This window comes from Candidatus Methylobacter oryzae (assembly GCF_003994235.2).
In the GTDB taxonomy this organism is placed as follows: domain Bacteria; phylum Pseudomonadota; class Gammaproteobacteria; order Methylococcales; family Methylomonadaceae; genus Methylobacter_A; species Methylobacter_A oryzae.
On record NZ_RYFG02000111.1, the window covers coordinates 1 to 57,671 of the forward strand.

Here is a 57,671-nt window from a genome sequence, read left to right on the forward strand (position 1 = left end):
AAAAGAAAGTAACCAAAGACCAATCCGCCGGGAGCGGATTGGGACGCCAACGGCGCACGAAGTGCGAGCGCCGGGAGGGCGCGAGTCAGCAACCGGGAAAAGTACATCCGAAAAGACGCATGCAAACAGGACCACAAACACCTATCCGGCATTGCCCCATCATCAATAGAGACTGACATGTTGCTAATAACGATAACTTACACGATAGACCAAATAACCGGGGCGTTCAGTTGGAACTGTTCACGGCTAAGCAGGACAGATATTAAATCTAATAGCTCGCGTCAGTAATCATCTTAATCTTTAGTATGAAAGCTGTTCCTGCCGATATTAATAAACAAAGCGTAAGCGCCGTGAAGTGGAGCGCGCTCGGAAGCATCGCCCAGTACGGTTTGTCTTTGGGAGCGCAAATCGTGTTGGCCCGGATTTTGGGGCCGGAGAATTACGGTTTGTTCGCTATGGGCACTATCGTGCTGACATTCAGCAATTTTTTTTCCAATTTCGGCTTTGCTTGGGGATTAATCCAGATTCAGGACTTGATCGAAGAGGATGTCCGCTTTGTGTTTACATGGCAGCTGATTACCGGAGCGCTCATAGCGGCCGGTCTTTATTATCTCTCTCCCGTTGTCGCCGGTTATTTTAACGAACCTCGCGTTGAACCTATCGTCCGCTGGTTAAGTTTGGCCTGCGTGCTGACTGCGATTACCGCGCCTGCCGGCAATTTACTCCGGCGCGATCTCGATTTTCGCTGGCTCAATATCATTCAAATTATCAGCTACAGCATTGGCTATCTTGGCGTAGGCATACCGCTCGCCTATCACGGTGCCGGCGTTTGGGCTCTGGTCGCAGCCTGGCTTACGCAGTCTTTTGTGATGCTGGTCATGACCTTCGTCCGCCACCCGCACAGTTTAAAGCCCTTGTTTTGGTACAACCGGGCCAAAGTGATGTCGGGAGTTGGCATAACGGTGTTTATAACCAATATCTGTAATTGGGCCCTGAATAATATAGACCGTATTTTCCTGGGCCGTTTTCTCGATTCCCATGCGGTAGGGCTTTACACGGTAGGCTATAACCTTGCGACCACGCCGAACAACTTGCTTATCGGCGCGTTCCAGCCGGCGTTCCTGACCGCCGGCGCCCGTCTGCAATCCGAGCCGGAGCGCCTGCGCCGCGCTTATCTTCCGGTTATTGCGACGGTATGGATATTGATTGCGCCGCTGTTTATCCTGTTCGCGATCATTGCCCCGGATTTGATCGGCTTTTTATACGGTTCGGCGTGGCAGCCTACGGCGCTGGTGTTGTCTATTCTGGCGCTATCGATGCCGGCTTATATTACCTGGGCCATGTCCACCCCTATCTTGTGGAATACCGGACGTAAACATTTCGAGAGTTTATTGCAATTGCCGGTCCTGGCCATGACCGGCTACGCGCTCTATCGCTTCGCCGACAGAGGCATTGTGGCCGTTGCATTGATAGCCGGCGCTTGCCTTTTTGTTCGCGCGCTCGTGATTACAACCGCCGCCTGCCGCCGCTTGAATATTTCCGCGTTCGCTTTACTGCCGCTTTTTATCCGCGGCGTTGCCGTGACGGGCCTCGTCGCGGCCGGCACGCTGGGCGGCATTAAGCTAGGCGTTGCGGCGAGTGTTTATGCGGAAACTCATTTTGACCGGCTTGCGCCTCTTGTTTCCGGCATTAACCTGGACATTAACATCGCGGAGGCGACCGCTTATTTGTTGCCGTTGCTCGGAGGCGTTTTTATAGGGGGCATTAGTTTATTGGCAATCATGTTCATTTTGCCGCGCTTGCTGGGTAATGAGGTGTTGGGAATGTTGAACCGCTTTAGCCCGAGGCTGTTCCACGCATTGGCCGATAATGCCGGGCCCGGCTCCGGTTCAGGCAAACTGCAAGGCTTGGTCGAAAATGATTGAGTTCCTGCTATTGCCGGTAGCGTTGCTGGTATGCTTTGCGGCAGCCGTTGCCCTGATATTTTATGGGCTTAAACTGGTTTACGTCATTCGCGGCAAGCATGGACTCTTGCCGTACATCTTTTATTTTTTAACTTTCGGCAATATCGTCTTGGGATTGACCTGCGGAAGAAATTTATCCGCCGTTATCGATCCGGGCCAAGTAAACGCCAACCTCAATGTCGAGTTACCGCCTTCACCCTACTATGTGATGTGCGGCCGTGTTGTCACCGTACTGGTTCTATTTGCAGCCTGTCAGCGCATCGTCAGGCAGTTAATGCACTACCGCAATAAACCCGACGCGCCGGTTTTGCTAATTGTTACCCTCTGGTTTTTCTTTTTCACTAATGTCGTTACCACGGCAGCTTTCAGCGCCCACCCGTCGCTTGAACATTACTACGTGTATTTAGTCTTGGTCGGTACCGCTTCGCTATTGCTTAATAGAGGGGAAGAGGAAATTTCTATTTGCACTCTGCGTAATATCTTGTTTGTTTTTCTGTTGATCAGCGTAGCGGTTATTCCCTGGAATCTTGGTCTAGTGATGGACAATAAATATGTTGAAGGAATTGTCCCTGGTTTTACTTACCGTTATTCCGGACTGGCTTCTCATCCGAACTCTATGGGTTTAATTACGACTCTGTTTCTTCTATGTCTGTGGAATCACCCTTTCGGCAACCGGTTTATTAATCGGTCCGCCTGGATAGCCGGGTGTTCGAGCCTGTTGTTAACCCAATCGAAAACCAGCTGGATAGGCTTTTTATTGTGTATGTTTTGCATGGGTTGTTTTAAACACGGCGATTATTTAAAACGGCGGCTTTTCGACTATAAAAACCCCGTTCTATCGATTCTTTTCATTTTTACGGTCATGACAATAACCGGGACGCTGCTGGCTGTGGTTATGTTCGGCAATATAGGCGGCAAAATCGACTCCTTTTTTGCGTCAAGCACCGGTTCGAGCCTTATGACCATGACAGGGCGTACGCAGATATGGGAAATTGCGCTCGATGAATGGCGCCGCAGTCCTGTTTTCGGTTATGGCCTGACTATCTGGGATGAAGCCCACCGGGCCAAAATCGGCATGCCGATGGCTGTTACCGCGCATAGCCAGTTTTACCAAACGCTTGCCAGCTCCGGTGTTGTGGGCATGGCAGGATTGATCGTTTATGTGGCGGCATTGCTCTGGTTCACGTTGAAAACCGCAAAATCGAGCCAGGGATTAACGCTCGCCATCTTTTTCCTGCTTTTTTTACGATCGATCAGTGAAGTTTCGATAGCGATAACAGGGCAGTGGGACTTTGTTGAATTTGCCCATTTATTGTTGCTAACGGTTATAGGCGGCCAGTTCAAACTCGATAGCATCAAAAAAGCTAATAACGCATTAATGACTTATCAAAAATTTAGCTCTTCGAGAGGTTTTAACTAATGCTCTGCTCAATCATTATCCCTTTATATAACAAGGAAAACTTTATTACGACGGCGATTGAATCGGTACTTAGACAAAGTTACCGGAATTTCGAAATCATTGTCGTCGATGACGGCTCAACCGATGATAGCGTTGCACGGGTAAAAACCATTTCCGATCATCGGATTAAAATGATTCAGCAAGCCAACAACGGTGTTTCGTCTGCCAGAAACCGGGGTATCGAACTGGCAAAAGGGGAGCTTATCTGCTTTCTGGACGCCGACGATTGGTACTTGCCGATGTACCTTGAAACGATGGTTTCCATGGCGTCGCGACATCCCGGCATCGTATTTTTCGCGAGCCGCTTTAAAAGCATCAGCAACCCGCAGCCGGCAGACCTGTGCTGGGACCCAGGCGATACCGATAGGGACGAATTAGTTAGTGACTTTTTCTATCGTTGGCGATTGGCAACTTTCTTCTATACCAGTTCTGTTGCTATTAGACGTACAGGCTTATCGCGGCTGGATTCTTATTTCCCGATAGGCGAACAATGGGCGGAAGACCAGGACGTATGGTTTAGGTTGGCCGAGATTTCCGATATTGCCTATTGTCCTGCGCCGCTCGTAGGTTATAGAACCGAAGTGGAGGGTAGTCTTTGCGCGATCTATAGCCTGTTTCCTTTTCCGCCTAGCCATAGACGTCTTGAACAACGCGCACTCGATCAACGCTATCCGGCCCATCATAGAAGTGCCGCGCTTAGGTTGGTTTCAGAGGCCAAAATCAGTTTGGCGCGTTACCGGTTGATGGAGGGGCAACGTTACGCCGCTTTTATTCAACTATTAAGCTCGTGGCGTGGAGTGGTTTCAAGGCGATGGTGGGTCAGTTTAATCATGTGCGTGGCCGTTTCTCCGGCCTTGGTAAGACGTTGGGAAAGCTGGCGTCTTCAGCGAAAACAGACTGTGGTTGGTGAAGTGTTTTAAGCGGCGGAGCATTCGTATTCTTATTGGAATGCCTTGGCCGCTGCATTTTTTAAATTCTAATGACAACGGAGTGATCTACTATGCGTATTACCCTCATATCAATGCACTTTGCCGAGTACGCCTGCCGGCTTGCGGAAGCGCTGGCTCACGACCACGAAGTTCAATTGCTGCTGGGCGAACAAAATGCGGTTTCCGAGCTTGAAGATGAATTAGAACACTACCGTTCGATTCCGCAGCTGACCATTGTCACGTTGCCTCACGGCAAGTCGCCGATACGCTGGTTACAGAATACAGTCCGTTTGATCGGCGAAGTCAAACGTTTCAAGCCCGATGTCGTTCATCAACAAGAAGCCACGCGCGATTATGCCGTTGCCGCGCAAATTTACCTGAGTCGGTTTTTTCCTTTTATTCTGACTGTGCACGACCCGAAACCGCATTCGGGCGAGGATTTACAACGGCATCGATTCAGCCGTCACAGACTCTATCAATGGATTTTGCGTAAACTCTGCGACGATGCGATTACGCACGGCAGCCTGTTGTGCGAACAGCTGGTTGCGGTAGCGCCCTGGCTTTCGGGACGGGTGACGAGCATTCAGCATGGGCCGATAGGGCTAGTGCAAACACCGCAATTGGACGAGCCGGATGACGGAAGCCTGCTGTTCTTCGGCCGCATCAATGCTTACAAAGGTTTACGGTATTTTGTCGATGCGGTCCTGCATTTGCGGGCCAAGGGGATTCGCGTCAAAGGCGTGATTGCAGGGCGGGGGGGCGATTTGGCGCCGAACCGGGCGGCAATCGAAGCGAATGACTGTTTTGAGCTGCATGAAGAATTCGTATCGCGGGCTAAAGTTAAGACTTTATTTACGCAAGCTCAATTGGTCGTCATGCCTTATGTCGACGCCACGCAAAGCGGCGTCGCGGCGATGGCCATCGGCTTTGGCCGGCCGGTCGTGGCGACGCGGGTCGGGTCCATCCCGGAAATGGTGCTGGACGGCTATACCGGTTTGCTGGTGCCGCCTCGCGATACGGTCGCGCTGGCCGATGCAATCGAATCCTTGCTTTCAGACCCTGTGCGCTATGGCATGTTGACCGAGAACGTGCGGACGGCAGGAGGGCATGGCGAGCTCGGTTGGAAGGCAATCGGCCGCGCTACGTCGGTGGTGTATTCCAAAGCCATAGCACGGCGCGGATACCGGCAGTCCGAGGAGCCGTGGCGGTCGCCGACAGCTGAAAAATTCGATTTGTAGGGGTTGGTTTTCGTATGGATCGCTGAAATTTTCCGTTCGATCTAAGCGTAAAGTGTCGCTAACGCGACGTTATTTGAATCGGGGTCTCGCCCCCGAGGGCGAGATACTTTCTTTTGCTCCGCCAAAAGAAAGTATCCAAAGAAAAGGCGGCCCGATTGCCGCTTGCTTCCTGCGCTCCTCGCTTTCGATGGAGGTTGCCAGAAGGGCCATCCCTGGCCCTCTGTCAACGCCCTGCATCCATGCAGGGCCCCTGCGGGCTATTTCCATCGAAAGCTCCGGTGCTCGGCGCGGCAAACGGGAGAAAGTACATTCTATGCATAATGTCAGTTAAGTATGGAGATGGAATAAGTCTGGGCTATGCCACGACGGCCTAATACTATATCTAGGAGAACATATATGAAAATTGTCCCGGTTATTCTCTCCGGAGGTTCCGGCACTCGCCTTTGGCCGCTGTCGCGTGAACAATATCCGAAACAATTGCTGACCTTGGTCGGAGAGCATTCGATGTTGCAAGCCACGGCTTTGCGGCTTAAAGTTGAATTGAGCAGCTTGTCCGCTCAAACGAAACTTATGCCCTCTGGGTATACGGAAATGGCTTTCATCGAAGACAAAACGGTATTGGCGCCTATCCTGGTCGGCAATGAGGAATATCGCTTTCTACTGGCCGAACAAATGCGGCAAATCGGCATCAGCGGTTTCCCGCTGATACTCGAACCCTGCGGGCGCAATACCGCGCCGGCGCTGACGCTGGCCGCTTTAACGGCCGAGTTGGACGATCCCGAGGCTATTATGGTGGTTATGCCTGCCGACCATGTTATTCAAGGCGAGCAGGCTTTTTTAGAGGCCGTGCGCCTCGGCGTTGAATTAGCCGAAACCGGCAAGCTGGTTACGTTCGGTATTCAACCGACGGCCCCGGAAACCGGCTACGGCTACATTCGCGTCGGCCGGAGCTTGACGGATCACGCTTTTCAAGTCGCGCAATTTGTCGAAAAACCGAACCGGAGCACTGCCGAGCACTATCTTGCCAGCGGCGAATTTCTATGGAACAGCGGGATTTTCGCGATCAAAACGTCGGTGTGGCTCAGTAAGATCCGGCAATGCCGGGCGGATATCGCCGACGCTGCGTTGCAAGCCTTTAATTTACGCACGCAGGACAACGACTTTATCCGCCCGGATTCCGGTTATTTTAGGGCGTGTCCATCCGAGTCGATCGATTATGCGGTCATGGAAAAACTGGCGGCCGAGAACGGTGAGGTCGCGGTTGTGCCGCTTGCCGCCGACTGGTCGGACGTAGGCAGTTGGGATGCGCTTTGGGAAATCGGCGAAAAAGACCGGCAGGGCAATGTGTTAATCGGCGACGTGATAACGGTCGATAGCAGCGATACTTTAATGTTAAGCACTAAGCGCCTGGTGACTTGCGTCGGCCTGAACGGCTTGGTTGTCGTGGAAACGCCGGATGCGATTCTGGTTGCCGACAAAACGCATATTCAAAAAATCAAGGACGTTGTCGCGCAAATTAAAGCCGTCGGGCGCACCGAAACGGACGCGCATCGTAAGATCAATCGTCCTTGGGGCTGGTATGACTGCATTGACGACGGCGACCGTTTTCAGGTAAAGCGGATTATGGTCAATCCCGGCGCCTCGCTGTCTTTGCAACTGCATCATCATCGCGCCGAGCATTGGGTTGTCGTGCGCGGTACGGCGCGGGTGACAAGAGGGGATGAGGTTTTTTTGGTCAGCGAAAATCAATCGACATTTATTCCGCTAGGCACTATCCATCGCCTGGAAAATCCGGGCAAGCTGACGTTGGAAATGATTGAAGTCCAGTCCGGCGCTTATTTAAGCGAGGACGACATTGTGCGTTACCAGGATGATTATGGACGTAATTTATGAAGCTCGTTTAGCGCTTCAGCTTAATGAGGCGTAGGAAATTAGCTAGATAAATGGACTGCGAAGTTAAGAGTTGATGTTACGCATACGGATGATCGGATGATAAAAAAGCGTCGTCCACGAAAGACGCGAAAAGTACGAAAATACTAGGTAGACCTTTCGCTGGTTCCCAAGCCGGAGCTCTCGCCGTTATACACAAATATTTCGCGAGATGCTGTTCCTTACCGGCGTTAGGCGGGAAAACATGCGGATAGCAGACCTTCCAGGTAAGACGACTGCCATGGCTGGAGGCAATGCCGAGAACTGCCGGGAGCCGTCTCGGCCGCCCTCCTTGGCAGTCGGTCGCATCGGTTCCCGACCGATTGCGACACTTACGCCCTCCTTGGCAGTCGTCTTACCTGGAAGGTCTAACCGACAATATTCCGAACAGGCGGAATCTTTAATAAAAATTCGATAGACACGGTCGGCGAGAAATCGACGGCTGCTATTTTTTCGTGTCTTTCGTGCCTTTCGTGGACGCTGCTGCGTAAGTCCGTGTTTATTCGTAGGTATTTGACGATATACCAATGACTACCCGTTTAACTTACTCTGTGTACCTTAAAGATGTGCTTTCAAATCAATATTTACCAAACAGAAAAATGAAGCCGCGGCAGTAAAAGTCAGGTTCATGCCGGTCATTATTACCGGTTGAGCCGATTGCCGAATACGGCTTTGGGATGCATTAAGGTCAAAAGCAAATTTTGACGTAAAAAGGAGATAAAGCATGAAAATTCTGGTGACAGGAGGCGCGGGTTTTATCGGCAGTCATACTTGCGTCGAATTGTTGAACTCAGGCTATCAGGTGGTGATCGTCGATAACCTGCTCAATAGCAAGGCCAGCGTCGTCGATAGAATAGCGGCGATTACCGGTAAATCTCCTACGCTGGTGAAGGCGGACGTCCGCGATAAAGAGACGTTGCGCAGTATTTTTTCAGCACACAAGATTGATGCGGTGATTCATTTTGCCGGTCTAAAGTCGGTAGGCGAGTCCGTCCGGCGGCCCCTGGAGTATTACGACAATAATATTGTCAGCACGCTGGCCTTGTGTCAGGTGATGGCTGAATTTAACGTGTTTCAGTTAGTGTTCAGTTCGTCAGCGACGGTTTACGGCGATCCGGTCAGCGTGCCGATCAGCGAAGATTTTCCGCTGAAAGTGACGAATCCTTACGGCAGGTCGAAATTGTTCAACGAAGAAATTCTTCGCGATCTGTTTGCATCGGATGCGCGCTGGCACATCACGCTGCTGCGTTATTTCAACCCGGTCGGCGCGCACGAAAGCGGCATGATCGGCGAAGACCCTAACGGCATCCCGAATAACTTGATGCCTTATCTGTCGCAGGTGGCCGCCGGCAAGTTGAGCGTACTGCCCGTCTATGGCGACGATTGGCCGACGCCGGACGGCACTGGGGTGCGAGACTACATTCATGTTTCCGATTTGGCTAGCGGCCATAAAAAAGCGCTGGAAAGGCTTGATCGGGAGCCGGGGATTTACGTCTTCAATCTCGGTACCGGCCAAGGTTATAGCGTGCTGGAAATGATTGCCGCGTTCGAACGAGTGACGGGACGGCAGGTGCCTTATCGCATTGCGGAAAGACGTTCAGGCGATATTGCAAGCTGTTATGCGGATACGGCGTTGGCTCAGGCGGAACTTGGCTGCGTGGCGACTCGCGGTTTAGACAAAATGTGCGCCGATTTATGGCAATGGCAGCAGTTTAGCGCGGCCGGGGTTGAATAAATTCAAGGTTTTATTCGAATAGATTTATCTCTATCCGTTCGGCGTCGCTAGCGCGACAGTTTATTTGAATCGGGTTCTCGCACCCGAGGGCGAGATACTTTCTTTTGCGTCGCCTCGGCAACTGCTCCTGCGTTGCTCTACCTCCTGCATCCTTGCAGTCGAAAAGAAAGTATCCAAAGAAAAGGCGGCCCGGTTGCCGCTTCTCTCCTGTGCTCGGCGCGGCAAACGGGAGACGTGCAACCAGAGTACATAACATCGGCCAATAAGAGTCCTCCATTCAGTTAATCGATAATTAAGAGATAGCCCAACAATGATTGCAATAGTTAATCCCCAATTCTATGGCGTCCACGGCATTGCCCGATATTTGGACTCTTTTCTTGCTAATTTGCCTACAGACCATCCGCCTGTCTATCTGATCACCAGTGACGAGCATCGCGTTGAGCGGCGGTATCCGGGCGTTGAAATTATTCATTTCCCGTACGATCACAGCCGCTTCAGCCTGTTTTTCTGGAGTTTAAAAGCGCGGGGCAAATTGATAAGCCTTTATAACGACGGCAAGATCCGCTGGGTTAACCTGCATTTTCCGCCGTTGATTCCCGGCCTGTTCCTGCCGTCTCATATTCCTGTCGTGCTAACCGCGCATACCACCTATTTGGGCATGTCGGGGCGGTTTTATAAGCCCCGGCATTTCGTCAGCCAGTGGAGCGGGGTGTCGATTGCTGTCAAATCGTGGATGGAAAACCGGATTTTTAACGCGACCGGCAAAGTCATCACGCTGACGGAACAAGGCCGGCAGGAGGTTGTAGCCTATGGTTTCAAAGGACCGGTGACGGTGATTCCGAACGGCGCCGACGTGAGATTGTTTACACCGGATCAAGCGGTTGAAAAAGACATCGACGTGCTGTTTTGCGGGCGCATCGAGATACGCAAGGGCAGCCGGCCGATGGTAGAGCTATGCCGGCGCTTGATTGCCGCAAAGCCGGATATCCGTATCGCTATCGTCGGTTACGGCGATGACGAGTCATGGGTCGGCAGCGCTTTGGCGCCTTATCGGCATAATGTGCAGATGACCGGTAAGGTGCCGTTTTCGGGAATGCTCGAGTACTACAACCGCAGCCGCGTTTATGTCTCCGCTTCGTACTACGAAGGCTTGCCGGGAACCTGCCTGGAGGCGATGGCGATGCAATTGCCGGCCGTGGTTTGGGATTTACTGTTTTATCGGGGCCTGGTCGTCGACGGCAGGACCGGTTTGCTGGCGGCACCGAACGATTTTCCGGCAATGACCGATAAAGTGCTGGCGCTGTTAGCCGATCCCCGGCTGGCGTCCGAAATGGGCAGAAATGGCCGGGCATTGCTCGAATCGGATTACAACTGGGCGAATCTGGCCAATGAAGTGTTGGCTGTTTTCGCCGAGGCAGGGCAAAGATGAGCCGGCCTATTCGTGTGATGATGTTGGGCTTACGCGGTTTTCCCGGCGTCCAGGGCGGGGTGGAGACTCACGCCGAGTATTTATGCGCGCGGCTGGTCGAGATGGGTTGCGAAGTGACTGTGCTGGTACGGCCCTTTTACCAGCCTGCGGAAGTCGGCCCGGAGTGGAAAGGCGTGAAGTTCGTGCCGCTGTGGGCGCCCAAAACAAAAGGGCTGGAAGCCATTGTGCATAGTTTCCTGGGAACGCTGTACGCCGCGTTTAAACGCCCGGATATTTTGCATATTCAGGCCATCGGTCCCGGCATTATGACCTTGCCGGCCCGGCTGTTCGGCTTGCGGGTCGTGGTCACGCATCATAGCCAGAATTATAACCATCAAAATTGGGGGCGATTCGCCCGTTTTATTTTCCAATTGGGCGAACGCTGGGGAATGCGTTGGTCGAATGGACGCGTTGTAGTTTCAAAAGCTATCGGTGACCTGGTCCGTGAAAAACATCGCGTGGAGCCGATGCTGATTCCGAACGGGGTATCTCTGCCGGAGCTGCCCGATTCGACCGGAGCGCTCGATATGTTTGGACTGACGCCTGGACGCTATGTGTTACTGGTTGGCCGGTTGGTGCCGGAAAAGCGCCATTTGGATCTGATCGCCGGATTTAAACAGGCCAATTTGCCCAATTGGAAGTTGGTGCTTGTCGGCAATGCGGATCACCCTGATGCGTATCAGCGTGAAGTGATCGACAAAGCCGCTGAACAGGGCGTTGTGATGACAGGTTTCCAGAAAGGTTTGGCGTTGCGGGAGCTCTACGCACATGCCGGGCTGTTCGTGCTGCCTTCATCGCACGAGGGCTTGCCTATCGCGTTGCTGGAGGCATTGAGCTACGGATTGCCGGTGCTGGCAAGCGACATTCCGGCGAATCTGGAGGTCGGATTGCCTTCGGAACGTTATTTTCCGTTGGGCAATGTCGACGTTCTGGCGGACCGGATCAAGCTGTTAACGCGAGAAAACCAGAGCGTGGCGGCACGTGAGAATATCCGGGCCTGGGTTAGCCGGAATTATAACTGGCAGGATATAGCCGAAAAAACACTAGCGCTTTATGTCGGTTGTCTTAACGAAAAACGGCGGAATTTTTTCGAATGGCTTGATTATATTGGCGGCTAAAACCGGGTCCGTCCGATTTTAGCCGGGAAGAATTGCAGCCCGCCTTCATGCTGACTAAGACTATAGAGGCGTTATAGTTCCTGTCCAACTCTCAGGACATGATGACTATATGAAGGTTCTGCAATATTTTTATACCAAGGGTATAAGTTTCGTTTGAGCGGAAGAGCCGCTCAACTCAGCTTTAGTTGGCGGTTTTAAAGCTGGCGACCGGGGATGAGGCGGTAGCCGATCCACTTGTGGCAACGATCTTGTAATAATAAGTCGTGTTACGGTTCAGGTACCAAAGAGTCCAATAACGGCTTGTACCGTTGTATTGGTTGCTGCCGGCGCTTAAATTAAGATTGCTGGGGCTGGTTCCGTAATAAATCATCGCGGTAGAGGTCGCATTGGTTGTCCAGTGAACGGTGGCGCTATACGACGTTATATTATCGACGTAGTAAGACGACACGTTCAGTGAGGAAGACGCGGCCGGAGTCGTAACCGTAGCGGTGTTGCTGGCAGCCGAGAGGTTGCCGGCGGCATCGTAAGCTTTGACTGTGTAGCTGTAGGATGTTCCCGCAACCGCAGAAGTATCGCTATAGCCGGTTGCCGCTTTGTTGCCGATTTCCGTGCCGTTTCTATAAATTTTGTAACCGCTAACTCCGACATTATCGGTGGATGCGTTCCAGGTGAGATTGACCTGGGTGGCTGAGCTAGCACTCGCGCCGAGGTTGGCGGGAGCCGAAGGCGCAGTGGTGTCGGAAGTTGGAGTCGGTGTCGGAGCCGGAGTCGGCGTGGAGGAGCTTTGGTACTCATGTCCACCGATATCCGGCGACGATCCCCGGCTAACCTGGAAGAAATCGTTAGATACGTTATTTAACGCCATTGCCGTGTTGATGACCGGCGAGCTGCCGGATATTTTGAAGTAAGCCGGAGTCATCGTACCCGATGTCGTTGTGCCCGATCTGGCTATCTGCGGATCTGCAATAACGTTGCTCGACGATGCTGCTGCCGAAGGCGGAGTTACAGTCCAGTTATTATTGGAAAAACTAATGCCGCTATTGCTGGGTATCGAGCTGTGATTGCCTATAATAATGTTATTCCTGATTTGCGAGCTTGAATTAACTACGTTTCCGCCGGAGCCAGTCAACAAGCCGCCGTCCACGATAGTATTGTTTGCTATCGTTACGTTTTTTAACCCGGAGTTGGCAACAAGCGTCCAAGAAAAGGCTGAAAAATCGGCATTGTAGACAAAGTTGTTGATAATTGTATTGTTGGTGGAACGAGGAATGTTCGATAGCTCGTCCGCCAGCGTAATGCCTGTATGTACGTTATTTCTGGATGGTATCGCAGGGTTTGACGAGATGTAAACCATGTTGCGTTGCACTAAGCTGTTAGTGGTATCGGAAACATACAGGTTGTTTGTCCAGTTGTCGAAAACAACGTTATCTTCCAACGTACAATGATCGGCTTCGTAGCAGGACAAACCTTCGCCCCAGTTGTTATAAACCGTATTGCGGCGTAAAGTGGAGTAAGAGTTGATGCCAGGTTTTATCGCTGCAGAGGTGCGGTTTCGGGCAGCACTGAGTCCCGTGCTCCAGCCTCCTTGTCCCGGGCTGGACGAGTTGCTTCTTGCACTCTGCCAAATTTTAGAATCCTCAACAATACTGTAATCGCCTTCAGCGAGGATACCGACGTCCCAGCTGTGATGAACATTCATTTTACTGACGGTATTATGATGCCCGGATAGATGGATGCCGCGGCCGCCGGCACGTGCGCCGTTGATATTGCTGTTTTTTATTTCAAAGCCGGAAATCTTGTTGTAGTTGCCGCTCACTTCAATTAAAGCGCCCCAATCTGAGTTAGGCAGTGAGGTTCCGCCGTCAATAACGGGGTTGTTATTCGGATAAGCGCTCAGCGTAATGCTGTTTTGGTTAATGGAAAGAGCTTCCGAGTAAGTGCCCGTCATCACATAAACAATATCGCCGCTGCTCCAGGCTTTGCTCAATGCTTTGTTGATTGTTCTTACCGGTGTTGACAGATCCGTACCGGTATTGTTGTCAGACCCCGAAGTGGAAACATAATAAGTCGTTGCGTAAGCCTGTTGCAGGCCGAATAAGCCTTGAATGCAACCGATAAAAATGAGTTTGGGGACGATGTTTTTCTTGCTATTCGTTTGCTTGGAAGACTTAGCGGCTTGCTGAGTCCGGCGATGCTCTGCGGTACTCGTGAAGGTTAAGAAGTTTTTTCTATAAAAAGCTTTCTGTGCCGATCGGACTTCCTCTTGATCGTCTTGAATGTTTAACGGCTGTAAACCTAAATTTAAGTTATCCATATCCGCTGTGCATTCTTGAGGCAAGTTCAGAGCAACTGCGGAAGAGTGGTTTAAAAGGGAAGGCGAAAATAACAGTTTAGTTGAATCTTTCATAAAAATTATCTCTATTACTTAAAACGGTTAATTTGCGAGACATTCACTGTCTCTTTTTTATATCACATTGAATTATAAGTAGAATCAAAATAATGGATGAGGCGATTTTTTATTTGATTCATGAGAAAATATTTCTATATAACTCAAGGTGAAGTTTATCTGTGAAATATTAATGTTCACTTAAATCTACGTACATTTACGTAAGTAAAAATACGTAGCCGTTCGACGCCGAATCGAACGGCCGATTATTGACGTGGCGGCATGACGTTGCGCAGTGTCCACGAAAGATACGAAAAAATAGCAGCCGTCGATTTCTCGCCGATCGTGTCTATCCAATTTTTATTAAAGATTCCGCTTGTTCGGAATATTGTCGGTTAGACCTTCCAAGTTTTACGACTGCCAAGGAGGGCGTAAGTGTCGCAATCGGTCGGGAACCGACGCGATCGACTGCCAAGGAGGGCGGCCGAGACGGTTCCCGGCAGTTCTCGGTATTGTCTCCGTCCATGCCGGTCAGAAGTGCTGGAGCCGCCGGGAGCGGCTCCAGTAAAAACCTGGAAGATCTGCCTAGTATTGCGCTGGTTCCCAAGCCGGAGCGGTCTTAGCGAATACGCACGTTGACCGCCGGCATCGCTGGTATTCACGGCGTCCTGACAGTCGAGCGGCCGAACCTGCTTGGTTGGTTGGGCTGTTAAATTCTTAAATCCTTAAAGACAAACTGTAGATTTTCACAATCCAATATTGCCGGTCAATGCGTAGCTTTCATTAAGTGTTTGTACTAATTGTAATGATGAGCTCGGCAAGCAAAAATAACCGTAAGTAATTGATGTTTTTAGCGTGCCGTACCGGCATGTTGAGGGCTTTTGCAATTTACTGCTCAGGAATAAGTTGAATTCATTTCATGAGTGACGTTTTAAGCTTATTGTTTACTCGCTAATTGCCAATATGGACTTCTACAACCGGGTGGTTCATAGGGCGCCATGGAAATTCGATGATCATTTTTAATAGAGAGCTAATTTAACCGTTAGCATTCAGGAGGTTTATAAATGAATGTTTTTCCTGTTTTCCTGTCTGTTGTATTCGTCTTACGCAACCAGTCAGACCAGATTGAAACAATATTATCGGACGCGGCAATCAACATCTCCTCAATAGTCAGCGATTATGAACTTATCATCGTTGACAATGCTTCGGATGACGACAGCGTTTCTGTGCTCAAGCATCTGACCGGAGAGAATGGCCAAGCCAATTTACAGGTGTACGCGCTGACCAAGGAAGTCGATACCGATACCGCGTCATGGGTTGGCTTGGAAAACGCGTTGGGCGACTTTGTTGCCGTTATCAATCCTTCATTAGACGACATCGGCTTTTTGCCGGAAATGCTCGACAAGGCGGTCAGCGGCGCTGATGTTGTGTTCGCCAATAATCAAAAAACGCCCGCCCAGAGTCTGGCCTATCGCGCTGCGTATGCGGTTTTTAACGGACTCTACAAGAGTTCGAACGGCATCAACCTGGCTAAAGAGGCCCCGCAGTTCCGCATTTTGAGCAAACGAGTCGTCAACTTTATCCTTCAGCATCCCCATCCTGCCGTCGCCTATCGCTATCTGCCGGCGACAGGGGGATTTGCACGGGTCAATCTGAACTACAGCGCAGTGCCCAAAGTTTCGTATACCAAGAGATTGAAAGGCCGCATTGAGCAAGGCATAAGATTGCTGGTTTCAACTACCCGCGCGCCGATGCGTTTGGTTACCTGGCTTTCCCTGTTTGGCGCGTTCTCCAATCTTTTGTATTCTTGCTATGTCGTTGCGGTTGGGTTATTCAAGACCGATATCGCTCCCGGCTGGATCAGTTTATCCCTGCAACAATCCGGCATGTTTTTCCTGATTTCACTGGTGTTGCTGGTGTTAGCCGAATACATCCTTAACGTGGTTTCCATCCAAAATGAAGGACCGCTCTATCATGTCGGGCAAGAATTCAGCAGCTCCCGCATTACGCGGTGCGAAAAACTCAACATCGAGGAAGTATTGGCGAATACATCGTCCAAGCCGATGGCTTATCCTAAACGGGCTGCCTGATGCCGGCCACGGGTATCAAGCAAGATGCGATCGTTATCGGCGGCGGCTTTTACGGTGCGGCAATTGCGGTTTATCTTGCCAAGCAGCGCGGCTTCAACCGCATTGTTGTTGTCGAGCGTGAGCGGGCGCTATTGATGCGCGCTTCTTACAACAATCAGGCGCGCGTCCATAACGGGTATCACTATCCGCGCAGTTTCACGACAGCGTATCGGAGCCGGATTAATTTGCCTAATTTCGTCCGCGACTGGCCCGATGCGGTCAGGCAGGATTTCAGTAAGTTGTACGCGATTGCGCGCCGTCATTCCAAAGTGACGGCCAAACAGTTCGTGCGCTTCTGCCGGGACATCGGCGCCAGGATTCAGCCGGCAGGGCAGGACTTAAGGGCATTGTTCGAACCGCGCCTGATCGAGGATGTGTTTCTGGTAGAGGAATATGTTTTCGATACCACGAAACTGGCAAGCTGGGCCGAACGCGAGCTGGAGGAATGCGGGATACAAATCCGGTTTCAGACCCAGGCCGCCGCGATTGCAAACAGCCACGGCGGCGCATTGAGCGTTACCTTAAAGCACGCTCAGGGCATTGAGGAGCAGCTCTCCAGCCGTTACGTATTCAATTGTACTTATAGCGGGCTCAACCAGCTGAATGGGGATTTTCCCGGAACCGCAACCGGTCTCAAGCAAGAAATAACCGAAATGGCGCTGGTGCAAGCGCCGCCCGCGCTCGATAACTTGGGAATCACGGTGATGGACGGTCCTTTTTTTTCGATGATGCCGTTTCCCGCGCGCGGCTTGCATACGCTTTCCCATGTCCGTTACACCCCGCATTTGCACTGGAACGATATGCCGGGCATCGATCCGTATCAAAAATTAATTCAGTACGATAAATCGACGCGCGCCAATCGCATGGTCAAGGATGCCAGCCGTTACCTGCCGGCCGTGCTGGATGCGAAATACGTCGATTCGCTGTTTGAAGTCAAGACCGTTCTGATGAAGAACGAGAGCGACGACGGGCGGCCAATCCTGTTCGAAAAACATCGCGAATTGCCGGGTTACTATTCGGTCCTGGGCGGGAAAATCGACAATATTTACGATGTGTTGGAAAAGTTAAATGACGAGAAGTTAAGTTTAAGTAACTGATGTTATGCATTGTCCACGAAAGACACGAAAAAATATCAGCGGCAGGTTTCTTGCCGGCAGTGTCGTTTGCGCTGGTTCCCAAGCTGGAGCTTGGGAACCAGCGTAAGACTGCAACCCCGTGTTTATCCGTTTAATCCGTGTCATCCGTGTTCTATTGGGAATACGTTGAATAGTTACTTTTACGGCTGTTTTTAACGATACAAGGTATAAAAAATGAATGCGCTAATTGGATTTTCAGGATATGTAGGCAGTACGCTGCTTAAACAGACCTCTTTTGAATCGCTGTTTCGCTCAACAAATATCGGCGATATTGACGGCCGGTCTTTCGATACTGTCGTTTGCGCCGGCGCTCCGGCGCAAAAGTGGCTGGCTAACCGGGAGCCGGAGGCTGACCGGAAAAAAATCGAGGACTTGATTGCCCATTTGAAAACGATCCACTGCAAAACTTTTATCCTGATCAGTACCGTCGATGTTTTCAAAAGTCCGGTAGGCGTCGATGAAGCCACGCCGATTGATGAATCCGGCTTGCACGCCTACGGCCTGCATCGCCGCCTGCTCGAAAAATTTGTCGAAAGCCATTTTCCCGGCTACCTGATTGTTCGCCTTCCGGGCCTGGTCGGTCCTGGGCTGCGCAAGAACGTTGTTTTCGATTTCCTGAATCACAACAATCTTCACGCAATCGATAGCCGGGGTTTTTTTCAGTTCTACCCGATGGTCAACCTTTGGTACGACATTCAGGCCGCGCTCGGTAAGGATTTGAAGCTGGTGCACCTGACAGCCGAGCCTATCAGCGTTGCGGATATTTCAATGCGGGGTTTTGGCAAAGCGTTCGCCCACGTTTTAACAAATAATCCGGCCGGCTACGACGTGCGAACTTGTCATGCCGATGTGTTCGGCGCGCCTGGGCATTATCAGTACAGCACCGCTGCAACAATCCAGGCAATCAGGGCTTATGCGCAATCCGAGCGGCCTACAATCGCAGCCGGCGCAGAGGTCGCGGCATGAGATTGGCTATTTCGAATATCGCCTGGGATGTGGCTGAGGATGAAGCCATAGCGGCGCTGCTCCATCGTTTTGCGGTGGACGCGATTGATGTTGCGCCGGGCAAGTATTTCCCCGAGCCGGCCGACGCAACGGACAGGGATATTGCCCGCGTCAGGAATTGGTGGGCCGAACGCGGCATCCGTATCACCGGCATGCAAGCGTTATTATTCGGCACCAGCGGTTTAAATATTTTCGGTCCTGAGGAAGTTCAGCAGGCGATGCTGCAACATCTCAACGCCGTGTGCCGCATCGGCGGAGGCTTGGGCGCCAAGCGGCTGGTGTTCGGTTCGCCGAAAAACCGGGACCGTTCCGGGCTCAGCGACGGGGAAACGATAGATAAGGCGGTCTATTTTTTCAGATGTCTTGGCGACATCGCGCAACAACATGACGTGGTCATTTGCCTGGAACCGAACCCAAGCTGTTACGGCGCCAATTTCATGACCACCAGCGCTGAGACGGCAATGGTGGTCAACCGGATTGCCCATCCGGCCGTCGGCATGCAGTTTGATACCGGCGCGCTGACTATCAATGGCGAAGATCCTGCTATCGTGCTGGGAGATCATGCGCCGCTTATCGGGCATATTCATGCCAGCGAGCCCGATTTGCTGCCTTTGGGCGATGGCGCAACCGATCACCGTAAGGTGATGGCAGCATTGACGCGGTATTTGCCCGATCGTGTGGTTTCGATTGAAATGCGGGCAACCCGCAATGAGCCGCATGAAGTCTCGATAGAGCGCGCGTTGGCGGCGGCGGTTCGGCACTATCGCAAGCAGGGCGTCGAGGACGCGGCATGAAGTGGCTTATCCTGATTCTCGGCATTACGTCCAATGCCTCGGCCAGCGTGCTGGTCAAGATGGCCATGCTGCCGCCGCGCAAGTTTCCTGCTTTAGACGATTCAATCCGGTCGGTGATTTGCAACTGGCCGTTCTGGTTGGGTTTGGGGCTTTACGGCACCGCATTTCTGCTTTATGCGGCGGCCTTGGCGCGCTTGCCGCTGAATGTCGCGCATCCGGTGCTGACTTCCGGCGCGGTCGCTGCCGTGGCCTTATGTTCCTTGCTGGTTTTTCGGGAATCTTTCCATTGGACAACCATTGCCGGCATTCTGCTGGTGGTTGCCGGCGTGGGCCTGATTACGTTTCGAGTTTCCTAACCACGGAGAAAAGAGCAGATGAATTACTTTGATATTGCCCCGGAAGTCCGGTCCACCTGGCAAGTACCCTGTTTCGATGCGCCGTTATGGCTCGGCCGGCAGCAGCCTTGGTGCGTGGTCGTTCCAGTAATCAACGAAGGCGAAAGAATCAACAACCTGCTGTCCCGGATGGCGGTTCTTAAAATCGACGCCATCGCCGACATCGTTATCGTCGACGGCGGCAGTAACGACGGCTCGCTGGCGTTGGCTTCGCTGCAACAAAAAGGCGTGCGCGGGCTGTTGGTCAAGACCGGGCCGGGCAAGTTGAGCGCCCAGCTTCGCTGCGGCTACGCTTTTGCGCTTGACCAAGGCTATGAAGGCATAGTCACGATTGACGGTAACGACAAGGACGATCCTGCCGCGATACCGGATTTTATCGAAGCGTTAACGCGGGGTGTGGATTTTGTGCAGGCTTCGCGTTTTATCGCAGGAGGAATCGCGGAGAACACGCCTAAATCAAGAGACCTGGCCATCCGTTTTATACATGCGCCGATGCTCAGTCTGTTTTCCGGCTTTAGCTGGACCGATACGACGCAAGGTTTTCGCGCTTACAGCCGGAAGATGTTGCTCGATCCGGACATTGCCTTGTTCCGCAATGTATTCATGACTTACGAATTGCTTGCCTACCTTTCTTATCGCGCGCCTAAGCTGGGTTATCGTTGTCTTGAATTGCCGACGACCCGGCAATATCCGAAAGGGGAGGTGCCGACAAAGATCAGCGGCATGAAGGGGAATTTATCGGTATTGCAGGTACTTTTTCGCGCTTGCTTCGGCCGGTACAACCCGGCGGAAACGGAATCGATCGGCAAATTGACAGCCGGTTAGAGCAGGACCCAAGAATAAAGAACGGCAAACTCCAAAATTGATTGTTATTCCTATAAATTCTTCTACCGGTACAGTTTTATGAAATATATCACTCCAATACGGATTCTTTTGAGTGCAATGGTTCTGGTTTCTCTCTGGCTCGCCGGAAGCGGCGGGCTGACGCCGAGCTGGACTCCCGATACCGACGGCTATCTCCACCCCTGGACATGGGACAGCCTTTGGGGACAACCGCGAAATCCGTTGCTCGGATTTTTGTTGGCGCCGTTCAACGATAACTACACACTTCTTCCCGCTATTGAGCTGGGAGCCTTCTTTTCCGCGATCTATTACCTGTACCGCAGGCTCGTCGAATTCGGGACATCCGAGCTCGCCGCGCTGGCGTTAACGTTGCCGCTGGTTATCTCCAATCTCGTCCTCCGTTACGGTCATGAAATTCATCCCGAGTTCCCCGCAGTGATCCTGTTAATATTTGCCATTGCAGAAATGATCGGATTTCACGATAGCGGGAAACGCAGCCTGTCGCGTTACGCACTATTCATGTTGGCTTTGGGTTTTTCTTACATTTTAAGGCCCAGTTTACTGCCGTTTATCGGGCTTATGCCGGTTCTCTTTTTGTTCTTGGGCTTTGTTCAAACACGAAGATGGAATGTCGGGACTTCGATGGTGATTTTGTTATTATCCGCCGTTCCTTTTCTGGTTGTTTCGTCAATCCGCTATCAAACGGTGAAAGACTTCAACATCGTGTCTTTTGGCGGCGTCACGATGAGTCCGATAGCCGGCTCGATCGTCAGCGAGGAGTTAATTCCACGGTTTGCGGCCGATCATAGAGAACTTGCGCGAACTATTCTGGATAAGCGCGAGGCGATGGCCCAGGCCGGCGAACTCAGCCCTATGGTGATCGATTACGAAACCGGCAAACGCAGTTTCCGCAGGACCGCGCGCAGTTATTTCGATATTCTTGCGTCTAACGCGGATGAAATACAGCATAAAATTGTCAAACAGACCCGCCAGGAAAACCGCGAGACCTGGGTTCAGTTCAATCAACGGATAATGTCCTTCTGTATCGACGTCGTGCGCAACGCCCCGGCCGATTACGCGATGTGGATTGCCGGTGCAGCCCGTTCAGCAACCGGTACGGCCATTACGCAGAATATTCCGCTGATAGTGGGAATATTCGGGTTGGTTGCGGTTTATTGTTTGCGGCTGTTGAGTCCCCGGATGCCGCCTTTGATTGCCGGGTCTTCGCTCGATATTCCAACCATTGTTTTAATCACTGCGTTGTTCACGTTCGGTTCCGGCATATTGAGTCTGCTGGTTACTTATCCGGGTAACCGTTATGTTTCGACCAGTGCGATATTTATCCCATCGCTGGTGTTTTATATTTTGTTCCAGCTATTGGCAGCCGGCTATGGCGATAAAGTTCGGCGGGATTAATGCGCTGCGTCATAAATACCAGGCTTTGTATCATCAGCAGAGGCCTAAGGATTGTCTTGTAAATGGGTAACCGGTACCGGCTTTACGTGGCTTATCCAGAGTGTTTCTGAAAATAAACAGTTACGTAACTGATGTTATGCATAGTTCTGTTTGCCGTATTGCTGGAATGTGCTTAGCTCGCGGTGCAGCGTGCTCATCGTTATTACACATCTCGATGTAGGCCGGAAATCTGTTGCTGCGTTGAGCGTTGCGCGAGTTAGACCTTCCAGGTAAGACGACTGCCATGGATGGCGGAAGTGTCGCAATCGGTCGGGAACCGATGCGACCGACTGCCATGGAGGGCAGCCGAGACTGCTCCCGGCAGTCCCCGGTATTGCCTCCATCCATGGCGGTCAGAAGTGTCGCAATCGGTCGGGAACCGATGCGATCGACTGCCAGGGAGGGCGGCCGAGACTGCTCCCGGCAGTCCTCGGCATTTCCTCCGTCCATGGAGGTCAGAAGTGCTGAAGACTCCGGGAGCGGCCCTAGTGAAAACCTGGAAGGCCTGCTTGGTATTTTCGTGCCTTTCGTGGATAACGCTTTTTATCATCGCCATGCGTAACATCAATTACGTGATGTAAGTTGTATTATTATGTGATGGCTCAGCCATTATTGTTCATAATAATCACCGTACCCTATGCCGAAACCCATTTTTGTGAGAGGCAATTGCCAACCCATGACAATAGAGCATTTTTATCGATTAAATTTCCTGGCATTTTCGCTGATTCTCGTCCTGGCCCTGTTTATAGGCGGCTCACAGCCGGAAGCTGCCGGATTGTTTGTGTCGCCGGTTGATAAATTGGTACATTTTTTGTACTTCGGCACGTTCACTTTCGCTATTGTCATGAGCAGGATGCTAGAGCCCAAATATGCGGCTGTTTTGACAGTTGTGCTGGGCGCGGCCGATGAGCTGCACCAAACTGTACTTCCGGGGCGCTCGCCCGGCATTGACGATTGGTTGGCCGATAGTTTCGGAGCCCTGATCGTGGTCTGCATTTTTTCGATGATCAGGAAGCGGCAATTGGCTTAAACTTCGCACGCGTTTACCTGTTTATAGAAGCCTAATCTGATTAAGCGGCATCAATAATGGTAGTTGCCAATGATCTTAAAGATGGAATACGGATGCGACGGATGCCACGGATTTTTACGGGGCTAGCTTGATAAGTTATCACGCTAAAGTTTTCCGGTATTTTGGAGTGCCGGCAGAGCCTGCCTCCGGCGTTGAACATTTACAGCTAATAATCACAATACTATGAATGAATGGTTCTTCTCTTTTGAAAACGTCACCAGCGGGCCTTATGCGCTGGATTATGCAAAAACGTTTGCCCGTGAACATCAGGGCGCTTACTGCTGGCGTCAAGGCTTGCCCGACTGGATTCCGGTCTATGAAGCAGTTGAAATCAGGCCGATGAAAAAAGACGGCGTGACGCCTTTTCCGCCTACGCCTCCAGCGATGATGTCGCCGAAGCCGGCCGCATTGCCTGCTTCCGCCCAAGCGGTCGCGGCGCAGCCGCCTGCTGCCCAGGCTTCGAATGGTTTTGGTGGGCACTTGGTAACCGAGGGTATTGATTTCAAAATATTCGGCCATGAAATGCAGTTTGTTGAAATCGAATTGGACCCGAATGAAAGCGCAGTCGCCGAAGCCGGAGCGATGATGTACAAAAGCGCGGACGTAAAAATGGAGACGGTTTTTGGGGATGGTTCGGATTCGCAGCAGGCCGGAATCATGGGCTTATTGTTGGGTGCCGGTAAGCGCTTGCTGACCAATGAAAGCCTGTTTATTACCGTGTTTACGCAAACCGCGCAGCGCAAAGGCAAAGTAGCCTTCGCCGCGCCTTATCCGGGCACTATCCTGGCATTGAACCTGAAAGATTACGATAGAAAACTGATTTGCCAAAAAGACAGCTTTTTGGCCGCGGCCAAAGGCGTGCAGGTGGGCATTCATTTCCAGCGCCGTGTTCTGACCGGGCTGTTCGGCGGCGAAGGTTTTGTCATGCAAAAGCTGGAAGGCGACGGCTGGGTATTCGTCCATGCCGGCGGTTGCCTGCAAAAAATAGAACTGGACTATGGTGAAACATTGCATGTCGATACCGGCTGTCTGGCCGCAATGACAGCCGGCGTCGATTTCGACATCCAACAGGCAAGCGGCATCAAGACGATGTTGTTCGGCGGCGAAGGCTTGTTTTTTGCCAGATTAACCGGCCCCGGCACAGTGTGGCTGCAAAGTCTGCCGTTTTCTCGACTGGCGGGACGGATGTTGTCAGCCGCACCGCAAGGCGGGGGCAGGCAGCAGGATGAAGGTTCGATTCTGGGCGGTTTGGGTAATTTGCTTGGCGGAGATTGATTGGGCTGTAGTGCAAACCTGGGGAAGTTATTGTCCACGAAAAACACGAAAGGCACGAACATAGTTAAACCCCATCGTTCCCAGGCTCTTGTGCCTATCGTCATAGACAGTTGTCCGCAGGCAGTCGTCATGACAACCGTCCTTGATCTAAGGTTAGGCAAGAAGCCTGACATTAAACAGACCTTCCAGGTTTTTTAAACCTGGAAGGTCTAACCGGATATTTTTTCGTGCTTTTCGTGTTTTTTGTGGACAGCGCAGTTAAAGGCTCGCCTGCCGCTCTTCTACTTCACCGTTAACGCCGATTAAAACCGTCGTCGCCAATCCGTAAAAAATACCATGCTCAACGATGCCGGGAATGCCGTTTAAAGTTTCGTTCAGCGTTTTTGCATCGATATGCGCGCCGAAGTTCATATCCAAGATCAAATTGCCGGCAGAGCTTATAATGAAACCGTTTTTACTGGCATTTTGCCGTAGATCGCCGTGCCCTCCGTTCGCTTCCAGCAGTTTTTTAACCAGTTGCCACGCAAACGGCATCACTTCAATCGGAATCGGAAAACGCTGGCCAATACGCTGAACCAGCTTGTTGGATTCAATCAATACCAAAAAACGGTCGCAAGCGGTTGCCAATAATTTTTCGCGGACCAGGTCCGCGCCTTGGCCTTTCAGCAAAGTTAATTCCGGCGATACTTCATCGGCGCCATCGACATACAGATCGACATGGCTAACTTGTTCGAAACCCATTATCGGGAGGCCTAATTGTTGTGCTTTACTCGCGCTGACAATCGAGCTTGAGACCGTGCTGACTTTAAGGCACTGTTCGCGGCTACGATGCGCCAGTTCCTCAATAAAATAGTTCGCAGTCGAACCGGTGCCCAGTCCAACCAGCATCCCGTCGGCTACTTGGTCGGCGGCATGTTTGGCAATCAGTTGTTTATCGTTCATGGCTTACACCTCAATTGAATTAGTTGGGACGAGCATACAACGTTCTTGCAAAATTAATATCCGCCAGAGCACAGATCGGCAGCGCTCGGGCTTGCTTTCAATCATCATATTCTGTACTGTCAATTATGCCTAACTTCCGAGCCTTAAAATTATTATAAAAGAAGAGGGCAGGTACAACTTTTATTCCATGAGGGGTTCTAATGCAAAATCAGCAGACACTTACAATCGATGGAAACCAGGCCGCCGCGACGGTGGCCCATAAGCTCAACGAAGTCATTGCCATTTATCCGATAACGCCGTCGTCGAACATGGGCGAATGGGCCGACGAATGGTCGTCGCGCGGGCAAACCAATTTATGGGGCACGGTGCCGCAAGTGACCGAAATGCAAAGCGAGGCCGGAGCCGCCGGCGCAATCCACGGCGCGTTGCAGGCCGGATCGCTGGCGACGACGTTCACCGCGTCCCAGGGGTTGCTGCTGATGCTGCCCAATATGTACAAAATCGCCGGCGAACTGTCGCCCGCCGTGTTCCATATCGCCGCTCGCTCGCTGGCTTGCCAGGGCCTGTCGATTTTCGGCGACCACAGCGACGTGATGTCGGCGCGGATGACGGGTTTTGGCATGCTCTGCTCCAACTCGCCTCAGGAAGTCATGGATTTTGCACTGATCGCCCATGCCGCGTCTCTGGAAAGCCGCGTGCCGCTGATGCACTTTTTCGACGGTTTCAGGACTTCGCACGAAGTCGCTAAAATCGTCGCGTTGGACGACGACATCATGCGCGCGATGATCAATGACGAATGGATCGCCGCGCACCGCAGCCGCGCATTGACGTCGGACAATCCGGTATTGCGCGGCACGGCGCAGAACCCCGACGTTTATTTCCAGGCTCGGGAGACGGTCAACGCTTATTACGACGCAATGCCGGGTATCGTCCAGCGCGCGATGGACCGGTTCGCGAAGCTGACCGGACGCTCATACCGTTTATTCGAATACGTAGGCGAACCCAATGCCGAACGCGTCGTTGTAATGATGGGCTCGGGCGCCGAAGCCGCCGCCGAAACGCTGGATTACCTGAACCGCCAAGGCGAGCCGGTCGGCTTGCTGAAAGTGCGCCTGTTCCGGCCGTTCGATGCCGCCAGCCTGATTGCCGCGCTGCCGGCGAGCTGCAAGAAAATCGCGGTGCTGGATAGGACCAAGGAGCCCGGCGCCGACGGCGAACCATTATACAAAGACGTACTCAGCGCGCTGGCCCAGGATTTTTCCGGCGATGCGCCGAAGTTTGCGCAATTGCCGAAAGTCGTCGGCGGCCGCTACGGCTTGTCGTCCAAGGAATTCACGCCGGGCATGATCAAAGCCGTGTTCGACGAACTGAAGCAGGCGCAGCCGAAAAACCATTTCACCATCGGCATCAACGACGACGTCACCCACACCAGCCTGGCTTGGGATACGTCCTACCGCACCGACGCCCATGCCGACACCTTCCAGGCCATGTTCTACGGCCTGGGCAGCGACGGCACCGTCAGCGCGAACAAAAACACGATTAAAATCATCGGCGAAGCGACCGATTGGCACGCCCAAGGTTACTTTGTTTACGACTCGAAAAAATCCGGCGCGGTGACCGTATCGCACCTGCGCTTCGGGCCGAAACCGATCCGTTCCAGCTACCTGATCGGCGAGAACGACGCCAAGTTCATCGGCTGCCATCAGGCGATTTTCCTGGAACGCTACGACATGCTCGATAATGCGGCCGACAACGCGGTGTTTTTGTTGAACTCGCCGGAACCAGCCGACAAAGTTTGGGATTCGTTGCCGGCGAAAATGCAGCGGCAAATGATCGAAAAGAAAATCCGCTTTTACGTCATCGACGGCTACGCGGTCGCCGAAAAAACCGGCATGGGCAAGCGCATCAACACGATCATGCAGACCTGTTTTTTCGCGATTTCCGGCGTGTTGCCGCAAGAAAAGGCGATTGCCGACATCAAGCACGCAGTCGAAAAAACCTACGGCAAAAAAGGCCAGCGCATCGTCGAGCTGAATTTCAAGGCCATTGACGAAACCTTGGCCAGCCTGCATGAAGTGCAATTGCCGGCGGCGGTCAGCAGCAGCTTCGATATTCAATCCCGCATCGGCGACAGCGCACCCGACTTTATCAAACGCGTCACCGGCGAAATCATCGCCGGCCGCGGCGATGCGTTGCCGGTCAGCGCGATGCCGATCGACGGCACGTTCCCGACCGGCACCGCGGCATACGAAAAACGCAACCTGGCGCTGGAAATCCCGGTTTGGGAAACCGATTTGTGCACGCAATGCGGCAAATGCGCGATGGTCTGCCCGCACGCGGTGATCCGCAGCAAAATTTACCCGAACGAGATGCTCGACAATGCGCCGCCGACATTCAAGCACGCGGCGATGCTGGGCAAGGATTTCCCGCCCGGTTTGTCGATCACCTACCAAGTCGCGCCGGAAGATTGCACCGGCTGTACCTTGTGCGTCGATATTTGCCCGATCCGCGACAAAGCCAACGCCAGCCGCAAAGCGATCAACATGCAGCCGCAACCGCCGCTGCGCGAAGTCGAAAGCAAAAACTGGGATTTCTTCCTGTCGATTCCGGAATACGACCGCAAGCTGTTAAAAACCAACACCATCAAAGGCTCGATGGTATTGCAGCCGCTGTTCGAATTTTCCGGCGCCTGCGTCGGTTGCGGCGAAACGGCGTATATCAAACTGGCGTCGCAATTGTTCGGCGACCGCATGATCGTCGCCAACGCGACCGGTTGCTCCTCGATTTACGGCGGCAACCTGCCGACGACGCCGTGGACTAAAAACTCGGAAGGCCGCGGACCGGCGTGGAGCAACTCGCTGTTTGAGGACAACGCCGAATTCGGTTTAGGCATGCGGATTTCGTTGGATAAACAAACCGAATACGCCAAGGAACTGCTGGCTGCGTTGCGCGAGCAAATCGGCGGCGAGCTGGCCGATGCGATTTTGAGCGCAGACCAGTCCGATGAAGCCGGCATTTACGAGCAGCGCGAGCGCGTCGCCGCATTGAAGCAACGCTTGCAAACCGTAGACGGGCCGCAAGCCCAAAACCTGTTGCAACTGGCCGACAACTTGTGCAAGAAAAGCGTCTGGATCATCGGCGGCGACGGCTGGGCTTACGACATCGGCTACGGCGGCCTGGACCACGTTTTGGCTAGCGGCCGCAACGTCAACATCCTGGTGCTGGACACCGAAGTTTACTCGAACACCGGCGGGCAAACGTCCAAATCGACGCCGCTGGGCGCGGTCGCCAAATTCTCGGCCGGCGGCAAGGCCACGGCGAAAAAAGACCTGGCGTTGCTGGCGATGGATTACAACAACGTCTACGTCGCCCACGTCGCTTACGCCGGCAAAGACACGCAAACCTTGAACGCGTTCCTGGAAGCCGAAGCGCACGACGGCCCGGCTATCATCATCGCTTACGCGCCTTGCATCGCGCACGGCGTCGATATGTCGAACAACCACCGCCAGCAAAACCTGGCCGTCAAAAGCGGGCATTGGCCGTTGTTCCGGTTCGACCCGAGCAAGATCAAGGACGGCAAGAACCCGATGCACCTGGATTCGCCGGAACCGTCGATCCCGTACCGCGATTTCGTCAAAACCGAAACCCGCTTCAACATGCTGTGGCAAACCCATCCGGACGATGCCGAGCGCTTCCTGGAGCAAGCGCAGCAAGATGTGCAAAACCGCTACCGCTATTACAAACAACTGTCTGAACTGGACTGGAGCGAATCGACCAGCGTTTCAGCGGTAAAAGCTCAACTCAAAAGCGAAACTGCCAAGGAGACCGACAATGGTTGATTTAACGACTGATTACATAGGCTTGAAACTGGCTAACCCGTTGGTGCCGTCGGCGTCGCCGTTGAGCAAGGACTTGGACACGGCGCGCAAACTGGAAGACGCCGGCGCGTCGGCGCTGGTGATGTATTCGCTGTTCGAGGAAAAAATCGAAGCCGAAACGCAGCAAATGGACCGGTTTTTTTATAACCAAGCCATAGGACACAATGAATCGGATTCGTTCCATCCGGTGCCGGGCAATTTCCAGACTTACCAGGAGCAATACCTGGAGCATTTGCAGCAACTGAAATCGGCGTTGGCGATTCCGGTCATCGCCAGCTTGAACGGAACGTCGCTGAGCGGCTGGGTCGAATACGGCAAGCAATTGCAACAGGCCGGCGCCGACGCGCTGGAATTGAATATTTACCATCTGGCCGCGAACGCCGACGAAAGTGGCGAGGATGTCGAGAACCGCTACCTGGACATCTTGCAGGAGTTGAAAGAGCAGGTCAGCGTGCCGATTGTGATGAAACTGTCGTCGCAGTTCAGTTCGCCGATTCATTTCGCCAAGCGCTTGGAAGCGGCCGGCGCCGACGGCATCGCGCTGTTCAACCGTTTCTACCAGCCAGACATCGACCTGGAAACGCTGGAAGTCGTGCCGAAACTGGAACTGTCGCCGTCGGCCGAAGCGTTAATGCGAATACGCTGGACCGCGTTGTTGTACGGCCGCACCAACTTGTCGCTGGCCGTCACCGGCGGCTTCCACCAAACGCCGGATGTCATCAAAGCGCTGCTGGCCGGCGCCGACGTCGTGCAATTGTGCAGCGTCTTGCTGAAACACGGCACCGGCCGTTTGGGCGAGATATTGGCCGAGTTGCAACAATGGCTGGCCGAGCACGAATACGAGTCGGTCGACCAGCTCAAAGGCAGCGTCAGCCAGCAACATGCAATCGATCCTTGCGCGTATGAAAGGGCTAATTATGTGCAGGTGTTGGATAGTTATTCTTCGCCGGCTGGGGTTTTAAGATAGGTTTTGCTAAGGTGCGTTTGCTAGTTCCCAAGGTAGCGAGAACTGGTGTTGCCTACATGGATGTAGGCAAGGAGCGTGAGCAGGAGCGGAAGTTTTTCCGGCACTCCGATTGCCGGAAATACCCTCCCTTGTTGTCGCCGGGCGGACTTACTTGTGCCCTGTGGGTATTCCGGCCTACATTCGAGCCATTCCAGCATTCATACCAAATGATGATCTTGAACGTACTTGTGTATAACAACGAGAGCTCCAGCTTCCCGTATCGGGAAGCTGAGCTTCGTTAACCAGTGTGGGCTTTGTTGCTGTTTCGTTGTTGCCGTTAGCGCGCCTGAAGATCATCGCTTATATCAAGAGCGAATTGTTGATCGTGTTGGGTTATTCGTCGTAGGAATCGGTATTGCTGGGCATCATGGTCAAGCTGTAAGAGTTGAGCTGCATCAAGCCTGCCGCTGATCCTGGGTATAAAACGTTTCATGTTCGAAGCCCGCATTGACTAATTTAATCGGCAACGGCGCCTCTACGGTGGTCGTGGCCAAATGGGAAAACAAGTTGGATATGCAAGAGCTCGATGCGGAGTTGAATTGATGAAAATCAGGATATTATGGATTTTGCTGTTAAGCCTGTCCGGCTGGGCTCATGCCGAGATTTACCAATGGCAGGACGCGGACGGCCGCAAGCATTTTTCCGACCGGCCTGTTGCCGATGCAAAAGTCATCGACGAGAAAATACTCGACATCAAGCCGGCGGGCCATGAGTTTTTCCGGGTCAAGACGGTTTACGACGGCGATACCGTGGTGCTGGAGGATGGCCGCAGAATTCGGCTGCTGGGCATCAACACGCCCGAGATCCGGCACAGGGACAAACCGGCCGATGCCGGCGGCTACGAAGCCAAACGCTGGCTGGTAGACAAGCTGCAAGATACCAAAGTCCGGTTGGAGGCCGGTGCCGAAAAAACCGACGATTACGGCAGGATGTTGGCGCACCTGTTCACCGAAAACAAAGAGCATATTAACTTGCAACTGGTGGCCGCGGGATTGGCGTCGGTCAGTATTTTTCCTCCGAACCTGCTGTACGAGTCCGAACTGGTGCAGGCGCAGGAGAAGGCTGAGCGGGCAAAGCTCGGCATTTGGGGGCGGCCGGAATATGCGACTATGCCGGCCGCCGGCCTGACCGAAGCTGGGCATCCGGGCTGGACCCGGCTGGTCGGCAAGGTGGTCGATATTCGCAACACCGGCAAGTCGGTGTACCTGAAATTCTCCGATATGTTCGACGCGCGTATCCAGAGCCAGTGGCTGGATTTGTTTCCGGACGTCAACGATTATCTGGGGAAAAACGTGGAAGTACGCGGCTGGTTGAACAAAAACAAAGGGCATTGGACGATGCTGATCCGGCATCCTAGCTCGATCAAACGTTTGAGCGAGTGAGAAGTTTTTAATTCTCCATCGCGGAGCTTAGACAACTAGGGGGGCTAGGCAGGATGCCGATGAGCATAATGAAGCGCATCAATCGCCAACGATGCGCTTCGTATCTTAGAATATCTTACGATCCTTCGGTGCCCCTTAAAACTGTTAAACCATTTAACCGACAGTTAGGCGGCGAGACGGTATTCACCGTCACATCGGCTGATCGCAATCACGCCACATAACCGCATTACCCAGCTCCGAAAACAAAACCGGCAACGCGGTTTTGGCTTTAGGATGAACATCATGGAACAACAGCACGCCATGCCGTTTTATCAGCATTAAAGTAATCATGCGGTCGATAATCTCATCGCCTGTGACTTGCTTGTTCCAATCTTGCGAATCCAGGTTCCACAAGGCGACCTGTAAACCTTGCTGCTGAAAAAACGGACCGCTATCGGCTTTTCGCTGTCCATAAGGCGGGCGGAAAAAGGGCAGGTAACTACCGGTATTTTCGCTGCCGCGCTTCGGTAACACGCTTGCCAGCAGGCTTTGCGTCCGTGTAATCGAATCTTGCCAATCGGCCCATTTCGCATGGGACTGATGCTCCCATCCGTGTGAAGCGACGCATTGGCCTTTATACAGTTCGGCCAGTGTCTTCGCATCGGTAGCGGTCAAACGTTTTTGCAGATTTTCTCCCAATATAAAAAACACCGCGCTTTTGCGATTAGCCGCCAGCATCTGCAATACCTCATCGCTGTCTCCGTGCGCCTTGGTTGGGCCATCGTCAAAAGTCAGCAAGAATTGCCGGTCGGCAAAGTCATCGCCGTTCCATTCCCGATCATTAAAATTGTCGATTTCACTGCTCACGGTCGGAAACAAAGCCGCCAAGCGCAACTGTTCGGCAATATAAGCTCGGCTGAATTGCTGCAAATTGTCGTGCCATTGGATCATCGTTGCAGGGATGCTTGCGCCGAAATTTCCGGCATGTTTAAGCAAATCGGCGGTTGACGCCGGATGACCAACGCAGGTCCAATCGCCGGCCCCGCAATTTTTCGCGGCCGACTGGTAATTGCGTAAAGACAAGGCCAGCTCTTTGTTCAGCCATTTGTTGGCTGAGGTGCGGTTGACGGTTTTGATTTTAAAAGCCGCTTTCATGTCCGCATCCGACAGCTTTTGCATAGCCTGCAAACTTTGCGCGTAGACAAGTATCGCCGCGCGCGAAGCCTTATCGAAGCCGGCGGTTGTATTGACAGGTTCCTGCCAAAGCTGTCTATTTACCTTGGCGATGGTTGCGGGACCGGCGGCATGGCCGGCAAACGATAATAGCCAGCCAATAGCCAACAGGCAGATAGTCCGCATTATTTGGCTCCCTGTTTTTTCACGCGCGCGATTGCTTTGTCGTATACGGGATTGCTTTTTTCGGTTTTGGCATATTGATATTCGCGCAATGCGTCATCCCATTGCTTCGCGTCCTCGTATATCCTGCCGTTGTTGAAGTGGGTGCCGGCGCGCACGGTCGCCGCGGTCGGGCCAGATGCCAGCGCAATCGCTTTACGGTTGGCCCATAATGCTTCGGAAACGTTATTCGCTTTTTGGAATGCCAAGCCTAAGTTGCTGTAGGCTTGACCATAGCTGCCGTCCAGTTCGATAGCCGCTTTATAGTTGCGAATGGCTTCGTCGTAGTTTTTCGCGTGATAGGCTTGTTCGCCTTTCGTATTCAAGTCTTTAGCCTTTGCTTTGGCGTCGGCGCTGTAATCGACCGTTGCTACGCTGGTGTTATTGGCTACGCCCTGGAACTCTTCGGTTTGCAGGCGTTTTTCGCTGGTTACGCCTTTAATGGTATTAAAATCTTGAATATCTCCGGCTTCCGTCACTGCAAAAACCACCCATAAATTGCCCGCTTGGTTTTGCGGCACATAGTAGGTCTTAATTAAGGTTTGACCGACGTAAACAAAAACCTTGGCCTGACTGGCCGATAAGACATTGGAGTTTGGGTTGCTTCGGTCGGAATAATTATGCACCGCGTAGATATAACGTTCGCCGTCGTGTTTGCGTTCAATCGTGATGGTTTCAGGACCGAAGCTGCTTGTGTCGTCGACGTCCAGCATTGCATCCGTGCCTTTCATGTGTTCGAAGTAAACATGATTGTTCGGATACACCACGTGCGAATCCAGGTCGTTGGGATTTTCTCCCCAGTTCAGCACGACGCGCATGCCGTCAAGATTTCTCATCACAGGGCTGATTGCATAGGTCATGCCCGCGCATGGGCATTTTACGACCAGGTCGGAAAAATTCTCTTTTTTAACAATTAACAACGCTCCGCTATCGTCGCCGATATTGCTGTTGATAACGGCTTGGCCTTGGGCGTTCGTATGCGCGGTAACGGATTGCTCGCCGTTTTTTTGCAAAATCACCGTAGCGTTGTCGATTTTTTGATCCTTGATAGTCGCGCTAAGAATCTGCACATTAACCGCCGAATCGGCTTGTACGGTCATAGCGTAAGACAACAAAGCCGATGTGGTTAGCGTGAATAAATGTTTTTTCATTACCTGGACTCCTGAATTGACTAATGTGCAGTGATTAAATAAACCGGCAATGGCGCGAAAATTTTGAACGCTTGAGTTTTTGACCGGTAGGGCGTTCAACACGGCTTAAAACCGGTTTAATTCTGTGTGGATGATAACGTGTAGGACGTGAACGGTCTAGTATGCCGGGTGTGCTGGGCGTAGCAAATTCGGAATAAAGGGATGTGGAATTGATGACGGAATTTGTCGATTAGAAGGCCCCCAGGGCTATTGCCCCCGATTGAGCATTACGTTTTATGTGTTTGTGTTTGATTTTGCTATTTTAATAAGCCCGCCTACTGTTTTTTTAAAGTGTTCGCTTGCAAAAATTGACCTCAAAGTTTCTTTAAAGTCATTTTCATCATTACATAATTGGGTATAGCAATTATCGAAATCCGCTTCTAGTCCTAGTTCTTCGCCGATTGTTTCTTCTAAGTTTACTACGACAGGATAGATTGTTACGTCATAGCCAAATTCGAAAACTTTGAATGAATATCCTTTTAAGTAATCGCTCGATAAAACAACTTGAAACTGAAAGTTGGTATTTAAATAGGATCGTGCCCGTTGACTATAATCTAATCTTATTATGCTAAGTTGGGCTAGCTGAAATGTAGCATTTGAGAATCCGCTAATTGTTTCTAGTAAGAATTTATCAGGGAAGTTCACGTTCGGCTCATCAAAACCATCTATAAATAAATTCATAATTTGTCCTATTGTTAAAATTCTATTTCACACATTAACGGCAAATGATCAGATAACTTGGGCACCTGATTAATATTTAAGTAATTATAATTTTTTGTTTTTTTTACTAATTTTAAAGATTCAAATTTAAATCTATCTATCAATGTAGGCCTGATAATTACCTGGTCCAAGAAATGCCAAGAAACTACATCTTCACCTGTTCTAATGTATTTGTGAGTTCCAGGTCTTTCTTTATGAGAAGAATAAAGGGTCCACATAGGATTATAAAATAACCTATTTTCTTCTCCATCGCACACTATTGATTCACGCTGGCTACAGCTAATACCATTTGTGGCAGCCATTCCTGTAAAAGAAATCATCGGCATTTCAAACGGGTCAACATTAAAGTCCCCAATCACTAGAGTGTCACTTATACCATTTGAATTTTCTTCATCTAATATTTGATTGCGAAGTAATTCTGATATTCTTCTTAATTGGTTAAGTGTGTGATGCAATTTTGACGGAAAATGAACAAAGCAGACTATTAATTCATTATGTTGACCGCTAATTTTTATTAAAGAATAATGTGTATTTTGATTTAGTAACGTAATATTTTCTACTTGTCCCATAATCACTATTTTAATCTTTTCACACCCTGGGTTGGGGTATAAATAACATGCAATATTATATTGTTTTATTAGAAGTTTTATTGTTTCTTCTATTATTTCATCAGATGATTCTGCGAAGGCATATATTTGACAATTTGATTCACTAATCAATTCAGCAATTTCATTTATTAATGACTTCTTTTGTATATTCCAAAAAAGAAACTTCATATCTTAACTTTTAGTATGTAAATTGAATGAATGACATAACTGATTAACGAGAAACTCGTCTTTGTTCTTTATGCTATGTAAATTATTAACTTATTTATTAACAGTAATCAGTAAAATTTATGAGAGCTGCTTAATATATTATTATCTAGGTCTATCTATATTACTAGCTGATGATTTCAGTGGGAAAATTATTAGTGTATAGGATGCGCCGAGGCACGAAGCGCATCAATCGAAAAGATGCGCTTCACCTTGTTCAGCATATCCTATGATAGCTCTAACTCAACCCCTCCGCTCCAAAATCTCCCTAATCTCCTGATCCGTCAACACAATCGGATTAGTCAACATACTGCTGCCGCGACTATTAGCCACAATCATCTGAAAATCATCCGCGCTAATGCCGTAACCATTCAATCTTGGCAATTGCAGCCGTTCGCTCCATTCGGCCAGCAGCGCGATTAACGACGAACGGGCCGTGGCATCGTCAAGTTCATCCCGGCCCATCAGCAATCTCCCGACTTGCGCGTATTTAGCCAATGCCGGATTTTGCGGCTCGCGTTGCTGCATTGCGTTGATATTGACCTCGGTCGCAACGGATACCAGCGTTCCGCAAACGACGCCGTGCGGAATCGGGAAAAACGCACCCAGCGGCGAGGCCAGGCCGTGTACCGAACCCAGGCCGACCTGGGCCAGCGTGATACCGGACAATAGCGCCGCATAAGCCATCGCCGCGCGGCCGTGGCTGGCTTCGGGTTCCTTGCCTTCCCAGGCGGCGAAAAAGCCTTCCTTGACTGCGGTCATGCCGCTCCAGGCCAGCGCGTCGATGAACGGGTTGGCTTTTAGCGACACGTAGGATTCCAGCAATTGCGTGAACGCATCCATGCCGTCCGCCGCGACCAGTTCGCGCGGGCAGGTTGCCAATAAATCCGGGTCGATGATCGCGTATTCGGGAATCAGGCATTCGTCGCGGAACGATTTTTTGAAGCCGTCCGGGCCTTGCACGCTCAGTACCGCGTTTTTGGTCGCTTCGCTGCCGGTTCCGGCGGTGGTCGGCACGGCGATGAACGGCGTGCTGGGACCGCGATACGGGACGTTGTTGCCGACGCCTTCAAGATGATCCATGACCGAATTGCCGTGCGGCAACAGTCCGGCTATCGCTTTCGCGGCATCGAGCACGCTGCCGCCGCCGATTGCGATGACGACGTCGATGTTGTCTTTGCGAAACCGGCTGACGGCTTCGTCGACCAGCGTCGGCGACGGTTCGCCGGAAACGGTGAAATGCAGCCAGTTGATGCCTTTGCTTTCCAGCGCTTCGATGAACGATTGCCAGCGCGGCGTCGTGCAGAACGATTGCTTGCCGGTGACCAGCAGGGCAGTGCGGCCGTAGCTTGCGGCCAGCGCCGGGACTTCGTTGAGGCGTCCGCTGCCGTAGCTGATGCGCGGTAAACGTGAGATCGAGAATGATGAAAATTGCATAGCGATTATCCTTGCGGGAACAGGCCGTTGTAACGGACGCCTTGGCGCGGCTCGGCCATCCACGGGGCGACGGTGTCGCGCCAGGTCAGGTAATGGGCGGTTTCCTTATGGACCGCGGCGGCTTCGGCGGAAACATAGGCTTCATATAAGATGAACTGGGCCGGATTGTCGGGCGATTGCAGTATGTCGAAGCGGCGGTTGCCGGGTTCCTGGATCGAAGCTTCATGGTTGAGTTGGGTTGCGGCGATGAAATCGTCGATATGGGCGGGATCTACGTGAACATGGACTAAGGTAACGTGCATGGCGGTGCCTTTAAAAAGTTGTGGATATGGGCGGGCATTATACTTTACGTCGCGCGGTTTTCGGTTTGGGATTCGGATGTGTCGGGTTGCGCTTGAAAAACCGTTTCAGACGTTGAAACGCGTTTTTCAATAACGGAACCGATGTTGAATTTCCACTATCCCAAAGCCCGCAGCACAGCTTGCGGTTCTTTCGCCACGACATGCAGCAACGCCAATGCTGGGCCGTGAGGTTTGCGGTCGCCGCGTTCCCAATGGCGAAGCGTGCCGATACTGATGCAAAATTTAGCGGCAAAATCGGCTTGCGTCAGCCCCAAGTTATGGCGCAATTGCGCCACGTCAATTTCTTCCGGGCGATGCGTTTTCGCGGCAATGTCTTTGCCTTCGTTAAGGGCGATTGCCTCGTTTAAACCTTGGGCAATGCTTGTAAATGCGTTAGTCATGTTTTCCTCTCCAATGCGCTATGTACGAGTAGTTTAACCAGCTTGGCAAGTTCGTTACGCTCTGATTTTGTGACGTTTGATTTTTCGTTTTTTCCGAAAACGGTCAGTAAATACAGTGGAATGCGCGGATCATGGTAATAGTAAATAATCCGGACGCCTCCGCTTTTTCCTTTCCCTCCGCTCGCCCAACGGAGTTTACGGATGCCGCCGGTACCTTCCATGATGTCGCCGTTTAGCGGATAAGCAGCCAAATAATCGATGACGGCCTTGCGTTCTGACTCGGAGAGCAGTTCGTTGGCGCGGCGGATGTATTCGGGCAACTCTGTAATTGTGGTCAGCATGACTGTCAGTGTAAGCCAATGGCTTATAGCGGACAAGGCCTATTACTTGGCTTTTTATAATCACGCTACTTTGTCGGCTTTACGACAATTTGCTGTTCCAGCGTTGCATTGTCTTGTCGGCATTGCTCCAAACTAGGCCCGCACCCCGCAATTTTCGCCGCATAAGTAATTGGCAAGCATATTGCTTAATCATGACTAAAGGCATTAGGTCCTATTTTTAAACGTTTGCCAATAGTTTGAGATGAGCCATGACAACACCGAGCCGCACTATCATCATCGACGACACCACGCTCCGCGACGGTGAGCAGTCGGCCGGTGTTGCTTTTTCGCTGGACGAAAAGCTGGCGATTGCAACGCAGTTGGCGGGATTGGGCGTGCCGGAACTGGAAATCGGCATTCCGGCAATGGGGGCGATGGAACGGGACGAGATCAAGGCGATTGCGGCTTTAGGTCTATCCTCGAAGCTGTTGGTCTGGTCGAGAATGCGCCGCGATGATTTACACGCTTGCCTGGGCTTGAACGTGCATAAAGTCGATTTGTCGATTTCGGCTTCGGACCAGCATATTCAGCACAAGCTTAAACAAAGCCGGCAATGGGTTTTAAACACGATAAACAGTTGTGTCTGGGAAGCGCGAAACTTGGGAATGGAAGTTTGCGTCGGCATGGAAGACGCCTCGCGGGCCGATGTTGATTTTCTGGTCCAAATGGCCGAAGCCGCGCAACTGGCTGGAGCAAGCCGGATTCGTTTCGCCGATACGGTCGGCATTATGGAACCGTTCGGCGTGTTCGAGACGATCAAAAAACTAAGGGCGGCGACCGACCTGGAAATTGAAATGCATGCCCATGACGATTTGGGTTTGGCTACGGCGAATACATTGGCAGCGGCGTTGGCAGGCGCGACTCATGTCAATACCACCGTCAACGGCTTGGGCGAACGAGCCGGCAATGCGGCATTGGAAGAGGTGGTGGTCGGTTTAAAGCAACTCTACGGCATTGAAACGGGTATCAATCTGCAAAATTTCCCGGCCCTTTCCGAGCAGGTTGCCAGTGCATCGGGCGATGCAATCGGCAGCCGGAAAAGCCTGATCGGCAAAAGCGTGTTCAGCCATGAAGCGGGCATTCATGTCGATGGCTTGTTAAAAGACCCGAACAATTATCAAGGCGTAGATCCGGCGATTGTCGGGCGCAGCCATCAATTGGTGCTCGGCAAGCATTCGGGTACTCAGGGCGTGATTCACGCTTATAAGCAAATAGGCATCGCGGTCAGCCGAATTCAGGCGCAAGCCTTATTAACCCAGGTTAGGCGCTTTGTCAGCGATACGAAAAGGTCGCCGAGAGCCGAAGAGCTTAATCTTTTTCATCAAAATCTTTAGAGGGCGATCATCATGAACGAACATAAAGAACTGCCGTCAAGCGAACCGGAAGTAAAAGAGTTTTTGGAAATACCGGATCAGGACGATCGTTATCCCGGTTCTTTTTTCAGGATACCCGGTACGCCAAAGTTAGGTAAGACGAGTTGGAGTTTGAATTAGTTGTTTTTTGTTATCTCTTGTTCCCACGCGCTGCGCCGTGAGTTAAGTGCAACATACAGTACAAACACGGGACGCAGCGCGTCCGGTAACGCATTCCCACGCAGCGCGTGGGAACGAGAGTGAATCGCAGTGACTTGCCGTCTGTGAATGAGGACATTAAAAATCGCCTCCGTACTCAATCAGGAGTTTAGAAATGGTTATGGCCCTATCGGATAATATGAAAACTAAAGCGCAAGCACCGCTCGGTTTTTTTGCCCAATGGCATGAAGACGTTCACTGCGTCTTTGGCCGCGACCCCGCAGCGCATAGCGTTTGGGAAATATTGCTGACTTATTCGGGCGTTCATGCGGTGTTGATGCACCGGATTTGCCATCGTTTATGGAAAGCAAAGTGGAAATTGACGGCCAGGATTTTGGCCGCATTCACCAAAATGTTTACCAGCGTTGAAATTCATCCCGGCGCGACGATAGGCAGACGCTTGTTTATCGACCATGCGTTAGGCGTGGTCATCGGCGAGACAGCGGAAATCGGCAACGACGTCACTTTATATCACGGCGTAACGCTGGGCGGCACGACCTGGAACAAGGAAAAACGCCATCCGACCCTGGGCAATAATGTGCTGGTCGGTTCAGGGGCCAAGATTCTTGGCGCAATCACGTTAGGCAACAATGTCCGCGTCGGCGCCAATTCAGTGGTTATAAAAGACGTTCCGCCTTGTTGTACGGTGGTCGGCATTCCCGGACGCGTGATCCAAAGCAAAGGCGCGCAAATCCAAAACCGGCACGGCATCGACCTGGATCATCATTTGATTCCCGATCCGGTCGGCAAGGCGATTGCCTGCTTGATCGAGCGTATCGATGAGCTGGAAGCCAAGCAAGCGGAGTCATCCAAAGTGGCAGTCGAAGAAAATTGCGGCCATTGCGAAGCGGAAAGCGTTTGTATTCCCAAAAAAGACAGCCCGGTAAAACTGGCGGCGAGGTTATAGATGGATCTGTTGGATTTTGAAGCGCAGGGCTTGTATTTCGAGCAACCCGACGTTGCCGGCGTTGAGGAATTAATCGCAACGGCGTCGGAAAATTATGCCGATGGCGATGCCGAATTGTCTTTATTGCAAGCTTATTTTCTGGCCCCCGAGTCGTTGAATGTATTGATCGCATTGAACCGTTTTTATTATTACCAGCACCGGCTGGAAGACGCTTTAGCCGCGACGACCAAAGCCCTGGTCGTGGTCGGATCGAGCATCGCTTTTCCTGAAAATTGGCGGGACCTGCAAATCGGCCATATTACCGAAGCTCCGGCCGATTTACTGACCAAGGTCAGGATGTATTTGTTTACGCTGAAGGCTATCGGTTTTTTAAACATGCGCTTGGAGAACCTGGATTTGAGCCAGGCTATTTTTGAAAAGCTGGTCGAACTTGACAGTAAGGACAGGATCGGCGCTCAGGGCTTATTGGAATTGGTGATCAAGCGCAAAGCGGATACGGAGTTAACAAGCACGGTTATTGGCATTGATGAATAAAACGGATGCAGGTTGGGTAAGCGCAGCATGACCCAATATTTTTTGAACCACGATTGTTTGAGTTGTGCTGCGCCGGCTCAAGAACTAACTGGAGCAAGATCATGTTGAAAAAAGAGTTTACCGATTCATTGATGACCATCATGCCTTTAGTGATGTTTGTGCTTTTAGCGCTGTACCTGTTATTTCAGGATACCACTTCAGTCGGCCCCCTTTAATTACCGGAGAAATCCCATGAGTTTTGAAGAAGAAATGGAAGAGTTGGAATCGGCGGAAGACTTTCTACAGTATTTTCAACTGCAATATGTACCCAGCGTAGTACACGTGAACCGCTTGCATATTTTGCAGCGCTTCCACGATTATCTACAAAAAGCCGCTGACGGCATGCCGGAAGACGAAGAGCCGAAAAAGGCCGTTTACAGCAAACTGTTGCAACGGGCTTACCAGGATTTTGTTGAATCCGATGCGCAAACCGAAAAAGTATTTAAAGTGTTTTCAATGGCCGAGGCATCGCAAACCGCGTTTGTTTCTTTAAGCGATATAAAAACATGAGGCCCGAGCGCTTCGACGAAGGCCGGTTTGAGTACGGCGAATCGGTACGGGTAACCAGAAACGTCCGTAACGACGGCACTTATCCGGGCTTGGATGTCGGCACGCTGTTGGTTCGGCGGGGCAGCGTCGGCAACGTCATTGAAGTCGGCACTTTTCTGCAAGACCAGGTTATTTTTACCGTGCATTTTCTGTCCCAGGGGCGCATGGTGGGCTGCCGTCTGGAGGAGCTTATAGGCGCCGACGAACCCTGGAACCCGAGCCGCTTTGAATTCAGGGACAAGGTTGTTTGCACGATCGATTTAGGCATTCAGGGTAACGTGCTGTTTGCAAAAGGCACCGAAGGCGAAGTCTTTAAAGTTATCAGGGACAACGAATTGATCCAGTACCACGTCGCTTTTCAGGGCAAGGTCCTGCAAGTGCCCGAGACGGCGCTTGCCCCGGCACACCCCGAGTCATTTAACGAACCCGAGTTTTGATATGACGGCAATTGAAAAACCTATCCAGCTGGAAACTTACAATTTACTAAGGGCGGCTTTAAGCTTATTCAAAAAATCGCCGAATGAATTGGCCGAAGCCGAGTTGCAGCAAGCGCAAACTCAAGCTTTAAACGAGTTCAAGATTGAGAGCCGGGTATTGAATACGCCTGAAGCGGCGTCCGTGATTATTACCGACCGGGAATTGCAGCAGGCTTATCAGGAAATTCGCGGCCGTTACGACAGCGAGGAGGCTTTTGTCGGCGATCTGGAAAAAAACCGGCTCGACAAGGACAGCCTACAGGCGGCGCTGCATCGTCAATGCAAGGTCAATACCGTACTGGAGCTGGTCGCCAGCCGTGCGCCGGCAGTCAGCGACGCCGACATCGGCATTTATTACCACATGCATCCCGATCAATTTCACCGGCCGGAACGGCGTGAAGCCTGCCATATCTTCATCAGCGTCAACGCTGATTACGCTGAAAATACTCCCGAGGCCGCATTAATACGCGCCCAAGCAATCGCCGAAAAGTTGCGCAAGAAACCGCACAAATTTGCCGATTTGGCCTTGAAGCATTCGGAATGTCCGACCGCTTTACAAGGCGGGGTGCTGGGTGTAGTGTCGAAAGGAACGCTTTATCCCGAACTGGATGAAGTGTTGTTTACTTTAAAAGCGGGTGAGGTCAGCGATGCGGTCAAATCGGAAATCGGTTTTCATGTGCTGTTATGCAAGAGCATACAAAAGCCCGAAACCCTATCCCTGGCGAAAGCTACGCCCAAAATACGCCAATTTATGAACGACCGCGCCCGGCGAGCTTGTCAACGCGCCTGGATCGCCGGTTTAGCCACACCTGAATCCGAGGAAAGCCAATGAGCGATAAAGAAACCAAACACTGTTCTTTTTGCGGTATAGAGCAATCCGCTTCGGTACCGTTGATTGCCGGTAGCGAGGGTTATATTTGCGGGGCTTGCGTGTCGTTGGCCCATCAGGTCGTCAGCAATTGGAGCCGGAAAAAAGAGCTTGCCGAAATGCAGGGCACCTTGCCTATTCCGGCAAAAATCAAGGAACATCTCGATCAATACATCATCGGCCAGCATCTTGCCAAGGAGATATTGGCGGTTGCGGTTTACAACCATTACAAGCGTCTCAGGCACGAAAGCGGCGATGCCGGCTTGGGCGAGTTCGACAAGGATGTGGAAATCGGTAAATCGAATATCTTGCTGATCGGCCCGTCCGGTACCGGAAAGACCTTGTTGGCCAGCACCTTGGCGAAAATTGTCGGCGTACCGTTTGTGGTTGCCGATGCGACCACGCTGACGCAGGCCGGCTATGTCGGCGACGACGTCGAAAATATCCTGGTTCGCCTGCTGGATGTCGCGGAAGGCAATATGACGAATGCGGAATGGGGCATCGTTTATCTGGACGAAATCGATAAAATCGCCCGCAGTCCGGAACAGCAGACCGGAACTCGCGATGTATCAGGCGAAGGCGTGCAACAGGCTTTGCTGAGGTTAGTCGAAGGTTCGCACGTTAAAGTGCCGGCCAAGGGCCGCAACAAGGACGGCGACGTAACGATGGATACGCGCAACATCCTGTTTATTGCCGGCGGTTCGTTTCCGGGGCTGGAAAAACATGTCGAAAAACGCTTGGTGCCGACCAATTCCGCTATCGGCTTTCATGCCGAAGTCAGCAATACCGCTGAGAAACCGGCTCTGGAAGATATGCTGAATGCGACGCAGCCGAGCGATTTACGTAAGTTCGGTTTAATCCCGGAGTTTATCGGCCGTTTTCCGGTACTGGCGCCGTTGGAACCGTTGGATGTGGACTCGTTGATCAAGGTGCTGACCGAACCTAAGAACGCGTTGGTGCGTCAATATCAGCAACTGTTTGCTTACGAAGGCGTGGAGCTGAAATTCGAGCATGAAGCCCTGGTTGAAATCGCCCAAAAAGCTATAGAGCGCGAAACCGGTGCGCGCGGATTACGCAGCATCATGGAGCAGATATTGCGCAAAACTATGTTCGACATTCCATCCGTCGATGACGTTGAGCAATGCATTGTCGATGCCGATGCGGTTAAAGGTGAAGGCGAGATCAGGTTGATAAAAAAGGCTGAAAAACTCAGGCAACAGGCTGGGTAGTGTGTGAGCATTTATAAACAATGGAACACGGATTGGACGGATTTACACGGATTATGTGCCGGTTCCCAAGCAGGAGCTTGGGAACCAGCGTAAAACCTCGTTCCCACGCGCTGCGTGGGAATGCAGTTAAAGGCGCGTTGCGCCGCGAATCACGCGCAATGTCCCAGGACGTAGCGCGTCCCATCATGGCGTTCCCGCGCCTGTCCTGAGCTTTATCGAAGGGCTGCGCGTGGGAGCGAGATAAAAGAGAAGCTTATGAGAACCGAAGACAAAATCCGCGCTCAACTGGCAGCCCAGCCGATCATCATTTACATGAAAGGCGTACCGAGCAATCCGCAATGCGGTTTTTCGGCTAAAGCGGTCGGCATATTGAATGCAACCAATATTCCTTACGCTTACGTGAATGTGTTGGAAGCGCCGTTTATACGTGAGAAATTGCCGAGCATTTCCCACTGGCCGACTTATCCGCAATTGTTCGTCAACGAAGAGCTGGTCGGCGGTTGCGATATTATCGAAGAAATGTCCAATAACGGCACGCTGTTACCGTTATTACAATCCGCCAAGCCGAAAAAGACCGAAGCGGCAAGCGATGCATTAAGTAGCGGCGAAGTTGAGCAACTGGTAAAGCAAGGCATTGACGACGCCAAAGTGATGATCGAAGGGGAGGGCTGCGATTTAACGATCACCGTGGTCAGCGCGCAATTCAACGATTTAACGATAGTAAAAAAACAGCAGTTGGTTCTGGCGACGTTAAAAGACCCGTTGGCTTCCGGCAAGCTGCACGCAGTCAGCGTCAAAGCGTTCACGCCGGATCAATGGCAGGAAAAACAACAGGCAAGCGGGCTGCTGCAAATTCAGTCGTAATATCGAAGAAGAGCTTCCAGGTTTTTACTGGAGCCGCTCCGCTCCCGGCGGCTCCAGCACTTCTGACTTCCATGGATGGAGGAAATGCCGAGGACTGCCGGGAGCCGTCTCGGCCGCCGTAAAACCTGGAAGGTCTATTCAGCAAACAAGACATTGAGCGAGAAACATCATGGCTAAAGTAGGCGTTTTTTTCGGCACCGACACCGGCAATACCCGGCGGATTGCAAAAGACATTAGCAGCGCATTGGGCTCGGCTATCGCCGCCAAGCCGGTCAATATCCGCAATGCCGCGGTCGCGGATTTGCAGGCGTACGACACGTTGATTCTGGGAACTCCCACTTATGGCGAAGGCCAGTTGCCGGGTTTATCGACCGGCAACGCGACGGCAAGCTGGGAAGAATTCTTGCCGACGCTAGCCGGACAGGATTTTAGCGGCAAAAACGTCGCAATCTACGGCTTGGGCAATCAAAAAAGCTATCCGGTCGAATTTGTCGACGCGATGTTTTATTTGTACGAACAGTTTAAACAATGCGGCGCAACGATGATCGGCGCATGGGATACCGAAGGTTATAACTTCAAGAAATCGAAAGCCGTCGTCGATGACCGCTTTGTCGGTTTGGCATTGGACCAGGAAAATCAAAAAGACCTGACGCCGGAAAGGCTGGATGCGTGGCTAAAAATGTTGGCGAGAGCTTGGGATTAACGCCGCCCATCTGGGTGGATTCATCCCGAATACCTAGGGCGTGGTGGGCCTTCAAAGGCGCGCACGGCACGCCCTACGGCATGTACCACGTAGCGAATGAAAGGTGATAACGATGATAGAAGAATTAGCCGTCGTAGTGAAAATTGAAAACCATCAAGTCTGGGTCGAAAGCGGACAAAGCAGCGCCTGCGGTGCTTGCATGCAAAAAGCTTCGTGCAGCACCGACGCAATCGGCAGCGTGCTTAAGAAAAAACCGGTGCCGGTGGATAGCGATATTCAACTAAAAAGTGGCGATCAAGTCATGGTCGCTATCGATGAAAACCTGCTGCTGCGCGCATCGGTATTATTGTATTTGGCGCCGTTAATCGCTTCGTTTGGCGGTGCCGGCCTCGCCGGTTGGTGGTTCGCCGGTACCGCCAACGCGGAGTTATGGATTGCCGGCAGCGCCGTACTGAGTTTGCTGGTTTCGCTGTGGCTGATCAATAAAGTGCAAAACCTGTTGATATTGAATTATTACGCCCGGCCTGTTGTTGTCAGGAAAATCTAGCACTTTATGAACGTTTGGGCGATAGAAAAAGACACGCCGTTGAAGCTGCTGTTGTTAGAACTGGTGCATCGGTACGGTGAAAATACGCTGGCGTTGAATAACAAAGAGCAGCATTTCAAGGCCATTGAGCTATGCACGGTTAACGAACCGTCTATTTCCGTCTATATCTACACATTCGGCCAGAACTCAGGACGCTACGGTATAGACCTGAAATACCCGATTGCGATGCATAACATTATCGGCGAAAACGAAAACCTGACCTTGGACCAAGTTTTAGAGATCATCTCCACCCACCTTTTTTCTTAGCCACGCAGATCATGAATCAAGAACAACAAAGCGAATTTCGCTATTTTGTCAGTTACAGCGGCGTCAAGCTGCCGTTAAAGTTGGTCAATGAAATAACCGGCGAGAGCTTGAACAATCGAAATACTTATTACCGCAGCCAATTCGATGCCCGCGACAGGATAGTGCTTTGCCAAAAAGTAGTTTACGGCGAGGTTGAATCGGAGCATCGGTATCAATATTACGATGACGGGGCTTTAAAATCGGTGCGGATAACCGAGGATGATGAGATGCGTGAGATTCATTTTAATGAGTTGGGCGAGACGGTGTGATTTGCTACCGCATACTGTGCGGTAGCGTACGGTGTTGCCCGGTTAGAGATTAATACCGGTTGCGCCTCGCAAGCGCTTACAGCCTAAACCTCAATGCGACGAATGTTGCTTTGAAGAGTCTTTCATATCGTTTCTACGCAGGATATAGCGATCCGCCAGTTTGCCGGTGATGCGGTTGCCGCTGTTGTCGAGTTGGGTCAGCGTATTTTCATCGACAGCATAATGCCGCGTCGTTGAGTTGTCGCGGGGCGTTATTGAAATGATGCTGCTTTTATCGTCCCAGACAAATTTGCCTTTTTCGACAAATTCTCTTTCCGATTTGCCGACGTATTGGGTGATTAACATATAAGTGTTGTTTTTGTTCAAGGCCAGCGTGGTTTTAACGCCTTTGCAACCGTCGCAGGGCGTAAAACCGTTATAAACGCCCGGCCAATCAATGCCGTTTTGTGCGTGATGAATTTCTTCATCCGTTGTTTCGGTCTCGGCAAAAACAGGCTTGCCGCTTGAAAGTAGTGCGATAAAAAGAAAAGTCAGGACGGGTTTGAATTTTGTCATCGTTGCTCCTAGGTAAAATAGGAGCCATGGTAGAGTAGAAAGGCGGCAATGTACAACAGGCTGCGTTTCAACCTTGATTCAAAACCGACCCATTCGCGGTCAAAAATTACATCCCTCTTTCTTCTCTAATCATGTCGTTCACTATGTCCCTATAGTGATGTCTTAATAAATCGTTGGCGATGATGTCGCAGTCATCGTCCTGATAATCGGTTACCAATACGCAAACTTCCTGCAATTCACGGATTTCCGGACCACAGCCGTCCATAATCAAAGGCCAGATTCTTTTGTCGTATTTGGGCAGGAATAGATTGTCTCTAATCACAACCTCTTCGCAATAAATCATCGGCATAAGGGCTCGTGTGACCATCGGGTTATTGGCAGCTTCGCCAAGCCTGGGTTGCGCATTGGCGCTGCTGATCGCTTGCAATGCAAGCACGGAAGCTAGGATTAATTTTCTCATTTGCATCACAATCGATAATGCCGGCGAATATGACGAGATCTTCAGGCATCCATGGACTGAAAATTAAGCTATTGAAATTTATACCCAAAGAGCATAAGTTTCGTTTGAGCAGACAAGCTGCTCAACTCAGTTTTATGTTATCTAAAGCGGCCGCTTTTGCAATTCGTGAAAACACTTAATCAGACTTGATCCATAGCTCAACTTTCTGTTTCCGGTAAGGCAGGACGACAGCTCCGCAGGACCGGTAGCCTATCGGAAAGCCGGCTAATTGCTTGGGTATGCCGGAATCGTAGCTTTCAGTATCGCGATCAATACCGAGCACTGCCGATTTTAAATCCTGCTCGGGCAGTTGCTCCAATACCGGCTCGGTGGATAGACGGTCTTGCAGCAGCGGCGTGCCGAGCGGAGTTGCTTGCAGCAGCAGCGCGATGCCCGGAATATTGTATAAACCCAGAAAGTTTTCGCGCTGCTTGATGCCGCACCGGTCGGCCATTTGGACCAGCTTGAAATAACTGTCCCGGCTTTCACTGTCGATCCGGACGGTTCCGAGCGGCGGAATATCGATAGCTTCGGTTTGTTCCGATAAAGGCCGGTATTGGCGATACGGCGCACGCAGGCCGTTCGTTACGGTTTGGGACGTGACGATTATTATGAACAGCACGCCGATCAATAAGGCTTCATATCGCGGCGAAGCTTGCATGCCAAATCCAAGCAAAGCGATTAATACTCCCCAAGGTGCAAGCGAAAAAAGGATCTGCGTATGCAAGGCGTTGAAGGTGCCGATTGCAATACCAAAAGGTAGGCATGCCAATGTACCGAATAAGCCGAGCGCTTTCGCGTTTTTCCACCATTTTTTAGGCATAGTCAGTACAGATAAGACCACGGCAACCAGCAGCGGGGCGGTTTGTTGTTCGTATCTATCCATTCCGCCTAGCAGATAGTCATGGCTTATTACGATATAGCCGAATATTGCCAGCCCGGCCAGTGCAATCCAGACACGAGGCCGCAATAGATAAAGTCCAAACAGGGCCAAAGGAATCGTGAAATCGTAGGCGATAAGTTTCAGGAAGACGCCTGTTTCATCGACATAGCGGATCAAGCGTTGCGGAAAAGTCTCGTTGGCTCCGAGCATGTAAACCCGCGCGCCTAACCTGAATTGGGACAGCGCTTCGGCGAATGAGGTATGCGAGAGGATAAACGCAGCAACCGTTGCGGCCATGCCGGCGCTAATGATAGCGATGCCGAGTGTTCGTTTGCGGAATGAATCCGCGTATAAAATAGAGATGGCACAAACGATAACCCAGGCGATCGTGCCGGAGGAAAACTTGGTTAGAAAAGCAATCCCTAGAGCCATGCCTGAAAACAATTGTAACAAGGCGGAACTATGTCCATTGGCTGTGAAAAATATCATTCCCAGGGCGAGATAGACAGCCGAGACCGCCAACAAATTATAGGACGGCGTAAAAGGTACAAAAGCGTGGTAAAGAAAAGCCACGGCCAGGCTACAGGCGGCTATCGATAAACGCTGGTGCAATTTAAGCTGTAAACGGTCATTAATCCGCTCAAAAGCCCGCATTGCGCCCAAAGCAAGAACGACGGATGAGGACGCCAAAATAGCCATCCCTATCGCGCGAAATCCAAGCAGGCTTCCGCTTAACCGCCACAGGATCGAGGTCAGCCAATGCATGGCCGTCGCCCAGAGAATGACCGCATCGGGATGAATTGCAGCGGTTAGGTAATAGGATTCATCGCTCAAGTCGAGACCGCGATCCAGCGACCATAGGCAATAAGCCGTTAAGGCCGCGACACAGGCAAATATAGTTAAACTTGCTGTTACATAAGATAAACGTGCAATTTTTTTCATACTGTCTCCCAATTGCTTGCAGAGTATTGAAAAATTGGAACGTGTTATGGATATGTAGTGTCATTCGGATGGCAGGTTGGATTATATAGCTTAATAGCTTATGTTACGCAGTTAGTCTCTACCGTATATTTTTATAAAGCGTCGCTACCGCGACAGGTTAATTGAATCGGGTTCTCGCACCCGAGGGCGAGTTACTTCGCTACGAAAACCATCTTTGGTTTTCGCCCTGCGGGCCAGCCTTATCGGCTGTTCAAATTCACTCCAGGCGAATTTGTGCTCCGCCTCGGCAACGGCTCCCTGCGTTGCTCTTGATCGTTGTTCCAGACGCGATTCTACCTCCCCCATCCGTGAGGTCGTACCTTCGGCATCCGCGCAGTCGAAAAGAAAGTATCCAAAGACCAATCCGCCGGGAGCGGCTCCAGTAAAAACCTGGAAGGTCTAACCGGCTGCAAGCGGCCAATCTACGGCTGATATTTTTCGTGCTTTTCGTGGACAATCGTCACATCAGTTACTAAAAAGCCGTCGGCCTCTTTTGGATTCGGTCTTCTGTTCCAAGTTTGACGATGCTATAGTCTAAAAAAACTCCACAAATTTTTGATTATGATCGGATTCATTCTTTGCAGCTTATTGTTGGCCGTTTTGGTGCAGTACCAAAGCGAATTTCTATGGCTACTAACCACTCAGGAAGCTTTGGGTATCGGCCTGACGGTAATAGCTGCCAGCTTGCTGCTCGGCTATTTGAAAAAACTTTCCACCGTGACCTGGCATGACGGCTTTGCGACCGGTTGCTTGTTGATCTGGTATGCGTACTGGAAGCCTGAGTTCAACGACGATGCGCCGATGTTCTTTTTCTTTCCGCTGTATTACTCGCTATTGACCTCGATTGTGACGTTAACCTTGATCAATAAGAGCGAATATTTCGACCAGGAATCTATCCGTCATTTACGCTATCTGGAAAAAAACATGCGTTTCAATATCGGCTCGGCCGTGGTGCTGGTACTGATCAGTCTGCTGATTACCTGGCATTACACACTTTACCCGATAGCGATGACTCTTTTCATCGTCCGCCATACGATAGTAGCCTGCCTGGAAACTATCGATAAGCGGTAAGCCTGAAAAAGTCCTTGTTTAATCCCAATTCATAATGTCGGAAAGCCTGTAAAACCTCACTTTCCATTATAATGCCGGCTTCTTCGTCGACATTTCTTAAACCATGCCTAATTTCCAACGAGCCGCGGAAGCCCCGCCTTTACCGACCGGTACGATTAAATTTATCTTGTACTGTTTAGCCGGTTTCCGTGGCTGGATATTCCTGATGATGATTCTGGAGACCGGCCAAGCGGCCGGCAGCATTCTGGTGCCTTATGCGATTAAAGCCATTATGGATGGCGTCACGCACTTGTCTGGCGCGACGGTGCTGGAGAGTTTGCGCGGACCGCTGTTGCTGTTGGCGGGCTTGAATATCGCGGAAATCCTGTTCAGCCGGGGCAGCGGCGCTATATTGATTATTGTCGGGCCGCGCTTGCGCCAGCGTACGGCCAAAGCGTTATACACTTATTTGCAATATCATGCGCCGCGTTATTTCGGCAGCCATTTTGCAGGCGCTCTGGCCCATCGTATCAGCGAGACGGCGATGAGCGTCAATCATACGACCTGGGCCGTGCTGTTCGATTTCTGGCCCATCCTGGTCACGTTCGCGGTTTCGATCGGGTTGTTGTTAAACGTGCATCAGGGTTTAGGGCTGTTTGTCGCGGGCTGGGTGTTTATCTATGTCAGCATTTCCTATTGGCTGGCAACGCGCTGCAAGCCTTATGCGCAAAGTTATGCGGAAACTCGCAGCTTGGTCAACGGCAAGATTGTCGATGCGGTGACCAATATCCTGAACGCCAAATTGTTTGCCCGTTTAGGTTTTGAGCGGGAATTCCTGGACGGTTTTTTGGAAACCGAAGTTCAGGCCGGGCGCCGCACGTTTTGGTATATGGAGCGGGTGCGCTGGTTCCAGTTCATTGCCGCGGCGATGTTGAAAATCGGTACGATCTATTATGCGCTGACGTTGTGGGACGGCGGCTTGATCGGCGTCGGCGATTTCACGATGAGCGTCGGTTTGGCCTTATTGATCATCAGCGATGCGCGCAACCTGACCCGGCGCTTTTTGGAGTTCTTCGAATATGTCGGCAACGTCGCGAACGGCGTCGAAACCATCGTCCGTCCGCATGAAATTGTCGACGTACCGGGCGCGGTGCCGCTCAACGTCACCCAGGGCCGGATTGAATTTCGCAATGTGCGTTTTGGTTATCAGCCGGACCAGCCGGTGTTCGACGGCTTGAATGTCGTGATCGAACCGGGGCAGCGGGTTGGCTTGGTCGGCTTTTCCGGTTCCGGTAAATCGACTTTCGTCAGTTTGATGCTGCGCAATTACCAGCCGCAAAGCGGTCAGATATTAATAGACGGCATCGATATTCAGCAGGTCCAGTTGGATTCATTGCATGAGCAGGTCAGTTTGATTCCGCAAGATCCGACCTTGTTTCATCGCAGTTTGAAAGAAAATATCGGCTACGGCCGTTTGCAAGCGGATGACGCCGCCGTTGAAGCGGCAGCGCGGATGGCGCATGCCGATCAGTTTATCCGGGGCATGCCTGAAGGTTACGATTCGTTGGTCGGCGAGCGCGGCGTCAAATTATCCGGCGGCCAGCGCCAGCGCATTGCGATTGCACGGGTCATGCTGAAAGACGCGCCGATCTTGATTCTGGATGAAGCCACGTCGAGCCTGGATTCGGTCACTGAAAAAATGATCCAGGAAAACCTGGATCGGGCTATGGGCCGCAAGACGGTGATTGCGATTGCGCACCGCTTGTCGACGATTGCGCATTTGGACCGGATTTTAGTATTCGACCGGGGCCGCATCGTCGAAGACGGCGGACACGATCAGCTGTTGGCTCGGAAAGGCGTGTACTACCGGTTGTGGACAATGCAGGCGGGCGGGTTCTTGCCGGAAGAGGCGCAAATCTAATTTCGTCACTGCTCAGTGTATGCTCGATAGAACTCGGCAATTGCTCCTGCATTGCCCTACCTCCTGCATCCTTGCAGTCGACGGATGACACGGATTAAACAGATATACACGGATTTAAAGCTGGTTTGAGCGGCTTGTCCGCTCAAATGAAGTGGGTATAAAAACGCAAACGAACCGAGGTTTGGGCTAAAAATCCGTGTAAATCTGTTTAATCCGTGTGCCATTTTTCTAGGCGCTGAATAGTGACCTAATTTCTTCCTTAGTACGCGCCATTGATGGGCTTTCATTTTACGGCAAATATTCCGTCAAAAACTCCGGTATCCGCAGCTCCAGCCAATACTTCGGCCGGAAAGGAATCGACCCCGAGACAAAGCCGACATGGCCGCCGTGTGCGGTCAGTTCCAATTGAACAGCGGGCGATAGCTCATCCCGGCCCGGCAGCACTTCGCGAGTCATAAACGGATCGTCAACCGCCTGGATCAACAGCGTCGGCACCGAGATCGATTTCAGGTATTGGCGTGAACTGGAACGCCGGTAATAGTCGTGCACATCGTTAAAACCATGCAGTTTGGCGACGACTCTATCGTCGTATTGCCAAAACGAATCGATTGCCGACAAATCGCCCAGTTCCTTGATTTTTTCAGCTTCTTGCGTGCGGCCTATGTTCTCCAGATGCCGCAATTTAACCCGCATATAGATTTTTAACTCTTTCAACAAATTATAGCGGTAGCACTTGGCAAAGCCGTTATCCAATTTTGTCGCGCAGATATCCAGCAGCAACGGCACGGAAACCGCGACAGCGGCAAACAGGTTCAATCGATCGTGTTCGCCCAGCCACTTCAGAACCATATTGCCGCCGAGCGAGAAGCCTACCACGGCTAATGGCGTTTCTGGCTCACGTTGACGCAAGGTTCGGTACAGAAAATCAAGGTCTTCGGTTTCGCCGGAATGATAACTGCGCGCCTTGTCATTCGATTGGCCGCTGCAACCGCGAAGATTAAACGCGGCGCTACGGAATCCATGTTTCAGCAATGCGCTTTGCAAGCCTTTGATATAGCCCGATTGCGAACTGCCGGTTAAGCCATGGACCAGCATAACCAGCGGTTGGCCGCCGCTTCCACAATAATCGATGTCGATAAAGTCGTGATCCGGAGTGCTTAGTCTTTCACGGCGATAGTCGGGCGGATTGGGTGCGTTTCTTAACAAGGCAGGATAGATAGTCTGCAAGTGGCTGTTTTTCAACCACCAGGCCGGTTTGAATGTCGTTTTGCTCTGCATTGGCGATCAATTTTTAACAAGAATGGCTCATTGTAATCCGATTCGAGGGTAGTCAAATACATTGATATACAACTAAAAAGGGGAACACGGATTTTTACGGATTGATACGGATAAAAAGCTAACCCCGTAAAATCCGTGTTAATCCGTCGCATCCGTGCCATCCGTGTGCCATTTTTAAAAACATAGCACCTGCCATTATGTCCAGAAGTGGACAGATTTTTGCTTAATAAAAGCGCTGTGAGCGTGTATTTAAAGACTTAACCTGATAATATCGCGCGCTATGAAAAAAAGTGATTTTAACTACCAGTTACCCGAAGCATTAATTGCGCAAAAACCCTTAGCCGAACGCGATGCAAGCCGCCTGTTATGTATGGAACGCTATGCCGGACGAATGGCCGACAGGCAATTCACCGATTTTATCGATTTGATAGATTCGCGCGACGTGCTGATTTTCAACGATACCAAAGTGATTCCGGCCAGGCTGTTCGGCAGAAAGCCGAGCGGCGGCAAGGTCGAGATTCTTATCGAACGCATTCTCGATGATCATCATGCGATTGCCCATGTCAGGGCCAGCAAGTCGTCGAAATCCGGTACTTTAATCGAGTTGGACAAAGGTTATTGCTGCGAAGTATTAGGCCGGGCGGACGACCTGTTCCGGCTTGAATTTAAAGGCGAGAGCGGCTTGCTCGCGTTGTTGGAGGAAATAGGGCACATTCCGTTACCGCCTTATATTACCCGCGAAGACGATCAATCCGACCTGACGCGCTACCAGACGGTTTTTGCGAAGGAAGCGGGAGCCGTTGCAGCGCCTACGGCCGGCCTGCATTTCGATCAAGCGACGATCGCAAAGCTTAAAGCGAAAGGCGTGCAAAGCGCTTTTGTGACTTTGCACGTAGGCAGCGGTACGTTCCAGCCGGTCAGGGTCGAAGATTTGTCCGAGCACTTAATGCACAAAGAATATTTTGCGGTGCCGCCGGAGACGGTGGAAGCTGTTCGTCAAGCCAGGGTCAATGGAGGGCGGGTTATCGCGATAGGCACGACGGCGGTCAGGGCTTTGGAATCTGCATCGAGAAGCGGCCGGCTTGAAGCCGGTTTCGGCGATACCGATCTGTTCATTACTCCCGGTTATCAATTCAAATCGGTCGATGCGATGCTGACCAACTTCCACCTGCCGGAGTCGACCTTATTGATGCTGGTGTCGGCGTTTGCCGGTTATGAGCCTATTATGAACGCTTATCGCCATGCCATTGAGCAATCTTACCGCTTCTTCAGTTATGGAGACGCGATGTTTTTAGGGCACGATGTGGTAAAAAGCTAAATGACGATTGCTGTAAAGTTGCCTGTACCCTTCACGGATGTCAATACAGGCAAAACCCAGTCCCGGGTTTTCAGCGATGCAGCATTTAATTCATTAAAGTAACTGTTCCGTTCCCCTGTTTTTGAACGAATAAATCCGGATATTTTTCAGGTCTTGTTTTGCGAACGCCTGAGTATGGATTTTTTTAGACTAAACCTGCTTCTTTTTTAGTTTCCTGCCTGATTTTTTCCTATGCAATTTGCCGGTATCGCCCTTTAATCAGGGCTGTGCGTAAAAGTTGCAGCTTTGAATTCGCTTCGCTCTTCAAGAAAATGCGTATTGCTATTCGACCTATCTCATTTGGCTTTCAGCTTTAAGTTCTGTTTTAAGCGTATGAAGGCAGCTTTCCGGCCCAATATTCCAGCCTGCCGTAATCGATCAAAAGCCAAGCCTGTTAAGGCCGTTAGGTGTTTCTACTAATTGTTCGGTTGCACGCTTTCTTATAACCTGAAGCCTTTCAATTAACTTACTTTTTAGGACTTGTATTGTATCAGGCTTGATTTTATTGGATTGTCCGAGCCTGTTCAGAGTTGATAGGCCAATGTAAAGCAGATTTATTTCATCATCCTTCTGGGGCAGGAGTACATCATGAAACTTATTAAAGCGGATGCGTTAGTTTTGTCGCCTATAAGCTCGCTCGTATTTGACGGCGTTGAACAATGCCAGAGGACACTATTGAATTTGAAGTCTTCAATTAATAGCTCATACGCAGTTTGAAAATAGTTTTTTAAAGCTGAGTTGAGCAGCTTGTCTGCTCAAACGAAACTTATGCCCTTTGGGCATAACTTATTGTTACTGTCGCTTTTATTGGTCATTTATATGATTAACAGTATAGATTTTGAATTCAATAAAACTTTTTGGAAGAACTCCAAGGCCGGCTTAGCGTTGCAGCGATGGTCATTTACTAGAGGTGAAACTTCTCGTGCGGTTATTGTCGGGCTTAGTGAATTAAGCCGCAAATTAACCCACAAATTCAGGCAAAACCCGATGTTGGGCGTAGGCTGTATGGGGTTTTTCGACGATCGCTGGTCGGAACGCACGCAGTCGCCGGAGCAACATCAACCGGAAACGCTGCTGGGTACTATCGCATCGGCTCCTGAATTCGTTAAAACCTATAACGTCCAGCATATCTACATCGCTTTACCGCTGTCCGCGCAGCCGAGGATTATGGCGTTACTCGATCAGTTGCGCGATACCACTGCATCGATTTACTTCATACCGGACATAGTCTCGTTTGATTTGATCCAGGCCAATATCAGCACGATAGACGGCATTCCGATTGTAGCCGTATGCGAAAGCCCGTTTGTCGGCATTAACAGCGTCATTAAACGGATCAGCGACGTGGTGTTGTCGCTATCTATTTTGTCGTTGATCGCGCCGTTAATGTTGTTGATTGCCTCCGGCGTAAAGTTCAGCTCTCCTGGACCGGTGTTATTCAAACAGCGCCGTTACGGCTTGGATGGCAAGGAAATTGTGGTTTATAAATTTCGCAGCATGACGGTTATGGAAGACGACGGACAGGTTAACCAGGCAACGCGGGGCGATCCGAGAATTACCCGGTTCGGCGCTTTTCTAAGAAAAACATCGATGGACGAGTTACCGCAGTTTATTAATGTGTTACAGGGGCGCATGAGCGTTGTCGGTCCGAGGCCTCATGCTATCAGTCATAACGAGATGTATCGCAGCCTGATCAAAGGCTACATGATCAGGCATAAGGTAAAACCCGGTATTACCGGTTGGGCGCAGGTTAACGGCTTCCGCGGCGAAACCGAGACGCTGGAAAAAATGCAGGCCCGGATTGATTACGATCTCGATTACCTGCGCAATTGGTCGTTATTTCTCGACTTATTGATCATATTTAAAACTATCAACGTGGTCGTCAGGGATAAAAATGCTTACTAATACTCAATCACAATGGTTCAACAAACGCTGTCTGTTGCTAATGGTTTTATTGCTGTTGTCCATTCAGCAAAGTCTAGCTGCCTACAATATTGGTCCGGACGATGTTTTGCGCATTTCCGTGTACGGTTATGAGGATTTAAAAACCGAAACCAGG

The 57,671-nt window shown here is 51.2% G+C and carries 54 protein-coding genes (1 of these 54 running past the window's edge); 39 read left to right on the plus strand and 15 right to left on the minus strand.

Translation table 11 applies throughout. The annotated features are described in order from the left end of the window. The first annotated feature begins 305 nt into the window (after positions 1–305). The 8 genes from EKO24_RS16200 to EKO24_RS16245 all read left to right on the plus strand — a co-directional run bounded on the left by EKO24_RS16200 (position 306) and on the right by EKO24_RS16245 (position 11,840). Complete coding sequence (locus EKO24_RS16200; protein WP_127027879.1) at positions 306–1,925, plus strand: lipopolysaccharide biosynthesis protein; 1,620 nt, start codon at positions 306–308, stop codon at positions 1,923–1,925. Then, positions 1,918–3,384 (plus strand): O-antigen ligase family protein, encoded by a 1,467-nt coding sequence (locus EKO24_RS16205; protein ID WP_161990614.1) that lies wholly within the window; start codon positions 1,918–1,920, stop codon positions 3,382–3,384. The genes EKO24_RS16200 and EKO24_RS16205 overlap by 8 nt, the downstream gene beginning before the upstream one ends. After that, on the plus strand, positions 3,384–4,343 hold the full coding sequence (locus EKO24_RS16210) for a glycosyltransferase family 2 protein (protein WP_127027877.1): 960 nt from the start codon (positions 3,384–3,386) through the stop codon (positions 4,341–4,343). Before EKO24_RS16205 ends, EKO24_RS16210 begins: the two co-directional genes overlap by 1 nt. A gap of 80 nt (positions 4,344–4,423) precedes the next feature. Next, the gene (locus tag EKO24_RS16215) at positions 4,424–5,590 is read left to right on the plus strand and encodes a glycosyltransferase family 4 protein (protein ID WP_127027876.1); all 1,167 of its coding nucleotides are present in this window, start codon (positions 4,424–4,426) and stop codon (positions 5,588–5,590) included. Between the two features lie 396 nt (positions 5,591–5,986). Continuing rightward, a complete protein-coding gene (locus EKO24_RS16225) occupies positions 5,987–7,483 on the plus strand; it encodes a mannose-1-phosphate guanylyltransferase/mannose-6-phosphate isomerase (RefSeq protein ID WP_127027875.1) in 1,497 nt (498 codons plus the stop codon). Positions 7,484–8,243: 760 nt separating this feature from the next. Beyond that, complete coding sequence (gene galE, locus EKO24_RS16230; RefSeq protein ID WP_127027874.1) at positions 8,244–9,254, plus strand: UDP-glucose 4-epimerase GalE; 1,011 nt, start codon at positions 8,244–8,246, stop codon at positions 9,252–9,254. A gap of 310 nt (positions 9,255–9,564) precedes the next feature. Continuing rightward, positions 9,565–10,683: a glycosyltransferase family 4 protein gene (locus tag EKO24_RS16240; protein ID WP_127027872.1), complete on the plus strand. Its 1,119-nt coding sequence runs from the start codon at positions 9,565–9,567 to the stop codon at positions 10,681–10,683. Beyond that, positions 10,680–11,840 carry a glycosyltransferase family 4 protein gene (locus EKO24_RS16245; RefSeq protein WP_206667298.1) on the plus strand — a complete coding sequence of 387 codons (1,161 nt, stop codon included), beginning with the start codon at positions 10,680–10,682 and terminating at the stop codon, positions 11,838–11,840. Before EKO24_RS16240 ends, EKO24_RS16245 begins: the two co-directional genes overlap by 4 nt. A 181-nt stretch (positions 11,841–12,021) precedes the next feature. On the opposite strand, the gene EKO24_RS16250 is transcribed toward EKO24_RS16245, so the two are convergent. Continuing rightward, positions 12,022–14,154 (minus strand): fibronectin type III domain-containing protein, encoded by a 2,133-nt coding sequence (locus EKO24_RS16250; RefSeq protein ID WP_161990615.1) that lies wholly within the window; start codon positions 14,152–14,154, stop codon positions 12,022–12,024. Positions 14,155–15,290: 1,136 nt separating this feature from the next. On the opposite strand from EKO24_RS16250, the gene EKO24_RS16255 reads away from it, so the two are divergent. The 10 genes from EKO24_RS16255 to EKO24_RS16300 all read left to right on the plus strand — a co-directional run bounded on the left by EKO24_RS16255 (position 15,291) and on the right by EKO24_RS16300 (position 24,327). Then, entirely contained in the window at positions 15,291–16,316 is a 1,026-nt protein-coding gene (locus EKO24_RS16255) for a glycosyltransferase (protein ID WP_127027870.1), read from the plus strand. Beyond that, positions 16,316–17,452: an NAD(P)/FAD-dependent oxidoreductase gene (locus EKO24_RS16260; protein WP_127027869.1), complete on the plus strand. Its 1,137-nt coding sequence runs from the start codon at positions 16,316–16,318 to the stop codon at positions 17,450–17,452. The genes EKO24_RS16255 and EKO24_RS16260 overlap by 1 nt, the downstream gene beginning before the upstream one ends. Before the next feature lie 213 nt (positions 17,453–17,665). Beyond that, complete coding sequence (locus EKO24_RS16265) at positions 17,666–18,457, plus strand: NAD-dependent epimerase/dehydratase family protein (RefSeq protein ID WP_127027868.1); 792 nt, start codon at positions 17,666–17,668, stop codon at positions 18,455–18,457. Continuing rightward, positions 18,454–19,290: a sugar phosphate isomerase/epimerase family protein gene (locus EKO24_RS16270; RefSeq protein ID WP_127027867.1), complete on the plus strand. Its 837-nt coding sequence runs from the start codon at positions 18,454–18,456 to the stop codon at positions 19,288–19,290. Before EKO24_RS16265 ends, EKO24_RS16270 begins: the two co-directional genes overlap by 4 nt. After that, positions 19,287–19,646 (plus strand): EamA family transporter, encoded by a 360-nt coding sequence (locus tag EKO24_RS16275; protein ID WP_127027866.1) that lies wholly within the window; start codon positions 19,287–19,289, stop codon positions 19,644–19,646. The genes EKO24_RS16270 and EKO24_RS16275 overlap by 4 nt, the downstream gene beginning before the upstream one ends. 18 nt (positions 19,647–19,664) lie before the next feature. After that, positions 19,665–20,510, plus strand: coding sequence for a glycosyltransferase family 2 protein (locus EKO24_RS16280; protein ID WP_127027865.1), 846 nt, complete (start codon positions 19,665–19,667; stop codon positions 20,508–20,510). A gap of 78 nt (positions 20,511–20,588) precedes the next feature. Beyond that, positions 20,589–21,944, plus strand: a complete 1,356-nt coding sequence (locus EKO24_RS16285; protein WP_127027864.1) for a hypothetical protein — start codon at positions 20,589–20,591, stop codon at positions 21,942–21,944. A 283-nt stretch (positions 21,945–22,227) separates the two neighbouring features. Continuing rightward, positions 22,228–22,545 carry a hypothetical protein gene (locus EKO24_RS22595; protein WP_206667299.1) on the plus strand — a complete coding sequence of 106 codons (318 nt, stop codon included), beginning with the start codon at positions 22,228–22,230 and terminating at the stop codon, positions 22,543–22,545. A gap of 114 nt (positions 22,546–22,659) precedes the next feature. Further along, entirely contained in the window at positions 22,660–23,013 is a 354-nt protein-coding gene (locus EKO24_RS16295) for a VanZ family protein (protein WP_161990616.1), read from the plus strand. Between the two features lie 222 nt (positions 23,014–23,235). After that, complete coding sequence (locus EKO24_RS16300) at positions 23,236–24,327, plus strand: TIGR00266 family protein (RefSeq protein WP_127027861.1); 1,092 nt, start codon at positions 23,236–23,238, stop codon at positions 24,325–24,327. A 258-nt stretch (positions 24,328–24,585) separates the two neighbouring features. On the opposite strand, the gene rpiA is transcribed toward EKO24_RS16300, so the two are convergent. Continuing rightward, entirely contained in the window at positions 24,586–25,269 is a 684-nt protein-coding gene (gene rpiA / locus EKO24_RS16305) for a ribose-5-phosphate isomerase RpiA (RefSeq protein WP_127027860.1), read from the minus strand. 200 nt (positions 25,270–25,469) lie between these two features. Between rpiA and nifJ the strand changes: the two genes are divergently transcribed. The 3 genes from nifJ to EKO24_RS16325 all read left to right on the plus strand — a co-directional run bounded on the left by nifJ (position 25,470) and on the right by EKO24_RS16325 (position 31,535). After that, positions 25,470–29,108 (plus strand): pyruvate:ferredoxin (flavodoxin) oxidoreductase, encoded by a 3,639-nt coding sequence (gene nifJ / locus EKO24_RS16310; RefSeq protein WP_127027859.1) that lies wholly within the window; start codon positions 25,470–25,472, stop codon positions 29,106–29,108. Further along, complete coding sequence (locus tag EKO24_RS16315) at positions 29,101–30,114, plus strand: dihydroorotate dehydrogenase-like protein (RefSeq protein WP_127027858.1); 1,014 nt, start codon at positions 29,101–29,103, stop codon at positions 30,112–30,114. The genes nifJ and EKO24_RS16315 overlap by 8 nt, the downstream gene beginning before the upstream one ends. 581 nt (positions 30,115–30,695) lie before the next feature. Continuing rightward, complete coding sequence (locus EKO24_RS16325) at positions 30,696–31,535, plus strand: thermonuclease family protein (protein WP_338324015.1); 840 nt, start codon at positions 30,696–30,698, stop codon at positions 31,533–31,535. 189 nt (positions 31,536–31,724) lie between these two features. Here EKO24_RS16325 and EKO24_RS16330 read toward each other — a convergent pair whose 3' ends face one another. The 8 genes from EKO24_RS16330 to EKO24_RS16365 all read right to left on the minus strand — a co-directional run bounded on the left by EKO24_RS16330 (position 31,725) and on the right by EKO24_RS16365 (position 38,151). Next, positions 31,725–32,873: a polysaccharide deacetylase family protein gene (locus tag EKO24_RS16330; protein WP_127027857.1), complete on the minus strand. Its 1,149-nt coding sequence runs from the start codon at positions 32,871–32,873 to the stop codon at positions 31,725–31,727. Continuing rightward, positions 32,873–34,060 carry a tetratricopeptide repeat protein gene (locus tag EKO24_RS16335; RefSeq protein ID WP_127027856.1) on the minus strand — a complete coding sequence of 396 codons (1,188 nt, stop codon included), beginning with the start codon at positions 34,058–34,060 and terminating at the stop codon, positions 32,873–32,875. Before EKO24_RS16335 ends, EKO24_RS16330 begins: the two co-directional genes overlap by 1 nt. Positions 34,061–34,333: 273 nt before the next feature. Next, entirely contained in the window at positions 34,334–34,780 is a 447-nt protein-coding gene (locus tag EKO24_RS16340; RefSeq protein WP_127027855.1) for a hypothetical protein, read from the minus strand. A gap of 14 nt (positions 34,781–34,794) precedes the next feature. Further along, positions 34,795–35,595, minus strand: a complete 801-nt coding sequence (locus tag EKO24_RS16345; protein WP_127027854.1) for a hypothetical protein — start codon at positions 35,593–35,595, stop codon at positions 34,795–34,797. Positions 35,596–35,874: 279 nt separating this feature from the next. Beyond that, positions 35,875–37,068: an iron-containing alcohol dehydrogenase gene (locus tag EKO24_RS16350; protein ID WP_127027853.1), complete on the minus strand. Its 1,194-nt coding sequence runs from the start codon at positions 37,066–37,068 to the stop codon at positions 35,875–35,877. Positions 37,069–37,073: 5 nt separating this feature from the next. Beyond that, positions 37,074–37,370 (minus strand): antibiotic biosynthesis monooxygenase, encoded by a 297-nt coding sequence (locus EKO24_RS16355; RefSeq protein ID WP_127027852.1) that lies wholly within the window; start codon positions 37,368–37,370, stop codon positions 37,074–37,076. Between the two features lie 155 nt (positions 37,371–37,525). Beyond that, positions 37,526–37,810, minus strand: coding sequence for a helix-turn-helix domain-containing protein (locus EKO24_RS16360; RefSeq protein WP_127027851.1), 285 nt, complete (start codon positions 37,808–37,810; stop codon positions 37,526–37,528). Next, entirely contained in the window at positions 37,807–38,151 is a 345-nt protein-coding gene (locus tag EKO24_RS16365; RefSeq protein WP_127027850.1) for a type II toxin-antitoxin system RelE/ParE family toxin, read from the minus strand. The genes EKO24_RS16360 and EKO24_RS16365 overlap by 4 nt, the downstream gene beginning before the upstream one ends. A 248-nt stretch (positions 38,152–38,399) precedes the next feature. Here EKO24_RS16365 and nifV point away from each other — a divergent pair, with 248 nt between their 5' ends. From nifV to EKO24_RS16425, 13 genes are all read left to right on the plus strand, one after another. After that, positions 38,400–39,524 (plus strand): homocitrate synthase, encoded by a 1,125-nt coding sequence (nifV, locus tag EKO24_RS16370; RefSeq protein ID WP_127027849.1) that lies wholly within the window; start codon positions 38,400–38,402, stop codon positions 39,522–39,524. A 12-nt stretch (positions 39,525–39,536) separates the two neighbouring features. After that, positions 39,537–39,683 carry a hypothetical protein gene (locus EKO24_RS22655; protein WP_162853367.1) on the plus strand — a complete coding sequence of 49 codons (147 nt, stop codon included), beginning with the start codon at positions 39,537–39,539 and terminating at the stop codon, positions 39,681–39,683. Positions 39,684–39,876: 193 nt separating this feature from the next. Further along, the gene (gene cysE, locus EKO24_RS16375) at positions 39,877–40,668 is read left to right on the plus strand and encodes a serine O-acetyltransferase (protein WP_127027848.1); all 792 of its coding nucleotides are present in this window, start codon (positions 39,877–39,879) and stop codon (positions 40,666–40,668) included. Beyond that, complete coding sequence (locus EKO24_RS16380) at positions 40,669–41,202, plus strand: hypothetical protein (RefSeq protein ID WP_127027847.1); 534 nt, start codon at positions 40,669–40,671, stop codon at positions 41,200–41,202. It abuts the gene before it with no gap. A 231-nt stretch (positions 41,203–41,433) separates the two neighbouring features. Further along, positions 41,434–41,751, plus strand: a complete 318-nt coding sequence (gene nifW, locus EKO24_RS16385) for a nitrogenase-stabilizing/protective protein NifW (protein ID WP_127027846.1) — start codon at positions 41,434–41,436, stop codon at positions 41,749–41,751. Continuing rightward, positions 41,748–42,227 carry a nitrogen fixation protein NifZ gene (locus EKO24_RS16390; RefSeq protein WP_127027845.1) on the plus strand — a complete coding sequence of 160 codons (480 nt, stop codon included), beginning with the start codon at positions 41,748–41,750 and terminating at the stop codon, positions 42,225–42,227. Before nifW ends, EKO24_RS16390 begins: the two co-directional genes overlap by 4 nt. A 1-nt stretch (position 42,228) precedes the next feature. Next, the gene (gene nifM / locus EKO24_RS16395) at positions 42,229–43,098 is read left to right on the plus strand and encodes a nitrogen fixation protein NifM (protein ID WP_127027844.1); all 870 of its coding nucleotides are present in this window, start codon (positions 42,229–42,231) and stop codon (positions 43,096–43,098) included. Continuing rightward, entirely contained in the window at positions 43,095–44,363 is a 1,269-nt protein-coding gene (clpX, locus tag EKO24_RS16400; protein WP_127027843.1) for an ATP-dependent Clp protease ATP-binding subunit ClpX, read from the plus strand. The genes nifM and clpX overlap by 4 nt, the downstream gene beginning before the upstream one ends. 255 nt (positions 44,364–44,618) lie before the next feature. Continuing rightward, positions 44,619–45,227 (plus strand): Grx4 family monothiol glutaredoxin, encoded by a 609-nt coding sequence (gene grxD / locus EKO24_RS16405; protein ID WP_127027842.1) that lies wholly within the window; start codon positions 44,619–44,621, stop codon positions 45,225–45,227. 169 nt (positions 45,228–45,396) lie between these two features. Further along, complete coding sequence (locus tag EKO24_RS16410; protein WP_127027841.1) at positions 45,397–45,930, plus strand: flavodoxin; 534 nt, start codon at positions 45,397–45,399, stop codon at positions 45,928–45,930. Positions 45,931–46,042: 112 nt separating this feature from the next. Then, entirely contained in the window at positions 46,043–46,477 is a 435-nt protein-coding gene (locus EKO24_RS16415; RefSeq protein WP_127027840.1) for a SoxR reducing system RseC family protein, read from the plus strand. A gap of 6 nt (positions 46,478–46,483) precedes the next feature. Next, positions 46,484–46,783, plus strand: coding sequence for a hypothetical protein (locus EKO24_RS16420; RefSeq protein ID WP_127027839.1), 300 nt, complete (start codon positions 46,484–46,486; stop codon positions 46,781–46,783). Between the two features lie 11 nt (positions 46,784–46,794). Beyond that, on the plus strand, positions 46,795–47,091 hold the full coding sequence (locus EKO24_RS16425) for a DUF6156 family protein (protein ID WP_127027838.1): 297 nt from the start codon (positions 46,795–46,797) through the stop codon (positions 47,089–47,091). 90 nt (positions 47,092–47,181) lie between these two features. Here EKO24_RS16425 and EKO24_RS16430 read toward each other — a convergent pair whose 3' ends face one another. From EKO24_RS16430 to EKO24_RS22910, 4 genes are all read right to left on the minus strand, one after another. Beyond that, entirely contained in the window at positions 47,182–47,646 is a 465-nt protein-coding gene (locus EKO24_RS16430) for a copper resistance protein NlpE (RefSeq protein WP_127027837.1), read from the minus strand. A 106-nt stretch (positions 47,647–47,752) separates the two neighbouring features. Continuing rightward, the gene (locus EKO24_RS16435; protein WP_127027836.1) at positions 47,753–48,106 is read right to left on the minus strand and encodes a hypothetical protein; all 354 of its coding nucleotides are present in this window, start codon (positions 48,104–48,106) and stop codon (positions 47,753–47,755) included. A gap of 175 nt (positions 48,107–48,281) precedes the next feature. After that, positions 48,282–49,970, minus strand: coding sequence for a hypothetical protein (locus EKO24_RS16440; RefSeq protein ID WP_143733243.1), 1,689 nt, complete (start codon positions 49,968–49,970; stop codon positions 48,282–48,284). Positions 49,971–50,114: 144 nt separating this feature from the next. Continuing rightward, on the minus strand, positions 50,115–50,315 hold the full coding sequence (locus EKO24_RS22910; protein ID WP_143733244.1) for a hypothetical protein: 201 nt from the start codon (positions 50,313–50,315) through the stop codon (positions 50,115–50,117). A 255-nt stretch (positions 50,316–50,570) separates the two neighbouring features. Between EKO24_RS22910 and EKO24_RS16450 the strand changes: the two genes are divergently transcribed. Then, the gene (locus EKO24_RS16450) at positions 50,571–51,080 is read left to right on the plus strand and encodes a hypothetical protein (protein WP_127027834.1); all 510 of its coding nucleotides are present in this window, start codon (positions 50,571–50,573) and stop codon (positions 51,078–51,080) included. 103 nt (positions 51,081–51,183) lie between these two features. Then, the gene (locus EKO24_RS16455; protein WP_127027833.1) at positions 51,184–52,980 is read left to right on the plus strand and encodes an ABC transporter ATP-binding protein; all 1,797 of its coding nucleotides are present in this window, start codon (positions 51,184–51,186) and stop codon (positions 52,978–52,980) included. Between the two features lie 288 nt (positions 52,981–53,268). Here the strand turns inward: EKO24_RS16455 and EKO24_RS16460 are convergent, their stop codons facing one another. Further along, positions 53,269–54,258 (minus strand): hydrolase, encoded by a 990-nt coding sequence (locus tag EKO24_RS16460; RefSeq protein ID WP_127027832.1) that lies wholly within the window; start codon positions 54,256–54,258, stop codon positions 53,269–53,271. A gap of 280 nt (positions 54,259–54,538) precedes the next feature. Here EKO24_RS16460 and queA point away from each other — a divergent pair, with 280 nt between their 5' ends. From queA to epsE, 3 genes are all read left to right on the plus strand, one after another. After that, positions 54,539–55,576: a tRNA preQ1(34) S-adenosylmethionine ribosyltransferase-isomerase QueA gene (queA, locus tag EKO24_RS16465; RefSeq protein ID WP_127027831.1), complete on the plus strand. Its 1,038-nt coding sequence runs from the start codon at positions 54,539–54,541 to the stop codon at positions 55,574–55,576. 858 nt (positions 55,577–56,434) lie between these two features. Next, positions 56,435–57,517 (plus strand): undecaprenyl-phosphate glucose phosphotransferase, encoded by a 1,083-nt coding sequence (locus EKO24_RS16470; protein WP_206667300.1) that lies wholly within the window; start codon positions 56,435–56,437, stop codon positions 57,515–57,517. Continuing rightward, positions 57,507–57,671: the start of a polysaccharide export protein EpsE gene (gene epsE / locus EKO24_RS16475; RefSeq protein ID WP_127027830.1), read on the plus strand. The gene runs 645 nt beyond the window's last position; only the first 165 of its 810 coding nucleotides appear in the window; the start codon lies at positions 57,507–57,509; its stop codon lies beyond the right edge, outside the window. Before EKO24_RS16470 ends, epsE begins: the two co-directional genes overlap by 11 nt.

Excerpts from the sequence above, each read along its gene's own strand:
- EKO24_RS16200 (WP_127027879.1), top strand. The coding sequence starts at position 306 with ATGAAAGCTGTTCCTGCCGATATTAATAAACAAAGCGTAAGCGCCGTG.
- EKO24_RS16205 (WP_161990614.1), top strand. The coding sequence starts at position 1,918 with ATGATTGAGTTCCTGCTATTGCCGGTAGCGTTGCTGGTATGCTTTGCG.
- EKO24_RS16210 (WP_127027877.1), top strand. The coding sequence starts at position 3,384 with ATGCTCTGCTCAATCATTATCCCTTTATATAACAAGGAAAACTTTATT.
- EKO24_RS16215 (WP_127027876.1), top strand. The coding sequence starts at position 4,424 with ATGCGTATTACCCTCATATCAATGCACTTTGCCGAGTACGCCTGCCGG.
- EKO24_RS16225 (WP_127027875.1), top strand. The coding sequence starts at position 5,987 with ATGAAAATTGTCCCGGTTATTCTCTCCGGAGGTTCCGGCACTCGCCTT.
- galE (WP_127027874.1), top strand. The coding sequence starts at position 8,244 with ATGAAAATTCTGGTGACAGGAGGCGCGGGTTTTATCGGCAGTCATACT.
- EKO24_RS16240 (WP_127027872.1), top strand. The coding sequence starts at position 9,565 with ATGATTGCAATAGTTAATCCCCAATTCTATGGCGTCCACGGCATTGCC.
- EKO24_RS16245 (WP_206667298.1), top strand. The coding sequence starts at position 10,680 with ATGAGCCGGCCTATTCGTGTGATGATGTTGGGCTTACGCGGTTTTCCC.
- EKO24_RS16250 (WP_161990615.1), bottom strand. The coding sequence starts at position 14,154 with ATGGATAACTTAAATTTAGGTTTACAGCCGTTAAACATTCAAGACGAT.
- EKO24_RS16255 (WP_127027870.1), top strand. The coding sequence starts at position 15,291 with ATGAATGTTTTTCCTGTTTTCCTGTCTGTTGTATTCGTCTTACGCAAC.
- EKO24_RS16260 (WP_127027869.1), top strand. The coding sequence starts at position 16,316 with ATGCCGGCCACGGGTATCAAGCAAGATGCGATCGTTATCGGCGGCGGC.
- EKO24_RS16265 (WP_127027868.1), top strand. The coding sequence starts at position 17,666 with ATGAATGCGCTAATTGGATTTTCAGGATATGTAGGCAGTACGCTGCTT.
- EKO24_RS16270 (WP_127027867.1), top strand. The coding sequence starts at position 18,454 with ATGAGATTGGCTATTTCGAATATCGCCTGGGATGTGGCTGAGGATGAA.
- EKO24_RS16275 (WP_127027866.1), top strand. The coding sequence starts at position 19,287 with ATGAAGTGGCTTATCCTGATTCTCGGCATTACGTCCAATGCCTCGGCC.
- EKO24_RS16280 (WP_127027865.1), top strand. The coding sequence starts at position 19,665 with ATGAATTACTTTGATATTGCCCCGGAAGTCCGGTCCACCTGGCAAGTA.
- EKO24_RS16285 (WP_127027864.1), top strand. The coding sequence starts at position 20,589 with ATGAAATATATCACTCCAATACGGATTCTTTTGAGTGCAATGGTTCTG.
- EKO24_RS22595 (WP_206667299.1), top strand. The coding sequence starts at position 22,228 with ATGGATGGCGGAAGTGTCGCAATCGGTCGGGAACCGATGCGACCGACT.
- EKO24_RS16295 (WP_161990616.1), top strand. The coding sequence starts at position 22,660 with ATGACAATAGAGCATTTTTATCGATTAAATTTCCTGGCATTTTCGCTG.
- EKO24_RS16300 (WP_127027861.1), top strand. The coding sequence starts at position 23,236 with ATGAATGAATGGTTCTTCTCTTTTGAAAACGTCACCAGCGGGCCTTAT.
- rpiA (WP_127027860.1), bottom strand. The coding sequence starts at position 25,269 with ATGAACGATAAACAACTGATTGCCAAACATGCCGCCGACCAAGTAGCC.
- nifJ (WP_127027859.1), top strand. The coding sequence starts at position 25,470 with ATGCAAAATCAGCAGACACTTACAATCGATGGAAACCAGGCCGCCGCG.
- EKO24_RS16315 (WP_127027858.1), top strand. The coding sequence starts at position 29,101 with ATGGTTGATTTAACGACTGATTACATAGGCTTGAAACTGGCTAACCCG.
- EKO24_RS16325 (WP_338324015.1), top strand. The coding sequence starts at position 30,696 with ATGAAAATCAGGATATTATGGATTTTGCTGTTAAGCCTGTCCGGCTGG.
- EKO24_RS16330 (WP_127027857.1), bottom strand. The coding sequence starts at position 32,873 with ATGCGGACTATCTGCCTGTTGGCTATTGGCTGGCTATTATCGTTTGCC.
- EKO24_RS16335 (WP_127027856.1), bottom strand. The coding sequence starts at position 34,060 with ATGAAAAAACATTTATTCACGCTAACCACATCGGCTTTGTTGTCTTAC.
- EKO24_RS16340 (WP_127027855.1), bottom strand. The coding sequence starts at position 34,780 with ATGAATTTATTTATAGATGGTTTTGATGAGCCGAACGTGAACTTCCCT.
- EKO24_RS16345 (WP_127027854.1), bottom strand. The coding sequence starts at position 35,595 with ATGAAGTTTCTTTTTTGGAATATACAAAAGAAGTCATTAATAAATGAA.
- EKO24_RS16350 (WP_127027853.1), bottom strand. The coding sequence starts at position 37,068 with ATGCAATTTTCATCATTCTCGATCTCACGTTTACCGCGCATCAGCTAC.
- EKO24_RS16355 (WP_127027852.1), bottom strand. The coding sequence starts at position 37,370 with ATGCACGTTACCTTAGTCCATGTTCACGTAGATCCCGCCCATATCGAC.
- EKO24_RS16360 (WP_127027851.1), bottom strand. The coding sequence starts at position 37,810 with ATGACTAACGCATTTACAAGCATTGCCCAAGGTTTAAACGAGGCAATC.
- EKO24_RS16365 (WP_127027850.1), bottom strand. The coding sequence starts at position 38,151 with ATGCTGACCACAATTACAGAGTTGCCCGAATACATCCGCCGCGCCAAC.
- nifV (WP_127027849.1), top strand. The coding sequence starts at position 38,400 with ATGACAACACCGAGCCGCACTATCATCATCGACGACACCACGCTCCGC.
- EKO24_RS22655 (WP_162853367.1), top strand. The coding sequence starts at position 39,537 with ATGAACGAACATAAAGAACTGCCGTCAAGCGAACCGGAAGTAAAAGAG.
- cysE (WP_127027848.1), top strand. The coding sequence starts at position 39,877 with ATGGTTATGGCCCTATCGGATAATATGAAAACTAAAGCGCAAGCACCG.
- EKO24_RS16380 (WP_127027847.1), top strand. The coding sequence starts at position 40,669 with ATGGATCTGTTGGATTTTGAAGCGCAGGGCTTGTATTTCGAGCAACCC.
- nifW (WP_127027846.1), top strand. The coding sequence starts at position 41,434 with ATGAGTTTTGAAGAAGAAATGGAAGAGTTGGAATCGGCGGAAGACTTT.
- EKO24_RS16390 (WP_127027845.1), top strand. The coding sequence starts at position 41,748 with ATGAGGCCCGAGCGCTTCGACGAAGGCCGGTTTGAGTACGGCGAATCG.
- nifM (WP_127027844.1), top strand. The coding sequence starts at position 42,229 with ATGACGGCAATTGAAAAACCTATCCAGCTGGAAACTTACAATTTACTA.
- clpX (WP_127027843.1), top strand. The coding sequence starts at position 43,095 with ATGAGCGATAAAGAAACCAAACACTGTTCTTTTTGCGGTATAGAGCAA.
- grxD (WP_127027842.1), top strand. The coding sequence starts at position 44,619 with ATGAGAACCGAAGACAAAATCCGCGCTCAACTGGCAGCCCAGCCGATC.
- EKO24_RS16410 (WP_127027841.1), top strand. The coding sequence starts at position 45,397 with ATGGCTAAAGTAGGCGTTTTTTTCGGCACCGACACCGGCAATACCCGG.
- EKO24_RS16415 (WP_127027840.1), top strand. The coding sequence starts at position 46,043 with ATGATAGAAGAATTAGCCGTCGTAGTGAAAATTGAAAACCATCAAGTC.
- EKO24_RS16420 (WP_127027839.1), top strand. The coding sequence starts at position 46,484 with ATGAACGTTTGGGCGATAGAAAAAGACACGCCGTTGAAGCTGCTGTTG.
- EKO24_RS16425 (WP_127027838.1), top strand. The coding sequence starts at position 46,795 with ATGAATCAAGAACAACAAAGCGAATTTCGCTATTTTGTCAGTTACAGC.
- EKO24_RS16430 (WP_127027837.1), bottom strand. The coding sequence starts at position 47,646 with ATGACAAAATTCAAACCCGTCCTGACTTTTCTTTTTATCGCACTACTT.
- EKO24_RS16435 (WP_127027836.1), bottom strand. The coding sequence starts at position 48,106 with ATGAGAAAATTAATCCTAGCTTCCGTGCTTGCATTGCAAGCGATCAGC.
- EKO24_RS16440 (WP_143733243.1), bottom strand. The coding sequence starts at position 49,970 with ATGAAAAAAATTGCACGTTTATCTTATGTAACAGCAAGTTTAACTATA.
- EKO24_RS22910 (WP_143733244.1), bottom strand. The coding sequence starts at position 50,315 with ATGGGGGAGGTAGAATCGCGTCTGGAACAACGATCAAGAGCAACGCAG.
- EKO24_RS16450 (WP_127027834.1), top strand. The coding sequence starts at position 50,571 with ATGATCGGATTCATTCTTTGCAGCTTATTGTTGGCCGTTTTGGTGCAG.
- EKO24_RS16455 (WP_127027833.1), top strand. The coding sequence starts at position 51,184 with ATGCCTAATTTCCAACGAGCCGCGGAAGCCCCGCCTTTACCGACCGGT.
- EKO24_RS16460 (WP_127027832.1), bottom strand. The coding sequence starts at position 54,258 with ATGCAGAGCAAAACGACATTCAAACCGGCCTGGTGGTTGAAAAACAGC.
- queA (WP_127027831.1), top strand. The coding sequence starts at position 54,539 with ATGAAAAAAAGTGATTTTAACTACCAGTTACCCGAAGCATTAATTGCG.
- EKO24_RS16470 (WP_206667300.1), top strand. The coding sequence starts at position 56,435 with ATGATTAACAGTATAGATTTTGAATTCAATAAAACTTTTTGGAAGAAC.